Below are 56,181 nucleotides of genomic sequence, written 5' to 3'. Positions count from 1 at the left end.
CGCCGATCGGGCCGGGGGCGGGACCTTCGACGAGGGGCCCGCACCGTGAGGGCCGCGGGTCACTCGCGGGCCCGGCCCGGGCGGCACGCGGCCGGCCGTCGCAGGACCTCGTCCCCGTCCGTGCCGGCGCCGGCCGCGCCCTTGCCGCGCACGACCCGCACCCCCGCACGACGCGGCCGGCGGCTGGGCCCGGCACCTCCCGTGCACCCTGCCCGCGGCGGTCCCGGCGGGCCTTACCCTTGATCCTTGTGTCCTCCCTGCAATCCGCCCTCGCCGGTCTCCTCGACGGGCTCCCGCCCGGCCGTGCCACCCAGGCCGTCGACCGGCTGATCGCCACCTACCGGGGGCGCACCACCAGCAGCACCCCGATCCTCCGCGACCGCTCCGACGTCGCCGCCTACGCGGCGTACCGCATGCCCGCCACCCACGCCGCGGTCGGCGCGGCGCTGGCGGAGTTCCGGGCACGGGCGGGGGAGTGGGCGCCCGCGAGCCACCTGGACGTGGGCGGCGGGACCGGCGCCGCGACCTGGGCGGTGGCCGACGCCTGGGAGGACGGGACGCACACCAGCACCGTCCTCGACTGGTCGGACGCGGCGCTCTCGCTCGGACGTGAGCTGGCCGCGGAGTCGGAGCACCCGGCGGTGCGGGACGCGCGCTGGCAGAAGACGCCGCTGGGCGGCGGGGCCCGGCTGCCGGAGGCGGACCTGGTCACGCTGTCGTACGTCATCGGCGAACTGACGGGCCCCGACCGCGACGCGGTCGTCGCCGAGGCCGCCAGGGCGGCGCGCGGCGCCGTGCTCGTCGTCGAGCCGGGCACCCCCGACGGGTACGCGCGGGTCCTCGCGGCACGCGAGAGGCTCGTCGCGGACGGTTTCCACGTCCTCGCCCCCTGCCCGCACGACGGCACCTGCCCGGTGACGGCCCCGGACTGGTGCCACTTCGCCGCGCGGGTCGCCCGTACCTCGCTGCACCGGCAGGTCAAGGGCGGCTCCCTGCCGTACGAGGACGAGAAGTTCAGCTACGTCGCCGCGGCCCGCTTCCCCGCCGCCGGCACCGGCGCACCGGACCGCGTGGTGCGGCACCCGCAGATCCGCAAGGGGCAGGTCCTCATCGACCTCTGCACGGTCGAGGACGGCCTGCGCCGCGACACCGTCACCAAGCGGCACGGGCCGCTGTACCGCGCGGCCCGCGACGTCGCCTGGGGCGACGCGTGGCCGCCCGCGGCCGAGCACGAGCAGGAGTAGCGCCCGGCGTCAGGCGTCAGCCGCCCAGCACCGCCATGGCCGCGTTGTGCCCCGGGACTCCGCTGACCCCGCCGCCGCGCACCGCGCCCGCCCCGCACAGCAGCACGTTCGCGTGCGCGGTCCCCACGCCCCAGGCGCCGCCGCCCGACTCCGCGTACGGGAAGGCCAGGTCCCGGTGGAAGATGTGGCCGCCGGGCAGGCCGACCTCCCGCTCCAGGTCGAGCGGGGACTTCGCCTCGACGCACGGCCGCCCGTCCGCGTCCACCGCCAGGCAGTCCGCCAGCGGCTCCGCGAGCACCGCGTCCAGCTGCGCCAGGGTGGCCTTGAGGAGGGTCTCCTTCGCCTGCGCCGGGTCGTCGGCGAACAGCCGCGCCGGGGCGTGCAGCCCGAACAGGGTGAGGGTGTGCACGCCCTGGGCTGCCAGCTCGGGGGAGAGGATCGAGGGGTCCGTCAGCGAGTGGCAGTAGATCTCGGACGGCGGCGCCGTGGGCACCGTGCCCGCGGCCGCCTCGCGGTAGGCCCGCTCCAGCCCGGTGTACGACTCGGCGATGTGGAAGGTGCCGGCGAAGGCGTCGCGCGGGTCCACCGAGGTGTCGCGCAGCCGGGGCAGCCGCCGCAGCAGCATGTTGACCTTGAGCTGGGCGCCCTCCGGTCGCGGCGGTGCGGCCTCGCCCAGCAGCCCGGCCAGCGTGTACGGGGAGGCGTTGACCAGCACGTGGCCGGCGCCGACGACGCCGCCCTCGAAGGAGACCTCGGCCCGGGTGCCGTCGGTCTCGACCGCCGTCACCTCGGTGCCGGTGACGATCTCCGCCCCGGCCGCGCGCGCCGCGTCCGCCAGGGCGTCGGTGAGGGCGCCCATGCCGCCGACGGGGACGTCCCAGTCGCCCGTGCCGCCGCCGATGACGTGGTAGAGGAAGCAGCGGTTCTGCAGCAGGGAGGGGTCGTGGGCATGGGTGAAGGTGCCGATCAGGGCGTCGGTCAGCACCACGCCGCGCACCACGTCGTCCTCGAAGAGCGACTCGACGGTCTCGCCCAGCGGCCGTTCGAACAGCGCCGACCAGGCCTCCGGGTCGTCCACGGTCCGTTCCAGACCGGCTCGGGAGGGCAGCGGCCCGGTCAGCGTCGGGAAGACCCGCTCGGCGACCCGCTGCGTCATGCCGTAGAAGCGCCGCCAGGCCTCGAAGTCGCGGTCGGAGCCGGTCAGCCGGACGAAGCTCTCGCGGGTCGCGGACGGCGACTCGGCGTCGACGAGGAGCCCGCCGTCGCCGTGCGGGGTGTACGAGGAGATGCGCCGGCGCCGCACCGCGAAGCGCAGCCCCAGGTCGTCGACGATCTTCCGGGGCAGCAGGCTCACCAGGTACGAGTACCGGGACAGCCGTGCGTCCAGACCGGTGAACGCCCGGGTGGAGACCGCGGCGCCGCCGGTGCCCGGCAGCCGCTCCAGCAGCAGCACGGAACGGCCCGCGCGGGCGAGGTACGCGGCGGCGACCAGGCCGTTGTGGCCGCCGCCGACGATCACGGCGTCGTACGAGGTGCGGAGGGGCAGCTGCTGCGACATGCGCCCCTTCGTATCACGCTCAGTCGCGCAGCTCCATGGTGCAGCACTTCACGCTGCCGCCGGCCTTGTGCAGTTCGGACATGTCCACCGGCACCGGCTCGTAGCCGCGCTCCCGCAGCCGCCGCAGCAGCCCGGTGGCCCCGGCGGGGACCAGGACGTTCAGGCCGTCGCTGACGCAGTTGAGGCCGAAGGCCGCGGCGTCCTGGCGGGTGGCGGTCAGCGCGTCGGGGAAGAGCCGGCGCAGCACCGCCCGGCTGCCGGGGGAGAAGGCGTCCGGGTAGTACATGATCTCGTCGCCGGACAGCACGCACAGCGCGGTGTCCAGGTGGTAGAAGTGCGGGTCGGTGAGCTCCAGGCCGATGACGGGGCGGCCGAAGAACTCCTGGAGCTCGGCGTGCGACAGGGGGCTGCTGCGGAAGCCCTTCCCGGCCAGCAGCCAGCTCTCGGTGACGGCGAAGTCCCCCTCGCCCTCGTTGACGTGGTCCGGGTCGTGCACCTCGCCGTAGCCGCGGTTCAGGAACCACTCGCGGTGCGCGGGCGCCTCCGCGGCCCGCTCGGGGTTGGCGAAGCGGGCGCCGAAGACCCGGCCGTCGACCACGGTGGCGCCGTTGGCGGCGAAGACCATGTCGGGCAGGCCCGTCAGCGGCTGCAGGATCTCGACGGTGTGGCCCAGCGAGCGGTAGCGGTCGCGGAGGTCCTCCCACTGCAGCAGGGCGAGCGCGGGGTCGACCGGCTTCGTGGGGTCCATCCAGGGGTTGATGGAGTACGTGACGCGGAAGTACGTGGGAGGACACATCAGATACCGGCGGTACGAGGCGGTGCGCGCTGCGCTCAATGAAGGCTCCTCGCGGTGTGGTTGAGGCCCGTGTGACCCGTAGTGACATGGTGGACCCGCAGCGGACGCCGCGCACCGGATTGCGGACGCAAACACCCCCCGGCGCAGCGGTCCCAGAAGCACCGGGAGGCCCCGTGCCGGGTTGACCCAAGTTCCTCTTATGATTCATGGGTGTTCGATTCCAGGCACATCAAGACGTTCCATACCGTGGTCACGGCCGGCTCCTACTCCGCCGCGGCCGTGGCGCTGGGTTACACCCAGCCCGCGGTGACCCAGCAGATGAAGGCGCTGGAGCGTTCGGTGGGCACCGCGCTCTTCGTCCGCGTGGGGCGGCGCATGCGCCTGACGGAGGCCGGCGAGGCGCTGGCCCGGCACGCCGAGGCCATCCTCGACAGCATGTCCGTGGCCTGGGAGCAGATAGGGGCGGTGACCCGGCTGGAGACCGGCCGGGTGAGGCTGTGCGCCTTCCCCAGCGCCAACGCCACCCTGATCCCCGAGGCGCTGGCCCTGCTCGCGGCCGAGCACCCCGGGATACGGGTCGAGCTGCTGGGCGACGAACCGCCCGACTCGCTGGAGCGGGTCACCCGCGGCGAGTGCGACATCACGCTGGCCTTCACCTACCCGGGGCTGCACGAGGCGGTGCCGGACGACCTGGTCGAGATCCCGCTGCTGGAGGACCAGCTCATGGTCCTGATGCCGGCCGGGCACCGGCTGGCCGGCTCCCGCTCGGTCAGGCTCGGCGACCTGGCCGGCGAGCGCTGGATCGCCGGCTGCATGCGCTGCCGGGTCAACTTCCTCCACGAGTGCGCCGAGCTGGGCTTCGCCCCCGACATCGCCTTCGCCACCGACGACAACCTCGTGGTGCAGTCACTGGTCGCCGAGGGCCTGGGGGTCGCGATGATGCCGGGACTGGTGCTGTCGTTCATGCGGCTGGACCGGGTCACCGGCCGGCCGCTCGACCCCGTCTCCCGCCGCCGCGTGGCGGCGTACGTGCCGCGGGACCACCTGCGGATCCCGGCCGCCGCCCTGGTGCTCGACGCGCTCCGGACGGTCGCCGAGCGGCGCAGCGGCTGCTGACCGCCGGAGCGCCGTCCGCCCCGTCCGTCGCCCCATCCATAAGGAGGGGCACAGCGGAGTGAAGGAACTGTCAGTGGACGCGTGGGCCCGCGCGCACGGACGCTGCGGGCATGACCTCCGCGACCGTTCCGGCGCTCTCCGCGCCCACCGCCCGGCTGGCCCGCCTCGTCGACGAGGTGCGCGAGACCGTCGGCCGCGGCCTGCCGCCCGGCCCGACGGCGCACCTGGTGGGCGAACGGCTCGCCCCGCACCTCGGCGCCCCCGACCTGCTGGCCGGGCGGCACACCGAGGGCGACCCGGACCGCTACCGCCAGCACGTCCTGCACGCCGAGGAGGACGGCAGCTTCTCCATCGTCGCCCTGGTCTGGCTGCCGGGGCAGCGCACCTCCATCCACGACCACGTGTCGTGGTGCGTCACGGGCGTGCACCTGGGCCGGGAGCACGAGCGCCGCTACCGGCTGGTGCCCGACGGCGCCGGCTCCCGCCTGGTCCCCACCCAGGACGTGGTCAACGCCCAGGGCGAGGTCTGCGGCTTCGCGCCGCCGGGCGACATCCACGAGGTGTGGAACGGCGGCACGGGCAAGGCGATATCGCTGCACATCTACGGCGCCGACATCTCCCGCCTGGGCTCCAGCGTGCGGCGTGTCTACCGGCTGCCGGTCGGCGAACGGTGAACCTCCGCACCCCGACGCGCAGCCCCCTGACGCACACGCGCCCGGCCGCGCCCGCGACCGCCCCCGCCGGGGCGACCCCGGCCGCCGGTCCCGCCGAGGGCCCCGCCGGAAGCGGCGCGGGCCGCCGCCGGGCCGTCGTGGCCGTGCTGCCCGGCCTGCTGCTCGCCGTCCTCGGCGCCGCCCTGGCCACCGCGCTGCACCTGCTGCTGCCCGCCGTGCCGGTGCCCACCACCGCCGTCGTCCTCGGCATCGCCGCCGCCAACCTGCCCGGCCTGCGCACGACCCTGCGCGGCCGCGCCCGCCCCGGGCTGACCTTCGCCGGGAAACGGCTGATGCGGGTCGGCATCGTCGTGCTCGGGCTGCAGCTCGGCCTGGACGACGTGCTCGGCCTCGGCTGGGCCACGGCCGGCATGGTGGTCGGCGTCGTGGCCGCCACCTTCTGGGGCACGCTCTGGCTCGGCCGCCGCATGGGGCTGCGCGGCGACCAGCCGCTGCTCATCGCCACCGGCTACTCCATCTGCGGTGCCTCCGCCATCGGCGCGGTCAGCCAGGTCTCCGGCAGCGACGAGGAGGACGTCGCCGCCTCCGTCGCCCTGGTCACGCTCTGCGGCACCCTCGCCATCGGCGTGCTCCCACTGCTGCACCACCCGCTCGGCCTGGACGACGTCCAGTTCGGCCGCTGGACCGGGGCCGGCGTGCACGACGTGGGCCAGGTCGTCGCGACCGCGCAGACCGCGGGCCCCGCGGCGCTCGGCGAGGCGGTGCTGGTCAAGCTGATGCGGGTCGCGCTCCTGGCGCCGCTGGTCGCCGCCGTCGCCTACGGCCTGCGCCGGCGGCGCGCCGTCTCCGGTGCCGAGGGTCCGGACGCCGCGGCCTCCGCGCGACGCACCCCGCTGCTGCCCCTGTTCGTCGTCGGCTTCCTCGTCATGATCGGCGTACGCAGCACCGGGCTGATGCCGGCCGGCGTGCTCGACGGCGCGCAGCAGGTGCAGCAACTCCTGCTGGCCATGGCCATGGTGGGGCTCGGCAGCATGGTGAACCTGCCCGTCCTGGCGCGTACCGGGCCGCGGGTGGCGGCGGTCGGGCTGATCTCCTGGACGCTCATCGCCACCGTGTCCTACGCGGGTGTGCTCCTGACCGGCTGACGCCTCGGCCGGTGCGCGCACCGCACCCCGGGGTGGCCGGGGGAACCCGCTTGACGGCAGCGCCTAGGGTGAGTTCATGCCGACACCGCAGACCGAGCCCGACGACGCCCTGCTCCCCGACACCCGCCGGGCGCTGCTGCACCGCGTCGCGGTCGCCCAGTCCCACAGCCGCACCCCCTCCCTCGTGGCGGCCGTCGTACGGGACGGCGAGGCCGTGTGGACCGGGGCCCGCTCCTGCGTGGACGGGCACGCCCCGGACGGGGACACCCAGTACCGGATCGGCTCCCTCACGAAGACCTTCGTGGCCGTCCTGGTGATGCGGCTGCGCGACGCGGGGCGCCTCGGGCTGGACGACCCCGTCGAGAAGCACATCGGCGGCACCCCCGCCGACGGGGTCACGGTGCGCCAACTCCTCACGCACACCGCGGGGCTGGCCGCGGAGACCCCCGGCCCCTGGTGGGAGCGCACGCCCGGTGAACTGCGCCCGGAGACCGCCGACCTCCTCGGCGAGACGCCGCGGCTGCACCCCGCCGGCGAACGCCACCACTACTCCAACCCCGGGTTCGCCCTCCTCGGCGCCGTCGTCGAGGCGCTCCACGACGGCACGCCCTGGGACGAGGTGCTCACCTCCGACGTCCTGGAACCGCTGGGGATGACCCGCACGACGCGCCGCCCGCGGGCCCCGCACGCCGGCGGCTGGGCCGTCCACCCGTACGCCGACCTGATGATGGCCGAGGCCGTGCAGGACACCGGACGGATGTCCCCCGCGGGTGAACTGTGGTCGACCGCCGACGACCTGTGCCGCTGGGGCGCCTTCCTCGCCGCGGGCGACGAGCGGGTGCTGGCGCCCGCGACGCTGGAGGAGATGCGCCGGCCGGCCGCTCCGGGCGGCGACCAGGGCCTCGGCGTACAGCTGATGAAGGCCCCGGGCGACCGGGTGCTGGTCGGTCACGGCGGTTCGATGCCCGGTTTCGTGGCCGGGCTGTGGTGCGACCTCGCCGAGGGCCTCGGCGCGGTCGTCCTCGCCAACTCCACCACCGGCGCCCCGGCCACGTCGATCGCCGCCGACCTGCTGCGCCTCGTCGCCGAACGCGAGCCCCGCATCCCCGAGCCCTGGCGGCCCCTCTCCGACCCCGACCCGGACCTGCTCGCGCTCACCGGCCCCTGGTACTGGGGCACCGCCCCGCACGTCCTGCGCCTGCGCGCCGGCCGCGACCTGGAGCTGGCCGCCCTCTCCGGCACCGCACGCGGCGCCCGCTTCCGCGCGCGGCCGGACGGCACCTGGACCGGCCTGGACGGCTACTACGACGGCGAGACCCTCCGCGTCGTGCGCACCCCCGACGGCGCCGTCAGCCACCTCGACCTCGGCTCCTTCGTCTTCACCCGCACCCCCTACGACCCGGCGGCCCCCGTCCCGGGCGGCGTCGACCCCGCCGGCTGGACCGCCCCCGTCGACTAGCGTCAGGCCGTCAGGGGGAACTCGCGGCCGAGCGCCGCGAAGACGGCCGAGTTGTGGGCGAAGGCCCGCCGGCACTCGTCCACGACGCGCTGCTTCTCGAGCTCGGCGACCGGCAGGGCGTCCAGCAGGCTCCGGTACTCGCGCTTGAACGCCGCGGGGTTGCCGATCGCCTCGAAGACGTAGAAGCGCACGCCGTCGCCCTTGCGGGCGAAGCCCCAGGTCCGCTCCGCGATGCCGCGGATGACCTGGCCGCCCGAGAGGTCGCCGAGGTAGCGGGTGTAGTGGTGGGCGACGTAGCCCGCCGGCCACACGCGGGCGGTCTCGGCGATGCGGCCGGTGTAGGCGAGGGTCTCGGGCAGCGCGGCGGCGTACTCGCGCCAGCCGGGCGCGAGCAGGTGGTCCAGGTCGCGTTCCAGGGCGGCGACGCGGGACAGCTCGGGGCGCAGGAAGGGGCCGGCCACGGGGTCGCCGGCGAGTTCCGCCGCGGCGCCCTCCAGGGCCCGGTAGACGAACCAGAGCTGCTCGGTGTAGCGCGTGTACGCGGCGACGCCCAGGCGTCCGCCGAGCAGGTCGCCGAGGAAGGTCGAGTTCTCCGCCTCGCTGTGCCGGTCGTGGCTCGCGGAGCGGATGACGGCCGAGAACGGTGCGGACACGGAGCCGTGGGCTGGCGTCAAGGGAATCCTCCTGCGTCGGGCCTGCAGGAATCGTCGCAACTTAGGACACCCTAAGTCAATGGGTTGCCGACAAGCTGTCGGAAAACCAGGCTAGCGCGGATCCGCCCGCCAGGGCGGTCGGCGCGTGGGCCCGCGGGTGACGGTGCTCACGGACCCGCGGCCCTGGCGGGCCGTCGCGCCGTGCGTCGCGAGCAGCGGTGACGAGGAAATCATTCCCGTATGTCCGTGAAATCCCTCATGGGCGTCCCCGTCGTGCTTCGCCCCGGTACGGCGGGGCGTACGACATCACCCCTTCAGGGGGACCCCGCGTGACACCGGAATGCGGACGGGGAGCAGGATGGTTTCCACCATCCGTGGATTCCGCCTACGGCCTTTCCCTCGTTACGTAGGGTGGAGCAAGGGTTCACGGGGCGAGGAAAGAGGCTCGATGGTCACCAAGGGCAGGTTGTCCGACTGGCTGCGCCGCAAGGCGGGGGAGCGTGGTGCCGGGATGGACGGGGCCGCGGTCCGCGCGGCCGCCGGTGGCCGGAACGGGGACGACCTGCGCCGGGACGAACTCCTGCTGGAGGCCGCGGGTTCGGGCCTGCCGCTGGCGCCCGCCGCCCATCCCTCGCCGGTCTCCGGCTACCGCTGTTCCTGCGACCGGATCGGCTGTCCCACCCCGGGCACGCACCCCGTCTCCTTCGCCTGGCAGACGCAGGCCACCACCGACCCCGAGCAGGTCAGGCGCTGGCTGCGCGCGCACCCGCTGGCCAACTTCATCACGGCCACCGGCATCGCCCACGACGTCCTGGACGTACCCGCGGAGGCGGGCCGCATGGCCCTGGAGCGGCTGGCCGCCGAGGGCTCCGCGACCGGACCCGTCGCGGTCTCCGACGGGCGGATGCTGTTCTTCACCGCCACCCGCGCCACGGCCGACGAGGACGAGTGGTGGCCGTGCGAGCTGGACTGCCATCCCGAGACCCTCGACGAGCACCCGGGCCTGCGCTGGCACTGCCGCGCCAGCTATGTGCTGCTGCCGCCCTCCCGGCTGCCCTCCGGCGCCACCGTCGCCTGGGTCGCCGGCCACGGTCCGGACCGCCCGCTGCCCGACCCGCTGCCGCTGCTCGCGGTGCTGACCGACGCCTGCGCCCAGGTCGAGCCCGAGCCCGAGACGGTCGGCTGGCTGCACTGACCCCCGCGGCACGGCCCCCCGCGGGTCACTCCCCGCGCGCGGCGACCAGGCCCACGGTGCGGGTGAGGAAGACGACCTGACCGCCGCCGTCCTTCGCCGCCGGGACGAGCACGGCCTGGCGGGCGATCCGGCCCAGCGTGACCGACTTCTTCGGGGTGCCGGTCATCAGCGCCTCGGTGTACGCGTCCACCTGCGGCGTGACGCCCGCCCGCAGCATGGTGACCTTCGCCGTGTGGTGCGTGGCGAAGAAGACCAGCGCGCCGCCGTCCTCGGTGCGCAGCCCCAGCGGCGCGAAGTCCCCCTCCGTGGCGGGCTGGTCGGCGAACTGGGTGGCCGAGCGGGCGGTACGGGCGGTCTTGGCCCGGCTGGTGATCAGTTCCGAGGTGGACGAGCCCGGGGCGAACACGGACACGTCCTTCGCGTCGCCCTCGGCCAGGTAACCGGTGTAGGCACCGCCCAGCTCGCCCGGGTCCACGACCAGTCCGGAGCGCTCGGCCGCCACCGGCTCCACGTGACCCTGCCCGTCACGGGCGAACTCCGGTACGGCGGAGGCCCGGACGGAGGCGACGTACGAAACGCGCCACCCCTCGCGCGCGCCGCCCCGCTCGAAGACCATCAGCCACCGGTTCGTGCCGGGGCCGGAGCCGTCCGAGTCCGGCGCGACGTCGGCCACGAACCACTTGGGCCAGCCCACCTGGCGGGGTATCAGGAAGCGCGGGTCGCGAAGGCTCAGCGCCTTGAAGTCCGGGTCGCCGCCCGGGTCGACGCTGTGCCGGGCGCGCAGACCGGCCCCGTCGACGGCGCCGAGGGGGCCGGACTCGACGGTGGAGATCAGCTTCGCGTCGAGCTTCCGGTTGGCCTCGTTGTTGACCTCGGTGAAGCGGTCCAGTGCCTCGGTGGCCTCAGCCTTCGTCACCGACGGGATGAGCGCCCGCTCCCCGTGCACCGTCACGCACCCGGTCAGCGGTGCCGCCGTCAACGTCAACAGGGCGAGCGCTGGCAGGAATCGCGGCCTGCGGGTCATCGGACGTCGGCTCCTTCGGGGCTGCGGCGGACGGCTTCACGGCCGGCGCGGTAACCCTACCGGGGCGCAGGAAGAGGAACATCGTGGGCGCGAGATACAGCGCCCAGACCGTGACCTGCAGCCAGGTCGGGTCCGGCTGGAAGTTGAACACGCCCTTCAGCAGCGTCCCGTACCAGGAGTCGGGGGGCACCACGTCGCTGATGTCGAAGGCCCTCGCCGTCAGCCCCGGCAGCCAGCCCGCCTCCTGCAGGTCGTGGAAGCCGTAGGCGAGCACGCCCGCCGCGACGACGACCAGCATCGCGCCCGTCCAGGTGAAGAACCTGGCGAGGTTGATGCGCAGCGCGCCCCGGTAGAACAGCCACCCCAGCACCACCGAGGTCAGCAGGCCCAGGACCGCGCCGACCAGCGGTCGCACGCCGTCGTCGGTGGCCTGCACCGCGGTCCAGATGAACAGCGAGGTCTCCAGCCCCTCACGCCCGACGGCGAGGAAGGAGGTGACGACCAGCGCGCCGGTGCCCATGGCGATCGCGGCGTCCAGCTTCCCGTGGAGTTCGGCCTTCAGGTGCCGCGCGGTGCGCCGCATCCAGAAGACCATCCAGGTCACCAGGCCGACCGCGACGACCGACAGCGAACCGCCCAGCGCCTCCTGCGCCTCGAAGGTGAGCGTGGAGGAACCGAACTGCAGGGCGGCGCCGAAGGCCATGCTCACCAGGACCGCCGCGCCGACGCCCAGCCAGACCGGCGGCAGCTTCTGCTTGCGGCCGGTCTTCACCAGGTACGCGACCAGGATGCAGACGACCAGGCTGGCCTCCAGGCCCTCCCGGAGTCCGATCAGGTAGTTGGCGAACACCGCCGGTCACTTCCTCTCAGTCGTTCTGGAAGAGCTCGCGGCCCCACCAGTCGTCCTCGTCGCGGACGCCCGGCGGTACGGCGTAGACGGCCGAACCCACGTGCTGGATGTACTCGTTGAGCGAGTCGAGCTTCGCCAGCCGCATCTGCAGCGGCACGAAGCCGTCCCGGACGTCGCGCTGGTAGGCGATGAAGAACAGCCCGGCGTCCAGGCGGCCGAGGCCGTCGGTGCCGTCCGTGAAGGAGTAGCCGCGGCGCAGGATCGTCACACCGCTGTTGTCCGGGTGCGCCAGCCGGACGTGTGCGTCCGGGAGCATCGCCTTGAAGTCCGGGGTGTCGTGCTCGCGCTGCCTGCCGATCGGGGCGCCCTCGCCCTTCGTCCGGCCGAAGATCTGCTCCTGCTCGCGCAGCGGGGTGCGGTCCCAGGTCTCGATGTGCATGCGGATGCGGCGGGCGACCAGGTACGAGCCGCCGGCCATCCAGGAGGGGCCGTCCTTCGCGGCGACCCACACGTGCTCGTCCTGCGCGGCCCGGTCGGAGCCCGCGACGTTGTGCGTGCCGTCCTTGAAGCCCATCAGGTTGCGCGGGGTCTGCTCATCGGGCGTGGTCGAGGAGGTCTTGCCGAAGCCGAGCTGCGACCAGCGCATCGCGACCTTGCCGAAGCCGATCCGGGCCAGGTTGCGGATGGCGTGCACCGCCACCTGCGGGTCGTCCGCGCAGGCCTGGACGCACAGGTCGCCGCCGCTGCGGTTCGGGTCGAGGGCGTCGCCGGGGAACTTGGGCAGGTCCACCAGCGCCGCGGGGCGGTGCGCCTTGAGGCCGAAGCGGTCCCCGCCGTCCTTCGTGGTGAACAGCGAGGGCCCGAAGCCGACGGTGAGGGTGAGCCGCGAGGCTTGCAGGCCCAGCGCCTCGCCGGTGTCGTCCGGCGGGGCCTCGGCGAGGCCGCCGACCGCGCCCTCGCCGACCGGCCGGCCCTGCGTCAGCTTGCGGGCGGCGTCGGTCCATTCCTTCAGGAGCGCGACCAGTTCCTCGCGGTCCTCGGTCTTGACGTCGAAGGAAGCGAAGTGGAGCCGGTCCTGCACCGGGGTCGTGATGCCGGCCTGGTTCTCGCCGTGGAAGGCGATCGCGCTGCCCGCCGCGCCGGCGGGCCGTACGTCGTCCCCGGCGCGGACGGCGGCCACGCCGCCGCCCGCCGCGGCGGCCGCGACGACGACGCCCGCTCCGGTCCAGCCGAGCACCTTGCGGCGCGACGTGACGGTCTCCTCGGACATGGTCCGGTGCCCCCTCGGGTTACTTGGCGACGGCTGCGGCGAGCTTCGACAGGGGCTCGGCGAGCGCGTTGACGGCGTCCGAGAGCTCCTTGCGCTGGTCCTTGCCGACGGTCTCGTAGGAGACGAACTCCGTGGTGCTGCCGCCCTTGCGGTACTTGTCGAGCAGCGCCGTCAGGGCCGGGAACTGCTTGTCGAGGTCGGCGGCCAGGGCCGCGTCGTTCTCGGCGGCGACCGGCTTCAGCAGTTCGTAGGCCTTCATCGCGCCCTCGACGTTGGCCTGGAAGTCCGACAGGTCGGTGTGGGAGTAGCGGTCCTCCTCACCGGTGATCTTGCCGGTGGCGACCTCGTCCAGCAGCTCCTTGGCGCCGTTGGCCATGCTGGTGGCGGTGATGTCGGCCTTGCCGACGCGGGTCTGCCAGTCCTTCAGGTCGGTGACGAGCTGGTCGGCGAGGGCGCCCTCCTCGGCGCCGGCCTTCTTCTCCTGCCACAGGGACTTCTCCAGCCGGTGCCAGCCGGTCCACTTCTGGCCGTCCTCCAGGCCGTCCTCGCGGGTGTCGGTCAGCGGGTCGATGTCGCCGAAGGACTCCGCCACCGGCTCGGTGCGCTCCCAGCCGACGCGGGAGGGCGCGAAGAGGGACTTGGCCTTCTCCACGTCGCCCGCCTTGACGGCGTCGGCGAACTGCTGGACCACCGGGATGGTCTGGTCGGCCTGCTCCTGCGCGTACGTGCGGTACGCGGCCACCGCGGCGTCCAGCCGGGGGTCGCCCTTGGCGGCGCCCTTGCCGGTGACGGTGATCTTCTGCCGGATGCCGTCGCCCTGCATGCCGGGCTTGCAGGCGATCTGGTACGTGCCGGCCTTGATCTCGGCGGTGATGGTGGCCTTGGTGCCGGGGCCGATGTTCTCCCGCTCGGTCACGATCTGGTCGCTGGGCGTGTAGACGTAGACCTCGGTGACCTTGGAGCCCTTGTTCTCGACGGCCAGCTGCACGTGCCCGGCCGGGAAACTGGTCCTGGAGACCTCGCACTTGCTGTCCGTCGCGGTCACCGTGATCGCGTCGGAGGCCTTGCCGTCCGCTTTCTCCGCGCATCCGGTGACGGCGGTGACGGCGACCACTATGCCGGCGGCGGCGGCGACGGCGGACATGCGGACGGCGGACATGCGATCTCCAGGAGGCTCAGGGAAAACACGTTAGGCAAGCCTTTCCTGTGAAAGGCTTGCCTAACCTATCCGAGGCTCCCTGCGCCTTCTTCTGCTTTTCGCAAAGGAAAGGCAATGGAAAGGTCAAGGGAGTGTCAGTACCTCCGCGCCTGTGTCCGTCACCACAAGGGTGTGCTCGAACTGCGCGGTGCGCTTGCGGTCCTTCGTGACGACCGTCCAGCCGTCGTCCCAGATCTCGTACTCGTGGGTGCCCAGGGTCAGCATCGGCTCGATGGTGAAGGTCATCCCCGGCTTCATGACGGTGGTGGCGCGGGGGTCGTCGTAGTGCGGGACGATCAGGCCGGAGTGGAAGGCGGTATTGATGCCGTGGCCGGTGAAGTCGCGCACGACGCCGTAATTGAATCGTTTGGCATAGGACTCGATGACCCTGCCGATCACATTGATCTGCCGCCCCGGCTTCACCGCTTTGATGGCGCGATTCAGGGATTCCCGCGTACGTTCCACCAACAGCCTTGATTCCTCGGCGACTTCACCGACGAAGTAGGTGGCGTTGGTGTCCCCGTGCACCCCGTGGATGTAGGCCGTGACGTCCAGGTTGACGATGTCGCCGTCGCGCAGCTCGGTGGAGTCGGGGATGCCGTGGCAGATGACCTCGTTGATGGAGGAGCACAGCGACTTGGGGAAGCCCCGGTACCCGAGGTCCGAGGGGTAGGCCTGGTGGTCGCACATGTACGCGTGCGCGATCCGGTCCAGCTCGTCGGTGGCGACGCCGGGCGCGATCGCCTTCGCCGCCTCCTCCATGGCCCGCGCGGCGATCCGCGAGGCGATCCGCATCTTCTCGATCGTCTCCGCCGACTGCACCTCCGGGCCGTCGTACGGCCGCGGCGCCGGCCGGCCCACGTACTCCGGACGCGGGATCGAGGCGGGCACGGGACGGATGGGGGAGAGCTTGCCGGGAACCAGGACAGACATGTCAGCGAGTGTATCGGCGGCCGGTCGGGCAGCATGGCGGCAGGACGTCGTACGAGGAGGGACGATGGCGCTGTTCAGGCGAGTCCGCAAGCCCGCGGGGAAGCCCGGCGAGTGGTTCTACTGCATCGAGCACCACAAGGTCGAGGAGGGGCCGGATTGCCCCGCCAAGGACCGCATGGGGCCGTACCCGAGCCGCGCGGACGCGGAGCGGGCGATGGAGACGGCCGCCGAGCGGAACCTGCAGTGGGAGAACGACCCGCGCTGGAAGGACCGTGCGCGGGAGGACGAGGAGGGCTGACCGGGCCGCGGGGGCCGGGTGCACGATGGAAGGGTGAAGCTGGGTCTGGCCGGTGACACCATGCTCGGCCGCACGGTCGCCGCGCGGCTGGCCGAGGCCCCCGCGGAGGCGCTGTTCTCCGAGGAGGTCGTGGCCGCCGCGCGGGAGGCGGACCTCTTCGTCCTCAACCTGGAGTGCGCGATCTCCGACCGCGGTGAGCCCTGGCCCGACCCGTTCAAGCCTTTCTTCTTCCGCGCCCCGCCGCTCGCCGTGCGCGCCTTGACGCACCTGGGCGTCAGCTGCGTCAACCTGGCCAACAACCACGCCCTGGACTACGGCCGGACGGCGCTGCTGGACACCCTGGAGCACCTGGCCGGCGCCGGGATCGCCGCCGTCGGGGCCGGACCGGACGAGGCCGCGGCGCGCGCACCGGTGGTGCTGGGCGGCGTCGGGGGCTCCCCGGCCCTCGGCGTCCTCGGCGTCACCGACCATCCGCCGGAGTACGCCGCGGGACCGAACCGCCCCGGGGTGGCCTACGCCGACCTGGCCGGGGGCGTCCCGCGCTGGCTCACCGACGGCGTCGCGGGCCTGCGCGCGCGGGCCCCGGCGGTACTCGTCACCCCGCACTGGGGGCCCAACATGACCACCGGTCCGGCCCGCTGCATCCGCGACGCCGCATCGGCCCTGCGCACGGCGGGCGCCACGCTCGTGGCGGGCACCTCCGCGCACGTCTTCCACGGCGTGACGGACGGGGTGCTCTACGACCTCGGGGACTTCGTCGACGACTACGCGACCGACCCGCGGCTGCGCAACGACCGAGGTCTGCTCTTCCTCGTCACCTTCGACCCCGCCGGGCGGCGCCCCGTCCGGCTGGAGGCGGTGCCGATCGCCCTCGACCTCTGCTTCACCCGACTGGCCGACCGCGGTGAACGGGCCTGGATCGCACGGCGGTTCCGACGCGCCTGCGCCGCGTTCGGGCACGAGGTCACGGAGGAGGGCGGACGGCTGGTGGTCCGCTGGGACGCCGAGGCTACCCGCCCGTAGCACACGCACCCCCTTCCTGTCCGAGATTCCGAACGGATTGAGGTCCAGACCAGCCGCGCTCCGTTTCCCAGGGCACGTGGACCGGAACCGACCGAAGGCCGGTCGGAGGAAAGGGGCCCCATGTCCAGGAAGCGCACGATGAGCACCAAGCAGAAGATCGCGCTCGTGACCGGGGCGGCGACCCTGGCCGGCGGCTTCGCCGTGGTGACGATGAGCATGGGCCACGCCTCGGTGGTGTGCGACGGGCTCGACCAGGCACTGCGCAACAACGAGAGCTTCATCGCGGGGCAACGCGCCAACCCCGACTCCCAGTCGGCGGCGAGGATCGCCAACCGCGAGGCCGTGATCCAGCAGATCAACGTGCAGCGGGCGGCCTCCGGCTGCGGAGCCGCCCAGGCGGCGCCCGCGGCGCCGGCCGCCCCCGCCGGGCAGGGCCAGAACCAGCAGGGCCAGAATCAGAACCAGGGTCAGGGTCAGAACCAGGGCCAGGGCCAGGCCGCGCCGCCGGCCGGCGGCGGCCAGGTCGTCTGCGCGGGATCGACGGTCACCCTCTCCGGCGAGGCCGGTGCGCCCGCCGCCTCCAGCAACCAGTTCCCGCTGGGCACCAGGCTCAGGGTGACCAACCTGGACAACAACAAGTCGACCACGGTGTCGGTGACTTCGACCTCCGGGAGCTGCGCGCTGCTGAACAACGCGGCCTTCGAGCAGGTCCGGGAGCCCGGGAAGTTCCTCATCAGGAAGGCGCGCATCGAACGCGTCGGCTGACCGGGACACCGCGGCCGGTCCGGGCCACTGCCGAACCAGGAAGCGGTGGTGGTCCGGACCTCTTGACGGGAGCACGACAGTTCGCTTCAATCCGCGATGACAGGTCCAGACCAACGGTCCAGACCACTCGCACAGCGCAGCCCCCCGCCCCCCACAGGGAGGTCACGTGCTCTTCCGTCGTCATGTCCCCCGCCCGGGATCACGCAGATCCCGCATCCTCGCCGGCCTCACCGCCGCCCTCCTCGCCGCCGCGGGCAGCCTGATCGCCCTGCCCGGCACCGCCCACGCCGCCAACCTCGTCACCAACCCCGGTTTCGAGAGCGGCAGCCTCTCCGGCTGGTCCTGCTCCGGCGGATCGGTCGTCGGCAGCCCCGTGCACGGCGGCACCAAGGCACTCGCCGGCGCCGTCAGCAGCAGCGACACCGCCCAGTGCACCCAGACGGTCTCCGTGCAGCCGAACACCGCCTACACGCTCTCCGGTTGGGTGCGCGGCGCGTACGTCTACCTCGGCGTGACCGGCGGCGCGTCCACCTGGACCCCGTCCGCCGCCTCGTACTCCCAGCTGACCGTCCCCTTCACCACCGGCGCCGCGCAGACCAGCGTCCAGATCTACGTGCACGGCTGGTACGCCCAGGGCGCCTACAACGCCGACGACATCAGCCTCGACGGCCCCGGCGGCGGGGGCGGCGGTGACACGCAGGCGCCCACCGCGCCCAGCGGCCTCACCTCCACCGGCAAGACCGCCTCCAGCGTCTCGCTGTCCTGGAACGCCTCCTCCGACAACACCGGCGTCACCAGCTACGACGTCTACCGCGGCAGCATCCTCGCCACCACCGTGACCGGCACCTCCGCCACCGTCACCGGACTGGCCGCGAGCACCGCCTACACCTTCACCGTCAAGGCGCGCGACGCCGCGGGCAACACCTCGGCCGCCTCCAACGCGGTGAGCGTCACCACCAACGCCGGCGGCGGCGGTGGCACCGGCTTCAAGCAGGCCGCGCCCTACCTCTACCTCGGCTGGGGCGACCCGCCCAGCCCGGCCACGGTGATGAGCGCCACCGGCATCAAGTGGTTCACCATGGCCTTCATCCTCTCCTCCGGCGGCTGCAACCCCGCCTGGGACGGCTCCCGTCCGCTGACCGGCGGCACCGACCAGTCCACCATCAACGCGATCCGCGCCGCGGGCGGCGACATCGTCCCGTCCATCGGCGGCTGGAGCGGCAACAAGCTCGGGCCCAACTGCTCCACGCCCGCTGCGCTCGCCGGTGCCTACCAGAAGGTGATCGACGCCTACGGCCTCAAGGCGATCGACGTCGACATCGAGAACACCGACGAGTTCGAGAGCGAGGTCGTCCAGGACCGCGTGCTCAACGCCCTGAAGATCGTCAAGCAGAACAACCCCGGCATCCGCACGATCATCACCTTCGGCACGTCGACGACCGGCCCGAGCTACTGGGGCAACCGTCTCGTCGAGCGGGCCAACGCGCTCGGCGCCGACATCGACGTCTTCACGATCATGCCGTTCGACTTCGGCGGCGGCGCCGACATGTACGGCAACACCGTGAACGCCGCCGAGGGCCTGAAGGCCAAGCTGAAGTCCACCTTCGGCTGGGACGACGCCACCGCCTACGCCCACCTGGGCATCTCCGGCATGAACGGGCTGAGCGACCAGCAGGAGACCACCACCCCGGCCATCTGGACCCAGATCCGGGACTGGGCCAACTCCCACCACATCGCCCGGCTCGCCTACTGGGCCGTCAACCGGGACCGCCCGTGCCCCGGTGGCGGCGTGACCAGCAACTGCTCCGGCATCAACCAGAGCACCTGGCAGTTCACCTCGATCACCGCCGGCTTCACCGGCTGATCGCACCCCCGCCCCCCACGGGTCAGGCGGCGGAGGACACGGCGTCCTCCGCCGCCTTCCGCATGCTCACGGCGTGCTCGTTGGTCCGGGCGTCGTACGCCATCAGCGTCGGCAGGCAGGCGGCCAGCGCCCCGACCGCCGCCACGCAGGCCAGCCCGCCCGTCCACACCGAGGTGCGCAGGCCCAGCAGCGCCGCCGAGCCGCCGGCCCGCACCTGGCCGAACTGCGGGCCGACGGTGAAGGAGAGCAGTTCGATGCCGGCCAGCCGGCCGCGCAGCGAGTCGGGGATGGTCTGGTTCCAGATCGTGGCCCGGAACACCCCGCTGACCATGTCGAACGCCCCCGCCAGCGCCAGGAAGGCCAGCACCGCCCACACGTCGCGGGACCAGCCGGCCGCCGCCATGCACAGCCCGAAGGCCGCCGCGGCCAGCACGACGGCCCGCCCGTGCCGGTGCACCCGCGACGACCAGCCGCCGGTGAGGCTCATCAGCAGCGCACCGGCCGGCAGGGCCGCGTACATCAGGCCCAGCGACCAGGGCGCGCCCAGGTCGTCCGCCATGAAGGGGAACACGGCGATCGGGAAGGCCAGTCCGGTCGCGGCGATGTCCACCACATAGGTGCCCAGCAGCTCCTTGCGGCTCCACGCGTAGCGCGCGCCCTCCGCGATCGAGCTCAGCGACGGGCGCTTCGCGTCGTGGGAGGGCGGCGAGGGCCGCAACCCGAGGCCCAGGACGACGGAGACGGCGAACGTGAGGGCGTCGATGGCGTACGCCCACCGCAGACCGGCGTACGCGATCAGCACGCCCGCCAGGGAGGGCGCCGCGATCGCGCCGATCTGCCAGCGCAGCGCGTTCAGCGAGGCGGCCGCGGTCAGTTGCCCGTGCGGGACGATGCGCTGCACGATCGCGTCCAGGGCCGGCCGCTGCAGCCCGCCCAGCGCGCTGGTCAGCGCGGCCACCACGTATAGCGGCCAGAGCACCGGCCGCGGCAGCAGGGCGTTGACCAGCAGCACGGCCGACAGCACCCCGAGGGCCGCCTCCGTCCACAGGATGAGTTTGCGCCGGTCCAGGGCGTCCGCGAGCGCACCGCCGTAGAGGCCGCAGACGATCAGCGGCACCAGTTCGACGGCGCCGAGGGCGCCGACCGCGAGGGTGGAGCCGGTCAGCTCCTTGACCTGGACCGGGACGGCCACGAAGGTCAGGAAGCTGCCGAAGGTCGTGATCAGGCCCGCGCACCACATCAGGCGGAAGTCGCGCGAGGTCCGCCACGGTGCGAGGTCGGGAAGGAGTCTGGACACGAGGTCGCATGCTCCGCGCGCGGGCCCGCCGGCGCAACCGGGTTTTCCGGCCCGTGCGCCGGTGACGGCACGGCCCGTTCACATCCGGGCGCCGTCCGGGCCGCCTCGGGACCACGTGCGCACCGGTGGCCGGGGCGTCGCCGTCAGCGCATCAGGCCCGCGGCCGCCAGGCGTTGCCGGACCACGGCGACGGCGGTGTCGTCCAGCGGGACCTGCGGGGGAGCCGTCGCCGCGCAGCCGATGACGCCGCGCAGCCGCAGCGCCGCCTTGAAGCCGCCCAGAGCGGAGGAGACCGGGCCCATCGGCGTGGAGTCCGCGCCCGCGTCGACGATGGCGTAGAGCTGCGCGAGCCGGTCCTGCTCCGCCGCGGCCTCGCGCCAGCGTCCCTCGACGGCGTACGCGTGGAGCCGTACGTAGCCGTGCGGGTCCACGTTGCCGAGCCCCGGGACGACCCCGTGCGCGCCCGCCAGGAGGGCGCCGTCCACGGCCAGTTCGGAACCGGTCAGCAGGGCGAAGGAGGAGTCCAGGCCGCGTCGGCGCAGCTCCGTCAGCAACCGGCGCATGGGGCCGTCCGCGCCGCTGCTGTCCTTCAGCCCGGCCAGCGTGCCCTCCTCCGCCAGGGCCAGCACGGTCGCCGCGGGCAGCTTGGTGTGCACCGCGGACGGGATGTCGTACGCGAACAACGGCACCCCGCCGGCCCCGTCCCGCACCCGGCGGAAGTGGTCGGCGATCTCCACCGGATGCGTCGCCGCGTAGAAGGGCGCGGTCGCCACCAGCGCGTCGGCGCCCGCCGCGACGGCGGCGCGCGCGTGCTCCAGGACACGCGGGGTGGTCATGTCGACGACACCGGCCAGCACGGGCACCCGGCCGCCGACCGCCTCCACGACCGTCGTCAGCGCGGTGCGCCGCTGCGCGTCCGTGAGGAAGGCCGTCTCGCCGCTGGACCCCAGGACGAAGACCCCGTGCACCCCGGCCGAGAGCACGTGCCCGACCAGGGCGCGCAGCCCCGCGGTGTCGACGTCCCCCGTCTCCGTGAACGGGGTGCACAGAGGTGGTACGACCCCGCGCAGCGGGCGGAGCGGATCGGTCCCGGTTGCCGTCATGGACCGCTTCTACCAGCTCGCCGGCGGCGGCGACACCAACTGCTCGGCGAGCCGCGAGAGCCGCGGCAGCCGGTCCCGCAGCCGCACCCGGCGCCCGGCCGCCGCGCTGACCAGGTGCTGCAGTACGTCCATGCCGACCTCGGAGGGCTCCGGCGGCACGGTGAGCGCGTCATGCGCCAGCCCGCGCAGTTCCGGGTCGCCGGCGTCCATCGCCAGCACCGTCGCGCCGGAGCGCCGCGCGTCGTCCACCCGCTCCAGCAGCCCGGCCTCGGCCCGTTCGGGCGTGACCACCAGCACCGTCTCGCCCCTGCGCGCCGCCTCCAGACGGGCCGTGCCGACCGCCAGGTGCGGCGGCGCGCCCGGCGGAACCCGGTGCCGCACCAGCGTCGGGGACAGCTCCGGCAGCCCGTTCCAGGCCGCCTCGTCGTCCAGATGCGCCGCCATGTGCCAGGGCTCGTAATCCCCGCTGCCGACGAGCAGCAGCCCACCGGCGGGCCCCCGGCGGACGGCCCCGCGCAGCGAGCCGGCGAAGGACCGGGTCAGCTCCGGCCACTCGCTCCCGGCGAGCAGTTCACGGACGACCTCGACCCGTACGGCATCCATCCCCGCATCCTCGCGGACCGCGCCCCCGCCCGGCCCCGCTTCGCGCCCCGCTCACCCGAAGGGGTCAGCCGGTCGTGTCCGCGGGCAGCGCCCGGGACACCCGCTCCCGCACGTCCGTGAAGTGCCGCCGCATGGCGGCCCTGGCCGCGCCCGCGTCCCCGGTGCGCAGCGCGCCGACGACGGCGCGGTGGTTGGCGACGACCCGCTCGACCGGGTCGTCCGCGGGCACCAGGGCGGCGCCGACCTCGTGGTAGGCGCTCCAGAACAGGTCGAGGAGCTGCAGCACGAGTTCGTTGCCGCAGGAGGAGTAGAGCAGCGCGTGGAAGGCCCGGTCCGCATCCGGGTCGACGACCATCCGGGAGGCGAGCGCGTCGAGTTCGTCCAGCCGCCGGTCCGGTATCGTCCCGGCGACCTCGCCTATCAGGCCGACCTCCAGCAGCTCGCGCACCGCGACGAGGTCGGCCAGCGCCCGTACCCGGGACCGCAGCTGGAAGGTGAGCGAGGGCATCAGCACCCGCAGCGGCGCCTCGCCGACGAACGTGCCCGTGCCGTGCCGGATCTCCACGATGCCCAGTGCCTGCAGCGCCCGCACCGCCTCGCGCACGCTGTTGCGGCTCGCACCGAGCAGGTCCATCAACTGCGGTTCGGTCGGCAGGGTGGCGCCCGGGGCGAGCCGCTGCTCGTGGATCAGCTCGACGATGCGGTCCTGGAGTCCCGGGCCGCGGCCCTTGCCGGCGGTTCTGGTCACGGGTGGCCGCCTTTCCCTGTGCTGTCGCGCACCTTTGACGTTCCGTCAGTGCCCCCTCCGGGCCCCGCGGGACGAGGGACGTCCTGCGTCCGCCCCGCGGCCGCATCAGGAGGCAACACCGATGTCATACCTCACATCCGTCGTCCGCCGAGCCAATTCCGGTGCGGAAGGGGGCTTTCCCGTACCGCGGGGCACCGGGCGGCGAGGGGCGCGTCACAGCGTCCGCGCGGGCCGGGCACCGTCCCCAGCTGGCAGGATCGCGGTATGACTGTTGACAGTGGCAATGAGACCCCCGCCCCCAAGGCGCCGGCGAAGGACCCCTGGGAGCTGCCCGACGTGTCCGGCCTCGTCGTCGGCGTCCTCGGCGGCACCGGCCCGCAGGGCCGCGGCCTGGCGTACCGGCTCGCCAAAGCCGGGCAGCAGGTGATCATCGGCTCGCGCGCCGCGGAACGCGCCCAGGCCACGGCCGACCGGATCGGCCTCGGCGTACGGGGCGCCGACAACGCGGAGACCGCCCGCAGCAGCGACGTGGTCATCGTCGCCGTCCCGTGGGACGGCCACGGCGAGACCCTGGAGTCCCTGCGCGAGGAGCTCGCCGGCAAGCTCGTCGTCGACTGCGTCAACCCGCTGGGCTTCGACAAGCAGGGCGCCTACGCCCTCGAGCCGGAGGAGGGCAGCGCCGCCCAGCAGGCCGCCGCGCTGCTCCCGGAGTCCCGGGTCACCGCCGCCTTCCACCACCTGTCCGCGGTCACGCTCGAGGACCCGGAGGTCGACTCGATCGACACCGACGTCCTCGTCCTCGGCGACAGCCGGGCCGACACCGACCTGGTCCAGGCCCTGGCCGCGCGCATCCCCGGCATCCGCGGCGTCTTCGCCGGCCGGCTGCGCAACGCGCACCAGGTGGAGGCGCTGGTCGCCAACCTGATCTCGGTCAACCGCCGCTACAAGGCCCACGCCGGTCTGCGCCTGACCGACGTCTAGGGCCGCGGGGGCATGGGGGACAATGGGCGGGTTCGCGACCGACCCGACAGGAGCCGCCCCCCATGCCCCGCCTCGCCCTCTACGCGCTCGTCCTGTGCGCTCTCGCCGTGGCCGCCGCCGTCGTCTCCTTCGTGGAGGGCAGCTGGCTCGGCGTCCTCTGGATCCTGATCGCCGGCCTCACCAGCAACATGTGCTGGTACTACCTGCGCAAGGGGAAGGCGGAGCGGGAGGCCGGCGAGCCGGGGACCGCTAGCTGAGTGGGTCGCCCTTCCAGAACTGGAAGTACGCGTAACCCAGGCTCGACAGCCAGTCCGGGATCCCGAAGGCCGCCGTCACGGAGTGGACGAAGCCGAAGAACGCGGCGTTGACCTCGGGGATCCACAGCACACCGAAGACGGCCAGCAGCCCGAACTGGCCGAACGGCTCCAGCTGGCGCCGCGTCCGGTACGACAGCCAGGGCTCGATCACGCCGTAGCCGTCCAGGCCCGGCACCGGCAGCAGGTTCAGGATCGAGGCCGTGACCTGCAGCATCGCCAGGAACGCCAGCGCGGACGCGAAGGGCGTCTGCGCCGGGTCGCGGTAGTCGACCAGATCCAGCGTGAAGGGCAGCAGCAGGGCGATCGCGCACACCACGTTGGTCAGCGGGCCCGCCGCCGAGATCAGGCTGTGCTTCCAGCGGCCGCGGATCCTGCCCCGCTCGATGAAGACGGCGCCGCCGGGAAGGCCGATCCCGCCCAGGATCACGAAGATCACCGGCAGCACGATGCTCAGCAGCGCGTGCGTGTACTTCAGCGGGTTCAGGGTCAGGTAGCCCTTGGCGCCGATCGAGATGTCGCCGCCGTGCAGCGCGGTGCGGGCGTGCGCGTACTCGTGCAGGCACAGGGACACGACCCAGCCGGACACGACGAAGAGGAACACGGCGAAGCCGGTGCTGGTGGAGAAGTCCGTCCACACCGCCCAGCCCGAGACGGCCATGATCGCGACCAGGCCCAGGAAGATCGGGCTGATCCGCCGTTCACTGCGGGTTGCTGCGGTCGTCATCGTTCGGGGCTCCTGCGGAGGCGGTGCGTCATCGGTCGTGGTCCTGGCCGCCCGATCATGCCATCCGGCTGCCGCCGGGCAAACCCACGGCGGGACAACGCTCCGCCAACGCCGTACGTTCCTGCGCCCGCGTTGCGATCCGCCATCGATCGGGCCCGGACCGGTTCCCCGTGTACGGGGTACGGGGGCACGCTGGGGGTGTCCGGCGGGGGCCGGGGGAGCGGGGGGAGCCATGACGCGGACGGGGGTCGTCGTGCCGACACTGGTCGGCATCGCGGCCGTGCTCGGCACACTGACCGGGTGCGGCGTGCCACCGGCGGGGGTCACCGGCATCGCCGTGAGCGAGGACGGCAGGCCGCTGGGGGTGATGCTGGTGTGCCACGACCACATCGACGGGGCCACGCTCTACGACTCCGACTCCGACGCGGACGCGGACGAGTCGTCGGACCACCTCGGCAGGTGGAGCCGGGGGAGGCCGGTGACGGGGTTCACGGTGTGGTCGCTGGAGGGCGGCGGCAGGGGGTGGCGCACCGAGGTGCCGGCGTCCCTGCCCTTTGCGGCGCACCGCACGTACAGCCTGTACGGCTGGACCCGGGACAACTCGTGGTCGACGCAGCACGTGGACTTCACGGCGGAGCAGTTCGAGGGCCTGGAGCCGGGGGAGGTCCGCTGGTACGGGGGCGAGGGGGCGCCCGGGGCGGACCGGGACGGATTCGTCACGGCGCGGCTTGCGGGGTTCCGTGCGAGTGCCTGCGTCGCCTTCTGACCGGGGTCCATGGTTGCGGCCGGTTGCTTGTGTGCGGGTCCGTTGCGCCTGCGGCGGGCGTCCGCCCGCCCTCCCCCAACCTTCGGCCGGGAGGACCCCCCATCCGGCGCGGTTGGTGCGGGTCTGCGCAAGTACGTATGGGGTCGGCGCCGCGCCGGCGCACTCCCCCAGCCTTCGGCCGGGGGGACCCCCAGAACGCTCGTGGTTTGGCCCAACATCATTCGGCGCCGGGTCCGCCGCTCGTCTCCCCAGCCTTCGGCCAGGGGCCCCGCCACACCCCCTCCCGTCGTATGGGCGCACAACGCCCGGTGGGGGTAAGGAGGCGGTCCGGGGCGTCCCGAACGGTCTCTGGCCCCCACCGCCCCACGGTGCGAGCCCACATCACTCCGTGCCGGGTCCCCCGCTCGTCTTCCCCAGCGGCCTTCGGCCAGGGGGAGCACCCCGACACACCCCCTCCCGAGGTATGGGTGCACAACGGCCGGTGGGGGGTCAGTTAGGCAACCGAGGTGACCCCGGACCGCTCCTGGTGCCCCCTCCCGGCCCCGTCCCACCCCTGGGCGGCACCCTCCTCGTGTGGGCGCATGACGGTCGGTGAGGGGTGCGTTGGACAGGTGCGGTGCCCCCGGACCGCCTTGTGACCACCCACCGGCCGCTGGTCGCCGTCGATACGGAGGGGGTGGGGTCGTAGGGGTGGGCGTTCTGGACGCTGACGTGTATTTGATGTGCGGCACAGACGGCACCGACGAGTGCTCCCCGCCATGCACATAAATATGCGGTACAGAATGCACACCCCGGAGGCCCCGCCCCCGGCCAACCAACCCACAGAGCGCAGGCTCGCACCAACCATGCCGGGCAATCGGGAGGGAGGGCGGGGGAGAAACCCCAACAGAAACCACAGCGCACCCGCACACAACAACCGGGCCGTACACAACCACCGGGCCGCACACAACAACCGGGCCGCACGGCGCAGCCGCCCTCGGACAGAATGGGGGGCGTGCGTTACGGCATCCTCGGGACGACCCAGGCCCACCGCGAAGACGGCACCGCCGTGCCGCTGTCCGGCACGCGCCTGAGGGCGCTGCTCGCCGCGCTGGCGCTGCGCCCCGGCCGGGTGCGCACCAGCGAGGCGCTGATCGGCGAGGTGTGGGAGGACGAGCCGCCCGCCGACGCCACGGGCGCGCTGCAGGCGCTGGTGGCGCGGTTGCGGCGGGCGGTGGGGCACGAGGCGGTCGGCTCGGCGGACGGCGGCTACCGCCTGGTCGCCACGCCGGACGCCGTGGACCTGTACCGCTTCGAGCGGCTCGTGGAGGACGGCGGCCGGGCGCTCGCCGACGGCGACGCCGCCAAGGCGGCCGAGGCCCTGGACTCCGCGCTGGCGCTGTGGCGCGGTCCGGTGCTGGCCGACCTGCCGGACCGGGTGGCCGTCGCGCCCCGCTACGACGCGTTGCGGCTGGACGCCCGGCGGTTGCGGATCACCGCCGAGGTGGGGCTCGGCCGCGCCGAGCAGGTGCTGCCGGAGGCCGTGGAGCTGGCGGTGGCCCATCCGCTGAACGAGGCGGTGCAGGTGCTGCGGCTGCGCGTGCTGCGCGAGGCGGGCCGGGGTGCCGACGCGCTGGTGGCGTACGAGGAGGTGCGGCGCGAGCTCGCCGAGACGCTGGGCACCGATCCGGGCCCGGAGTTGCGCGCCCTCCACGCCGAGCTGCTGAATCCTTCCGCCCCCGCACACACCCCCGCAAACACCCCCGCCCCCGCCCCACCCCCCATGACCGCACCGCGCCTCGGCAACGCGCGCGCCCGACTGACCAGCTTCGTGGGCCGGGAGGCCGACCTGTCCGCGATCGCGGCGGACCTGTCGGCCGCCCGGCTGGTCACCGTCACCGGCCCCGGCGGCACCGGGAAGACCCGGCTGTCGCAGGAGGCCGGGGACCTGGTCGCGGGGGACTGGCCGGACGGCGTGTGGTTCGCCGAACTCGCCCCCGTCGAGGACCCCCGCACCGTGGCCGTCGCCGTGGTGAACGCGCTGGGTCTGCGCGAGACGCTGCTGCACCCCGCCTCGGCGACCGAGGCGGCGCTGTCGGCGGAGGCGAAGGGTGCCGCGGCCAAGGACCCGCTGCTGCAGCTCACCGAGTACTGCGCGGAGCGCCGCATGCTGCTGGTGCTGGACAACTGCGAGCACGTGATCGGCGCCGCCGCCGAGCTCGCGGAGCGGCTGCTCGCGCAGTGCCCGGGCGTGGCGGTGCTGGCCACGAGCCGTGAGCCGCTGGGTGTCCCGGGGGAGCTGATCCGGCCGCTGGACCCGCTGCCGCGGACCCCCGCCCTGCGGCTGCTGGCCGACCGGGGTGCGGCGGCCCGCCCTGGCTTCACGCCGGACGAGGACCCGGAGGCCTGCGCCGAGTTGTGCCGTCGGCTCGACGGGCTGCCGCTCGCCATCGAGCTGGCCGCGGCCCGGCTGCGGATGATGACGCCACGTCAGCTCGCGGACCGGCTCGACGACCGCTTCCGCATCCTCACCGCGGGCAGCCGCACCGTGCTGCCCCGCCAGCAGACGCTGCGCGCGGTGGTCGACTGGAGCTGGGGCCTGCTCAGCGAGGCCGAACGGGTCGTGCTGCGCCGCTTCGCGGTGTTCGCCGGCGGCTGGGACCTGGCCGCCGCCGAGGCGGTGTGCGGTGACGACGGTGAGGACGGCGGCGTCGTGGACGCCCGTGACGTCGCCTCCGTCCTGGCCTCGCTCGTCGACAAGTCGCTGGTCGTCGTCGACCTCGCCGAGGACGCCGCCCGCTACCGCATGCTGGAGACCATCGGCGAGTACGCGGCCGAGCGCCTCGCGGAGGCCGGTGAGCGCGACGCCGTGGGGCGCCGCCACACCGCGTACTTCCGCGAGTACGTCCGCACCGCCGATCCCGAGCTGCGCGGCCCGGGCCAACTGCGCTGCCTGGACCGGCTGGAGCGCGAGCACGAGAACCTGCGGGCCGCCATCCGCCGGGCGGTGGACACCGGGGACGAGCAGGAGGCGCTCTGCCTCGTGCTGGCCTGCGGCTGGTTCTGGGAGATGCGCAACTACCGCAGCGAGATGGGGTACTGGCCCACCGTGGTGGCCGCGATGAGCCCGGTGGACGCCTTCGCCGAGCCGCTGCGGCTGCCGCCGCTGGACCGCGCGCCGCTGGAGGACCCGCTGCCGATGACCCCGCTGCAGCTCACCGAGGCGCGGCGCTGGGTGCGTACCGCCGAGGTGTTCGCGTTCATGGGCGAGCACGACGTGTGGAACGACCCGCGGCTGGTCGGGCTGGGCGAGGCGATCATCGAGGCCTACCCGCCGGAACTGCCGCAGTCCAGCCTCCGCCCCGGGCTGTTCCGTGTGCTCGGCGCCATGCTGACCGGGCGCTTCGACCGCATGCCCGAGCTCATGGACGACGCGGTGGCGAGCTGCCGGCTGCACGGCCGGGTGTGGGAGCTGGCGTTCGCGCTGCAGTTCCGCGCCAAGGTGATGAACGACGTGGAGGACCGGCTGGAGGCCTCCATGGACGACATCCGCGAGGCCCGGGAGCTGTTCGGCAGGGTCGGCGACGACTGGGGCATGGCCGAGGCGCTGGCGGCGGAGGCCGAGGCGAGCTCCAACGCCGGCGACTGGGCCCGCGCGGCGGAGAGCTGCCGCGAGGCCATCGAACTCGCCCGCAAGCTCGGCGCGTACCAGCACGTCCCGATCATGAAGGTCCGGCTCGGGGACGCCCTCGCCAACGCCGGCGACATCGAGCAGGGGGAGCGGCTGATCCGCGAGGGGGTGGCGGAGGCCGAGGCCTTCCGGCCGGTGGGCGACGACGCGGGCTACTACGGCAAGGTGCTGCTGATCGCCCTGCTCTCGCGGCGCGGTGAACTGGACGAGGCCTTCGCGCTGCTCGACGCCCTGCAGGCCGCCCCGCCGCGCGGGATGCCCTCGTTCATCGTCGGGCTCCTCGCCGCCGTCCGCGGCTGGCTCACCGGCATGGCCGGCGACCCGTACGGCGGGCTGCCCCATCTCGCCGAGTCCGTCGCCTACATGGAGGGGCACCCGCTCAGTCCCGTCATCGGGCCGCGCCTGGGGGTGCTCCTGTTCCCGCCGGGCGTCGCGCTCTTCACCGGCATCGCCGGTCTTCGGGAGGGCGAGGACGTCCACGGTCCGGCGCGGCGCGCCGCGGTGGTGCTGGGCGCCCACGACGCCCTGCGGCAGACCGCCTGCACCCCGTGGGAGCGGGCGAGCCTGGACGAGGACGCGGTGCGGCTGCGCGGTTACCTGGGCGAGGAGGGCTTCGCGGCGGCCTACCGTGAGGGCGAGGGGCTCGTCTTCGCCGAGGCGGTCGAGCTGCTGCGCGCGCCCGTCTGACCCCTCCGGCCGCCTCAGCCGGCCTTCTTGCGGGGCGCCGCCTTCTTCGCCGTGGTCTTCTTGGCCGCCGTCTTCTTCGCGGGGGCCTTCTTGGCGGCGGCCTTCTTCGCCGGGGCCTTGCCGGCGGCGGTCTTCTTCGCGCCGGCCTTCTCCCCGCCGCGGGCGTCGATGCTGGCCTGGAGGGCCGCCATCAGGTCCACCACGTTGTCGGGGGCGCTGGTGACCTCGGCCATCTCGGGGACGGGCTCGCCCTCCAGCCGGGCGGCGACCAGTTCGTCCAGCGCGTGCTGGTACTCGTCGTGCATCGACTCCAGGTCGAAGTCCTCGGAAAGGGTCTCCATCAGGCTCTGCGCCATCTTCAGCTCCTGCGGCCGCACGGTGACCTTCTCCGGCGGCGCCAGGCCCTCCGCGGCGCGGACCTCGTCGGGCCAGTACATGGTGTGCAGGACCAGCACGTCCTGGTGGACGCGCAGCAGCGCCAGCGACTCGCGGGTGCGCAGCGCGATCTTGGTGACGGCGGCCTTGCCGCTGCTGCTCAGGGCCTCGCGGAGCAGGACGTACGGCTTGGCCGCGGCGGTCTCGGCGCCGACGTAGTAGGCCCGGGACAGGGACAGCGGGTCGATCTCGTCGGCGTCGACGAAGGCGAGCACGTCGATCAGCTTCTTGCTGGGCAGGGGGAGGGCGGCCAGGTCCTCGTCGGTGAGCACCACCGTGCGGCCGGTCTCGTCCTCGTACCCCTTGGCGATCTCCGCGTAGGGGACCTCCTTGCCCTCCTTCTCGCAGAACCGCTTCATGCGGATGCGGCCGCCGTCCTCGGCGTGCACCTGGTGCAGGGAGACGCCGTGCTCCTCGGTGGCCGCGTAGAGCTTGACGGGAATGGAGACCAGCCCGAAGCCGATCGCACCTTTCCACATGGATCGCATACTTTCGTCCCTTTCCGGGGACTTTCCAGACTATGCCCGCCCCGTCAGCCTCGCCCGACCGGCAGACGGTCGAGGTGGACGGCCGCCGCGTCGTCCTCACCCACCTGGACAAGGTCGTCTTCCCGGTCACCGGCCACACCAAGGCGCAGCTGCTGCAGTACTACGCGAGCATCGCCCCGGTGCTGGTGCCGCACGCCGCCGGGCGCCTCGCCTCCTTCGTGCGGGCCCCCGAGGGCCCGCACGCCCAGCGCTGGTTCGCCAAACGCCCGCCGGCCGGCACGCCCGACTGGGTGACCACCGCCGGGGAGGCCGACGAGCCGCACGTCGTCGTCGACTCCGTCCCGGCCCTGGTCGCCATGGCCAACCTCGGCGGCTGGGAGCTCCACGTCCCGCAGTGGACCACGGCGGGCGGCCGCGACGCCCACGACCGGCTCGTCCTCGACCTCGACCCCGGCGAGGGCGCCGACCTCGTCCTGTGCTGCCGGGTCGCCGAACGCCTGCGGCAGATGATGGAGGACGACGGGCTCACCGCCCTCCCCGTCACCTCCGGCAGCAAGGGGCTGCACCTCTACGCGCCGCTGCGGCCCGCCGCCGAGGCCGCCGCCACCGGCTACGCCAAGGCGCTCGCCGCCCGTATGCGCGACGAGCACCCCGGCCTCGTCGTGTTCTCCATGACCCGCAGCCTGCGCGCCGGGAAGATCTTCATCGACTGGTCCCAGAACGCCTCCGCGAAGACCACCGCCTGCCCCTACACCCTGCGGCTGCGCGACCGGCCCGGCGTCGCCGCCCCCGTCACCTGGGACGAGGTCGCCTCCTGCCGGACGGCGGAGGACCTCGCCTTCACCCCCGAGGAGGTCCTGCGGCGCGTCGCCGACCACGGCGACCTGCTCGCCGCCCTGGACGACGCCGCCGGACGCGGCACCCTGCCGTGACGGGCGGCCCCCGGTGAGCGACCCTCTTCCGCTCCCGGTCCGCGTCGCCCTGGCCCGCCGCGTCGACACCGTCCCCGCGGCCGACGCCCTTCCCGGCGGGTGCGCCTACGAGCCCAAGTTCGACGGCCACCGGATGGTCGTCCTCACCGGTCCCGTGCGCCTGCAGACCCGCTCCGGCCGGCTCGTGACCGCCACCTTCCCCGAGATCGCCGAGGCCGCCGCGGCGCTGCCGGACGGCACCGTCCTCGACGGCGAGGTCGTCATCTGGCGGGACGGCCGGGTCGACTTCGGCGCCCTGCAGCGCCGTGCCCTGCGCGGCTCCCCCCGCGGCCCCGTCCTCCCCGCCAACTACGCGGCCTTCGACCTGCTCGCCGCCGGCGGCACCGACCTGCGCGGCCGGCCGTACCACGAGCGCCGCGCCGCCCTCGTCGGCCTGCTGGCGCCCCTCGGGCCGCCGCTGCAGGCCGTACCCATGACGACCGACCGCGACGAGGCCGTCGACTGGTACGCCTCGCTCGCCCCGGCCGGCATCGAGGGCCTGGTCGTCAAGGGCCTCGGCCAGCGCTACCGCCCCGACCGCCGCGACTGGCTCAAGCTGCGGCACGCCGTCCCGCAGGACGCCGAGGCCATCGGCTTCACGGGCACCCCCCGCGCCCCCCGCGCCCTCGTCCTCGACCTCGGCGACGGCCCCTACGCCTCCGCGCCCCTCGACGCCTCCCTCCGCGGCCGGCTCACCGCACTCCTCGCCCCGCCGGTCCCGCCCGCCGCGACCCTCGACGACGGCACCCCCTACCACCCGCTGCCCGCCCCGCTCCCCGTCGAGATCCTCCAGGGCGAGGGCCGCCACGCCCTCACCACGGTGCTCCGCCTGCGCCCCGACGACTGACCCGGCGAGGCGTTCCCCGCCTCGCCCCCGAAAGTCCGTTGAGCAGCGGAGGGCGCCCGCCGACCGGGCAACGGCTCAGGCCTGAGCCGCCGCCGCGGGCACCTCGCGGGTACGGGTCCAGCGCAGCAGGGTGTCCGCGTCCCAGGTGTTGACCACCCGCTCCGGGGGGACGCCGCACTCCTCGGCGCGGGCGCAGCCGAAGATCTGCCAGTCCAGCTGGCCCGGGGCGTGGGCGTCGCTGTCGATGCTGAAGAGCACCCCGGCCTCCACGGCCTTGCGCAGCAGCCGGCGCGGCGGGTCGAGGCGGTCCGGGCGGCTGTTGATCTCCACGGCCACCCCGAAGCGCTCGCAGGCGGCGAAGACCAGGTCCGCGTCGAACTCCGACTCCGGGCGCAGCTTCCCGGACACCAGCCGCCCCGTGCAGTGGCCCAGCACGTCCACCAGCGGATTGCTGATCGCCGAGACCATGCGCCGGGTCATCTCGTCCCGGCCCATGCGCAGTTTGGAGTGGACGGAGGCGACGACCACGTCCAGCCGGTCCAGCAGCTCCGCGTTCTGGTCCAGGGCGCCGTCGGCGAGGATGTCGCACTCGATGCCGGTCAGCAGCCGGAAGGGGGCGGGGAGGCGGGTCCCGACCTCGGCCACCACCTCCAGCTGGGCCCGCAGCCGCTCGGCGGTCAGCCCGCGGGCGACGGTCAGCCGGGGGGAGTGGTCGGTGAGCGCCGCCCACTCGTGCCCCAGCTCCCACGCGGTGCGGGCCATCGTCTCGACGGGGCTGCCCCCGTCGGACCAGTCGGAGTGCAGATGGCAGTCGCCGCGCAGCGCGGCCCGCATCCGGCCGCCCGCGTCTCCGGCGGGCCGCCGGAGCGTGTCCGCGGTGCCCTCCTCCAGCCGGGTGAGGTAGGCGGGCCGCCGGCCCGCCAGCGCCTCCCGGACGACGGCGGCGGTCTTCGGACCGAGCCCCTTGAGCTCCTCCAGCCCGCCCGGCCGGTCCGCGCGCCGCCCGAGCTCCTCCGGCGGCAGCGCGGCGACCCCGGCCGAGGCACCCCGGAAGGCACGGACCCGGTACGTCGGGGCGCCGTCCCGCTCCAGCAGGAACGCGATCCGGTCCAGCGCCTCGACGGGGTCCATGCCTCCAGGATCAGGTCTTGTTGCGGAACCTCGCCACCGCCAGCGGCGCGCTGATCACCGTGATGCCCACGGCCCACATCACCGTCATCATCGCCGAGTGCGCGACGGCGCCGCCGTTGATCAGGTTGCGGGAGGCGTCGGCGAGGTTGGACAGCGGGTTGTAGCGGGTGAAGGCCTCCAGCCAGCCCGGCATGGTGGTCGGCTTGGCGAAGATCGAGCTCCCGAACTGCAGTGGCAGGACGACGATCATGGCGAGCCCCTGGACGGACTGGGGGGTCCGGGCGACCAGACCCAGGAGGATGAACACCCACATCAGCGAGGCACCGAAGGCCAGCGACAGCACCACCGCGCCCAGCAGCCCGAACACCCCGTTGTCCACGTGCAGCCCGAGGATGAAGCCCATGATCAGCAGGATCACCGTGGCGACCAGCGCACGGCCGATCTCGACGACGATCTTCGCGATCAGCACGGAGGAGCGGGCGATCGGCATCGTCCGGAAGCGGTCCATCACCCCGGTCTTGAAGTCCGAGTTGACGCCCGTGCCGACGGCCATGGCGATGTTCATGCCCATCATGGCCATCAGGCCGGGCACCATGTAGTTGACGTACTTCTCCTGGCTGCCCTCGAGCGCGCCGCCGAAGACGTACACGAACAGCAGCGTGAAGACGATCGGCATCAGCAGCGCGTCGAACATCGACTCCGGGTCCTGCCGGATCTGCAGGACGTTGCGCCGCACGAGGGCGCCGATGTGGCGCAGGTTGGCGCGCAGCCCGATCCGCGGATCGGCGGTCACGGCCTTGGCGTTCCCCGCGGGGACGGTGACGGCGGTCATGCCGCGAGCTCCTCTCGGTCCCGGGTGCCGCTGCCGTGCGTGACGGCCAGGAACACCTCGTCCAGGCTGGGCAGATGGGTGTCGATGCCGGCGATGGCGAAGCCGTGCGCGCCGAGCGCGGCCACGACGTCGGTCAGCTGCTCGTCGCTGAGGATCGGCACGTTGAGCACACCGCCCGCGTGGTCCGCCACGGCCCGCGCGCCCGCGCCGAGCGCCGCCGCCATCGCGTCCAGCACGCCCGGGTCCACCGGCCGCACCTGCAGCGTCCGGCCGCCGACCTTCGCCTTCAGCTCCTCGACCCGGCCCCCGGCGATCACCCGGCCGCGGTCGATGACCGTCAGCTCGTGCGCGAGCTTCTCGGCCTCCTCCATGTACTGCGTGGTCAGCAGCACGGTCGTGCCGTCCGCGACCATGTTCTGCACCTCGTCCCACACCTCGTTGCGGGTGCGGGGGTCCAGGCCGGTGGTCGGCTCGTCCAGGTACAGCACCGCCGGGCGTCCGATCATCGACGCCGCCAGGTCCAGGCGGCGGCGCATGCCACCGGAGTACTCCTTGGCGGGCTTGCGGGCGGCGTCCGTCAGCGAGAACCGCTCCAGCAGCTCGTCCGCCCTGCCGCGGGCGTCGCGCCGGGACAGGTCCAGCAGCCGGCCGATCATGTAGAGGTTCTCGCGGCCGGACAGCGACTCGTCGACCGAGGCGTACTGCCCGGTCAGCCCGATCACCCGGCGCAGCTGCCGGGGCTGCTCGACCACGTCGTAACCGGCCACCGTCGCCGTGCCGGCGTCCGGCCGGATCAGCGTGGACAGGATCCGCACCAGCGTCGTCTTGCCGGCGCCGTTCGGCCCCAGCACACCGAGCACGGTCCCCTGCCGCACGTCCAGGTCCACCCCGTCGAGGGCCTTCGTCTCCCCGTAGCGCTTCACGAGCCCCCGCACCCTGACGGCGGCGTCCGCGCTCTTGGCATCTCGTTGTGTCATGCCGCCACGGTCGCGCGCCCCACCGACACGGCGCCGACATATCGCTGACAGCCCCACCGACACGCCCCCGACACGGGCCGGCGCCGCGTGGAACGGGGCCGTTTCGGCCCCGCGGAGGCGGCCGCCCGGCCGGGTGCGGCGCCTGACGCCGGCCCGCCGCACCGCGTTCCACCGGGGAAAGCCGAGGGGGGACGCGCATCGCGCGTCCCCCCTTCGGCATCAGGCCCGCAGGGCCTACGTGGTGACCGACACCAGTCGCTGGCCCTGGGACGTGACGACGTCGAAGCGGGAGATGTCGTCCGGCTGCATGCCCGCCGACCCGTCCAGCGTCAGCGGGTTGGGCTGGTCGGAGGTGCCGTAGCCGGCCGTCGGGACGCTCCAGGTGCCGACCGTCTGCTGGGAGCCGTCCTTCCCGACGACGACCAGCCGGCAGGTCAGCGGGCCCTGGACCCCGGCGAGGGTGAGGCCGACCTCGCTGCCCCACTTCTTCTCGTTGACCCCGACCGTCGCCTTGACGCCGGTGGAGTTGTCGGTGCCCTTGAACTGCTCGGCGTACACCCGGGCCTGCACGTCGTCCGAGCCGCCGGAGGCCAGCACCGCGGCGGTCGGGGCCGCCACGATCAGCGCCACCGAGGCCGCGAGCGCGAACATCCTGCGCCGGGCGCGGGTCTTGCGCTCGTCGGACACCTTGCCGAGGAGGCGCCCGAGCACCTTGTCGCCGCTGGGCGGCAGGGGCGCGCCCGCACCGGCCGGGGCGAGTTCGGCGAGCACCGGCACGAGGCCGCTCAACTCGTCGAGCTGCTGCCCGCACTGGTGGCAGACGGCGAGGTGCTCCTCGAAGCGCGCCATGTCGGCGTCGTCGAGCACGCCGAGGACGTAGGCCCCGACGTCGACGTGCGGGTCGTGGGGGGTACCTGCCCCGGAGCCGTAACCGTAGACCGTCACGAGGTGGTCACACCCCTTTCCTCAAGAGCGATTTTCAGGGAGCGGAGGGCGTAGAAGACGCGGGAGCGCACGGTGCCGGGCGGTACCCCCAGCGCCGCCGCGGCCTCGTTGACCGTCCGGCCCTTGAAGTACGTTTCGATCAGCACCTGGCGGTGGGCCTCGGTGAGATCTTCCAGTGCGTCGGAGATCGTCATCAGCCTCAGGGAGCGTTCGAGTTCGTCCTCGGCCGGGAGCTGGTCGAGGGCGGCCGGGGAGGCCTCCGGGGGCCGTGCCTGACGGCTGCGGTGGCCGTCTATCACGATCCGCCGTGCGACCGTCACCAACCACGGCCGCAGGGAACGGGCCCCGGGGTCGAGGCGGGACGCGCTCTTCCACGCGCGCAGGAGGGTCTCCTGCACGACGTCCTCGGCCAGGTAGCGGTCACCACCGACCAGCCGAAGGACGTATGCGAAGAGCGCGCCCGCGTGTTCGCGGTAGAGCGCTCGCATGAGGTCCTCTTCGGGGACCCCACCAGAGCGATGGTCGGCCACGAGCGCATCCTGCCCTACTGATCGACGGGGGTCGAGTCCTCTCAATGCCTGCTGTCCCATCAGTACTGGTCTGACCCGTTCTCGGAGGAGGCGCTCTTCGGCTGCGCGGTCGTTCCCGCCTTCGCGCCGTCCGGGGTCGCCGCGTACCAGGAGCTGTCGGCGCCCTGGCCCTTGGTGTCGCCGGGGTTCTCGTCGCCGGTGAAGTGGTAGAGCGGCATTCCGTTGAGCGTGAGCTGCAGGGTGCCGTCCGGGCGCTTGACGCTGCCGACCAGGTTCTGGTCGACGCCCTGCACCTGGGTGTCCGAGACCGCGGCGGCCGGCTGCCACCGGGCCGCGCACTCGTCGGCGCAGTTGGACGTCGGCGGGTTGGGCTTGTCCTTCTCGAAGCGGTAGAGGACCCAGCCCTTCTCGTCGGTGACCAGCCTGCCGAGCTGGGCGTTGTCGACGGTCCGGAGGCCGGGGGCCGGTGCCGGCTGCGAGGCCTGGATCGCGCCCACCGGGGGACTGGCGGCGTCGACGCCCGCGTTGCAGGCGGTGGCGACGATCAGCGCGGCCGAGGCGAATGCCCCCGCCCCCACTGATCGGCGCAACTTCGGAACGTTCATGCCACGGCCCCCGGCACTGTGTCGTCGGTGCTCCGCCCCTGGTGGGCGGTTGCCAACTCATACGGGGGCGGCGGCCGGTGTGCTCAACGTCCCCAGAAAAAACTTCCGCCCCGGGGAGGGGGGTTCCCGGGGCGGAAGCCGGCGGTGGGTCGCACCGCCTGGGGGGAGGTCGCGCGTGGCGCCGCGACAGGTCGTGGGGAGGTCAGTGGAAGCTGTGCTCCGGGGCCGGGTAGGCGCCGCCCACGACGTCCTCGGCGAAGGCCTTCGCCGCGCCGCCGAGGGTCTCGCGCAGCGCCGCGTACTGCTTGACGAAGCGCGGCACCCGGCCGCCGGTCATCCCGGCGAAGTCCGTCCAGACCAGCACCTGGGCGTCGCACTCCACGCCCGCGCCGATGCCGACCGTCGGGATGTGCAGGATGCGGGTGACCTCCGCGGCCAGCTCGGCGGGGACCAGCTCCAGCACGACGGCGAAGGCGCCGGCGTTCTGCACCGCCTTGGCGTCGCGCAGCAGCTGCTGCGCGGCCTCCTCGCCGCGGCCCTGGACGGGGTAGCCGCCGAAGGCGTTGACCGACTGCGGGGTGAGGCCGATGTGGGCCATCACGGGGATGCCGGCCTGGACGAGCAGCTCGATCTGCTGGGCGGAGCGCTCCCCGCCCTCCAGCTTCACGGCGCCCACCCCGGCCTCCTTGACCAGCCGGGTCGCGCTGCGCAGCGCCTGCGTCGGGCCCTCCTGGTAGGAGCCGAACGGCAGGTCGCCGATGACCATCGCGCGCTTGGTGCCGCGCACGACGGCGGCGGACAGCATCGTCATCTCGTCCAGGGTGACCGGGACGGTGCTGTCGTAGCCGAGGTGACAGTTCCCCATCGAGTCGCCGACCAGCAGCACGGGGATGCCGGACTCGTCGAAGACGGAGGCGGTCATGGCGTCGTAGGCGGTGAGCATGGGCCACTTCTCGCCGCGCTCCTTGGCGGCGGCGATGTCACGCACGGTGATCCGCCGTGTCCCCTTGCCGCCGTACAGCGCCTTGCTGCTGTCGGGAGCGGAGGGAGCGGACGGGGCGGGCGTCTGGGCAGCCGGAACGGCGTGCGTCATTGCAACTGCTCCTTGTGTCATCTCGAGGCGCCCTGACGGCGTCCCCGGACCGCTTCCATGCTGACACGCTCCGTCGCCCGCGCAAAAGGGGACGTCCGCCACTCCCCTTTTGCCGAGGTTTTACAATACGAAACGGTCCCGTATCGGAATTCGGGGCTACGTTGGCGACATGCCCGCCGACACCGCGCAGCCGCCGAGCCCCACCGTTCCCGAGGCCGTACACCGCCGCCGCTGGGGAATCCTGACCGTCCTGTTGTTCAGCCTCCTCGTGGTGGTCCTGGACAACTCGATCCTCAACGTCGCGATGAAGACCATCGCCGAGCCCGCACCGACCGGCCTGGGCGCCACCCAGAGCGAGCTGGAATGGGCGATCAACTCCTACACGCTGGTCTTCGCCGGCCTGCTGTTCACCGCGGGCCTGCTCGGCGACCGCCTCGGCCGCAAGAAGGTGCTGCTCTTCGGCATGGCCGTCTTCGGCGTCGGGTCGGTGCTCTCCGCCTTCGCCGGCTCCTCGGGCGAACTCATCGCCTTCCGCGCGGTCATGGGCTTCGGCGGCGCCTTCGTGATGCCCGCCACGCTCGCCATCATCATCAACGTCTTCGAGCGCGAGGAGCAGCCCAAGGCGATCGGCATCTGGACCGGCGCGGTGGGCCTCGCGATAGCCATCGGCCCGGTCACCGGCGGACTGCTCCTCGACCACTTCTGGTGGGGCTCGGTCTTCCTGGTGAACGTGCCGATCATCGCCGTCGCCCTGGTCGCGATGGTGCTCCTCGTCCCGGACTCCCGCGACCCGCGGCCGGGCCGGCTCGACCCCGTCGGCGTGCTGCTCTCCATCGTCGGCCTGGTGCTGCTCGTGTACGGCATCATCAAGGGCGGCCAGCTCGCCGACTTCACCGCCCCCACCGCCCTGACGACCATCATCGGCGGCATCGTCGTGCTCGGCGCCTTCGTCTGGCACGAGGCCCGCAGCAGCCACCCCGCGTTCGACGTCTCCTACTTCCGCAACCCGACCTTCTCCGCCTCGGTCTCCGCGATCGGCCTGGTCTTCTTCGCGCTCATGGGCGTGACCTTCTTCATGGTCTTCTACACCCAGAGCGTGCGCGGCTACACCGCCCTGGAGTCCGGCCTGCTGCTGCTCCCGCTCGCCATCGCCCAGTTGGTCTTCGCCCCCCGCGCCCGGCTGGTCGTCGACCGCGTCGGCGCCCGCACCACCTGCGCCGCCGGGCTCGGGCTGATAGCGCTCAGCTTCCTCGGCTTCCAGCTGCTCGACGCCGACTCCCCGATCTGGCAGCTGGAGGTGCTGTTCTTCCTCATGGGCACGGCCATGGCCCACGTGATGCCGCCCGCGACCGTCGCCATCATGTCCTCCCTGCCGCGCGAGAAGGCCGGCTCCGGCTCCGCCGTCAACAACACCTTCCGGCAGGTCGGCGGCGCGCTCGGCGTTGCGGTCCTGGGCTCGCTGATGTCGACGGTCTACCGTGACGGCATCTCCGACCACCTCGCGGGCCTCCCCGCCGGGGTCCAGCACCAGGCCGGCGAGTCCATCGAGGCCACGCGCGCCGTGGCCGAGGGCATGGGCCCCGCGGGCAAGGCGCTGATCGCCCCCGCCACGGACGCCTTCCTCGACGCCATGCACGTCACCGCCTACGTCGCCAGCGGTGTCGCGCTGCTCGGCATGCTCGTCGTCCTGGTCTTCCTGCCCGGCCGGACCCCCGGGGCCCGCCCCGCGGGCGGCGAGGAACGCGAGGCCAGCCCGGTGGGGGCGGAGCGGTGACCGGCACCCGCGCGGCGACGGGACCGGACACCGGGGCGGCGCCCGGCCCCGCCCTGCGTGTCCCGCGCGGCCGTCCGCGCAACGCCGCCGCCGACACCGCGATCATCGAGGCCGTCCTCAGCCTGCTGGAGGAGGGCGCCACCATCGGTGAACTGTCGATGGAGCGCATCGCACGCGCCGCCGGCGTCGGCAAGGCCACGGTCTACCGGCGCTGGGCGGGCAAGAACGCGCTGATGCTCGACGTCATGAAGTCCGTCGACGAGCAGACCCCGCGGCTCGCCGGCCGCTCGGTCCGCGACGACCTGGTGACCTGCGTGGAGTTCATACGGCGCAGGGCCCTGGTCAAGCGCTCCTCCGCCCTGCTGCGCAACGTCATCGCCCAGGCCCAGACCGAGCCGGAGCTGTGGGCCGCCTACCACGACACCGTCATCGTGGCCCGCCGCGCACAGGTCCGCGACGTCCTGCAGCGCGGTGTCCGCACCGGCGAACTCCGCGACGACGTCGACCCGGAGCTCCTCGGCGACCTCTTCATCGGCCCCATGCTGTCCCGTTCGATGCTGCGTCCCGACGCCACGCTGCCGGAGGGGCTGTCCGAGCTGATCGTCGACTCGGTGTTGCAGGGCGTCCGCGCAACGCGCTGAACAGGCACGGGAACAAGGGGGAATGTCCTGGTTCTGTCACAGCACGCCCTTTTCGCCGGGCGGCGGGGAACCTGTCGCCCGGTGAGCCCTGTCCTCCGGGCGTCGATCCCCTATGGTCGACAGAGCACCTGGCAAGACAGTGAGGACTCCCCCCATGGCACAGGCGTACGACGCGGACGTGACCACCGACAGCGGCGGCGAGCCGCAGGGTTCGGGTGCGAACGGACGTTTCGGACGCTTCCGGCGGTACTGGGCGTTCGGCGACGGCATGTGGCGGCGGGGGATCGTCACGGCCGTACTGGCCGTCGCCGTCACGGTGGTGATGGCCTTTCACGGCGCGGTGCCCAACCGGGTCGGCAACCTGGGCAGCCTGCTGGAGACCTTCCTGCCGTGGCTCGGGCTCGTGCTGCCGGTGCTGCTGGTGGTGGGCCTGCTGCGGCGCTCGGCGACCGCGCTGATCGCCGTCCTGCTGCCGGTCGTGGTGTGGCTGCACTTCTTCGGCGGGCTCCTCACGGACAAGCACACCGGCGGCGGTGACCTCACCGTGGTGACGCACAACGTCAACGCCGACAACGCCGACCCCGCCCGCACCGCCCAGGCCCTGGTCGGCTCCGGGGCCGACCTCGTGGCGCTGGAGGAGATCCCCGCCGGGAAGGCCTCCGTCTACGAGTCGGGACTGAAGGCCCGCTACCCGTACCACGCCAGGCTGGGCACCGTCGGCCTGTGGAGCAGGTTCCCGCTCAGCCAGGTGCGGCCGGTGGACATCCGGCTCGGCTGGACCCGCGCCCTGCGCGCCACCGCCGCCACACCGCACGGGAAGGTCGCGGTCTACGTCGCCCATCTGCCCTCGGTACGGGTCAAGTTCAACGCGGGCTTCACCGCCGGCGAGCGCGACCGCAGCGCCGACGCGCTCGGTGAGGCCGTCGCGGACGAGAAGATGCCCGACGTGATCCTCATGGGCGACCTCAACGGGACGATGAACGACCGCGCGCTCGCCAACATCACGTCCCAGATGCGCTCCACTCAGGGCGCCGCGGGCGACGGTTTCGGCTTCAGCTGGCCGGCCGGCTTCCCCACCGCCCGCATCGACCAGATCCTCGTCAGGGGAGCGGAGCCGACCGACTCCTGGGTGCTGCCCGCCACGGGCAGCGACCACCGGCCGGTGGCGGCGAAGGTAGCACTCCCGTAACGAGTTCTTCGCCCACGGGAAGAACGGGCCGGGCAGACTTTGTTCCGCAGTTAAACTTATAACTGCTCCCGACCCTGCCCCGGAAAGGCCTGTCATGCCTCTCGCCCTGCTCGCACTGGCGATCAGCGCATTCGGCATCGGTACGACGGAGTTCGTGATGATGGGCCTGCTGCCCGACGTCGCGGACGACCTGCACACCTCCATCCCGACCGCCGGTTACCTCGTCTCCGGCTACGCCCTCGGCGTCGTCATAGGTGCCCCCCTCCTCGCCGCGGTCACCACACGCATGCCGCGCAAGGCCCTGCTCCTCTCCCTCATGGCCCTCTTCACCGTCGGCAACACGCTCTCCGCCCTCGCCCCCGGGTTCGGCTGGCTGCTCGCCGGACGGGTGCTCTCCGGGCTCCCGCACGGCGCCTTCTTCGGCGTCGGTGCCGTCGTCGCCGCGAGCATGGTCGACCCCGCGCGCAAGGCCCGCGCCGTCTCCCTGATGATCGCCGGGCTCACCGTCGCGAACATCGTGGGCGTCCCCGCCGCCACCCTCCTCGGCCAGCACCTCGGGTGGCGCGCCACCTTCCTCACCGTCGGCGTCATCGGCCTCGCCGCCATCGCGGGCATCGCCCTGCTCGTCCCCCGCATCCCCCTCGCCCCGGGCGGCGGCCTGCGCAGGGAACTCTCGGCCTTCCGCAGCGGCCAGGTCTGGCTGGCGCTCGGCACCACGATCTTCGGCTTCGCCGCGGTCTTCGCGGTCTACAGCTACGTCACGCCCATGCTCACGGAGGTCGCCGGGTTCGGGGAGAGCAGCGTCACGCTCGTCCTCGCCCTCTTCGGTGTCGGCGCGACCATCGGCAACCTGCTCGGCGGCCGCCTCGCCGACCGCGCCCTGCGGCCCTCCCTCCTCGGCGGGCTCGGCGCCCTCACGGTCGTCCTGCTGCTGTTCACGGTCACCGCGCACGCCCGGTGGAGCGCGGCGCTCTCGGTCGTCCTGCTCGGCATCGCGGCCTTCGCGACGGGGTCGCCCATGATGATGCTCGTCATGGACAAGGCCCGGCACGCTCCCGCGCTGGCCTCCGCCGCGAACCAGGCCGCGTTCAACCTGGCCAACGCGGGAGGCGCCTGGCTCGGCGGGGTCGTGCTCGCGCGCGGCCTCGGCTACGCGGCCCCCGCGGTGGCGGGTGCGGGGCTGGCGGTCGTGGGACTGGGCATCGCGGCCGTCGCGGGGCTGTGGGAGCGGCGCGCGGCCAGGGTGCCGGCTGCCGGGTCGTCCTCGTCCCGGGTCGTCGTGGCGTCCGACGCGGTGGTGCGATCCGCGGAGCGGGTGGGCTGACGGCGCCGCCGGTGCGCCGTCGCCGGCTGCCGCGCCGTCTCGCGCCCTCCGGGCGCACGGCGCCGGCTGCGGAGGGGAGGGTGGGGGCCTGCCCTGTTCGCAGTGTGCGGGTCGTGGGTGCCGGGGGTTCAGGCGCCGGAGCGGGTTGCCGTTGCGGTGACTTCGGGTCTCGTTGCCGTCCGCGGGTATGGATGGCCGCTTCCACGCCTACTGCCGGTGGTGGGCGCGCCCGCCCGTACCTGCGTCTGCGGAGATTTCGGGGTGCTGTCGGGGGTCTGCGGGAGATCGGGCCCGCTTTCGACGGTATATCCGGCGGAACAGAGCCCGATGTCGGATCGGGGAAGCACCCGCAGACGCCGGTTACGGCGGGCGCGCCACCCACGGACCGTGGGCGTGGCAACCGGCCATCTGCACCCGCGGACGGCAACGTGACCCGAGCCAGACGAACAACCCACCCCGCTCCGGCGCCTGAACCCCGGCCGACCACCCACCCGCACACCGCAGACAAGGCAGGCCCCCGGCCCTCCCCTCCGCAGCCGGCCGCTGTGCGCCCGCAGGGCGCGAGACGAACCGGCACTCGCCCACGGGCACCATCGCCCCGGCCCGGGCGCCTCAGACCATCGAGGCGCCCGGCCGTGGGCGTGGACAACCCGGCCGCAACCACCGGCCCCGGACCGTCAGCGCAGCGTCACACGTGTTCGCGCCAGCGGTTCGTGATGGGCAGCCTGCGGTCCTTGCCGAACCCCTTCGCCGAGATCTTCGTCCCCGGCGGGTACTGCCTCCGCTTGTACTCCGCGGTGTCCACCATCCGCAGCACCTTCGCCACCAGCTCCCCCTCGAACCCGGCGGCGACGATCGCGTCGCGTCCCTTGTCCTGGTCGACGTACATCGCCAGCACCTGGTCCAGGACGTCGTAGTCCGGCAGGGAGTCCGTGTCGACCTGGCCGGGCCGCAGCTCCGCGCTCGGGGGCTTGGCGATGGAGTTCTCGGGGATCGGCGGGGTCTGCCCGCGCTCCGCCGCGGCCTGGTTGCGCCAGCGCGCGAGGCGGAAGACGGTCGTCTTGTAGACGTCCTTGATCGGCCCGTACGCGCCGACCGAGTCGCCGTACAGCGTGGAGTAGCCGACCGCCAGCTCGCTCTTGTTGCCCGGGGCCAGGACGATGTGCCCCTCCTGGTTGGAGATGGCCATGAGCGTCGTGCCCCGCAGGCGGGACTGGAGGTTCTCCTCCGCCAGCCCGGTCAGCCCCAGGGACGCCATGTAGGCGTCGAACATCGGCCCGATCGGGACGGTGCGGTAGTTCAGCCCGGTGCGCCGGGCCAGCTCGGCGGCGTCGTCCTTGGAGTGGTCGGAGGAGTACCGCGACGGCATGGAGACGCCGTACACGTTGGCCGCGCCGACCGCGTCGCAGGCGATGGCCGCGACGAGCGCGGAGTCGATGCCGCCGGAGAGGCCGATCAGCACGGAGCGGAAGCCGTTCTTGGCGACGTACGCCCGCAGGCCCACGACCAGCGCGGTGTAGACCTCCTCGTCGTCGCCGAGCCGCGGGGCCTCGCCGCCGCGGACCTCGGGCTCGTACGCCGGGAGCGGCTCGGCGGAGAGGGTGACGTGCTCGATCTCCAGGCCGTCGTCGGCGATGCCGCCCGGCACCTTGGTGGTGTCCGCGGCGGGCAGGTCCAGGTCGACCAGGACGCAGCCCTCCTCGAACTGCGGGGCCCGGGCGATCACCTCGCCGTCCTCGGAGACGACGATCGAGTCGCCGTCGAAGACGAGCTCGTCCTGACCGCCGATCATGGCCAGGTAGGCGAGGGTGCAGCCGGCCTCCTGGGCCCGCTTGCGCACCAGGTCGAGGCGGGTGTCGTCCTTGGCGACCTCGTACGGGGAGGCGTTGACGGACAGCAGCAGCCCGGCGCCGGCGGTGCGGGCGGCGGGCACGCGGCCGCCGTCCTGCCACAGGTCCTCGCAGATGGCGAGGGCGACGTCGACCCCGTGCACGCGGATCACCGGGAGGGTGTCGCCGGGCACGAAGTAGCGGAACTCGTCGAAGACGCCGTAGTTCGGCAGGTGGTGCTTGGCGAACTTGAGCACGACCTTCCCGCCGTGCAGCACGGCGGCGGCGTTGCGCGGCGAGCCGGCGGGCTGGCCGTAGCGGGGCTGGGCCTTCTCGCTGCGGTCGAGGTAGCCGACGACCACCGGCAGCTCCCCGAAGCCCTCGGCCGCCAGGCGCTCGGCGAGGGCCTCCAGGGCGGCACGGCTGGCTTCGACGAAGGAGGAGCGCAGCGCGAGGTCCTCCACGGGGTACCCGGTCAGCGCCATCTCCGGGAAGGCCACGAGGTGGGCTCCCTGTTCGGCCGCGTGCCGGGTCCAGCGCACTACCGACTCCGCGTTCCCGGCGAGGTCGCCGACGGTGGAGTCGATCTGATTCAGGGCGAGGCGAAGTTGAGGCACGCGACCCAGTGTAATCGTCAAATCGACGCGATGTCGTGGGCGGCGCCTGTGGAGTCGCGCACTCGGCCCCGTGCGCCGTGGCGGACGGGCCTTTCCGGGGTCGTCCCCCTGTGTCAAGATCGCAAGGGTGCATCACAATGGTGACGAGGGGTGTCCGGCGGTCCCGGCGGCCGCCGAAACAGGCCGGTAACCCCGTCGCGCGATACTGGTCCGGCCCTCGTTCGAGTCGGCACGGACAACAGGCCCCATGACCTGTGAGGTTGGATAGCTATGGATAAGCAGCAGGAGTTCGTGCTCCGCACCCTCGAGGAGCGCGACATCCGATTCGTGCGGCTGTGGTTCACCGACGTGCTGGGTTACCTCAAGTCGGTCGCCGTGGCGCCGGCCGAACTGGAGCAGGCCTTCGACGAGGGCATCGGCTTCGACGGGTCCGCGATCGAGGGCTTCGCCCGGGTGTACGAGTCGGACATGATCGCCAAGCCCGACCCCGGCACCTTCCAGATCCTGCCGTGGCGCGCCGAGGCCCCCGGGACCGCCCGGATGTTCTGCGACATCCTCATGCCGGACGGTTCGCCGTCATACGCCGACCCCCGCTTCGTCCTCAAGCGGTCCCTGGCCAAGGCCTCCGACCTCGGGTTCACCTTCTACACGCACCCGGAGATCGAGTTCTTCCTGCTGAAGAACCTGCCGCTGGACGGCACCGTGCCGGTGCCCGCCGACAATTCCGGGTACTTCGACCACACCCCGCAGAACGTGGGCCAGGACTTCCGCCGCCAGGCCATCACGATGCTGGAGTCGATGGGCATCTCGGTGGAGTTCTCCCACCACGAGGGCGCCCCCGGCCAGCAGGAGATCGACCTGCGGTACGCGGACGCGCTGTCCACCGCCGACAACGTCATGACCTTCCGGCTGGTCATGAAGCAGGTCGCGCTGGAGCAGGGCGTGAACGCCACGTTCATGCCCAAGCCCTTCAGTCAGCACCCCGGCTCCGGCATGCACACGCACCTCTCCCTCTTCGAGGGCGACCGCAACGCCTTCCACGAGTCCGGCGCCGAGTACCAGCTGTCCAAGGTCGGCCGCTCCTTCATCGCGGGCCTGCTCCGGCACGCCGACGAGATCTCCGCGGTCACCAACCAGTGGGTCAACTCGTACAAGCGCATCTGGGGCGGCGCCAACCGCACCGCGGGCGCCGGCGGCGAGGCCCCCTCGTACATCTGCTGGGGCCACAACAACCGGTCCGCGCTCATCCGCGTCCCGATGTACAAGCCCGGCAAGACCGGCTCCACCCGGGTCGAGGTCCGCTCCCTCGACTCCGGCGCCAACCCCTACCTCGCCTACGCCGTCCTCCTGGCCGCGGGCCTGAAGGGCATCGAGGAGGGCTACGAGCTCCCGCCCGGCGCCGACGACGACGTCTGGGCCCTCTCCGACGGCGAGCGCCGCGCCCTCGGCATCCAGCCCCTGCCGCAGAACCTGGGCGAGGCCATCACCCTCATGGAGCGCAGCGAGCTGGTCGCCGAGACCCTGGGGGAGCACGTCTTCGACTTCTTCCTGCGCAACAAGAAGCAGGAGTGGGAGGAGTACCGGAGCGAGGTCACGGCGTTCGAGCTCCGCAAGAACCTCCCGAACCTGTAGCCCCCGCACGACGCGATCCGGGCCGGCAGCGCGATGCTGTCGGCCCGGAGTCGTCTCATTCGCTCTGGGCCGTCTGTGGGCCGTCTGGCGCCGGGTCCGCTGCTTCGTAGAGTCTGTCGACGGCCCGGCGTGTCCGTCCCTCGCTGCTCGGCATGAGGTGCGTGTAGACGCGAAGCGTGAACCCCGCGTCGGTGTGACCGAGGTAGCTGCTCAGGGCTTTGACGTTCTCGCCTGCGTCCAGGAGCACGGAGGCGTAGAAGTGCCGCAGCGCGTGCATGCCGTGCTCGCGAGCGGACTCGTACCGGGCGCCGTCCACAGGGATGGGGATTAGCCCGGCAGCGGCGAGTGCAGGCTTCCATGCTCGGGTGTTGAAGTCGGTTCGGCGGACCGCCCCGCCACCTCGCAGCGAGAAGAACAGCAGTCTCGTCACGGGCTCCCCGTCCGGCCGCAGCCACGGCAGGGATACGGGGACGGGCGGGTACGTCTCCTGGTGCCATCTGAGCGCATGTCCCACGTGTCGAGGCAGAGGTACGTCGCGTTCCTTGCCTCGCTTCGGCGGAGCGAAGACGAGATGCCCGTTGACGACCTTGACTTGGCAGGCGATGTGCAGCCAGGCGCTCTCGAACACGACCGCCTCCGTCGCGAGACCGAAGATCTCGCCCTGTCGCAAGCCACACCCGCATCCGATATCGACAATGGCCTGGTACCGCTCGGGAAGCGCGGCACCGTGGGTCAGCGCGTCGCCGAGCTGCGCCGCAAGAGAGGCTTGTCCCAGCGCGACCTGGCCGCCGAGATGGGCCGCTCCGGAAGCTGGGTCTCCCAAGTCGAGCGCGGGGTCCAGCCGATCGAGCTACTGTCGGTGCTCCAGGCCCTCGCTGACGCCCTCGGGGTGCCGGCGCGTGAGCTGCGCCCGGAAGCCGAGATCGCGCCCGAACCCGCGCCCGAGCAGCAGCCGCAGAGCAACGACCTCGACGGGCTGCGCGTCGCTCTCACCGGGCACCCGACGCTGGGAAGCCTGTTCGGGCAGATCATCGCCCGCCGGTGGGGCTGCCTAGCAAGCGTCCTCGCGAACTCTGCAGTGCGGCGCGAACGGTCCAGGCAGCTTAGGCTGACCTGCAGATCAGGCAGGCAGCCACTGGGGCTCCGCCGAGCTCAGGCTTGCAGGTGTGGCCAGCCGTCCCGATTCGAGAAGGTCTCGAAGCAGTAGCGAGTGGGCCGATCCCACTCCTTGCCGGTTGCCAGCTCGTAGGCCTGATCAGGCACATAGAGGAGCAACTCGCCGCCGCGCGCAGGGGCGGTGTAGGGGGCGAACTGGTCGACGTCGAAGAACACGGACTCCCAGACGGATTGACCGGCAGCCACTACGGCACAGCGTGAGTACAGGAAGCTGTCTGCGGATTGTGAGAGGGTTTCACCGTCTCGCAGCGTCAGGTCGGCGACCGGCAGGGTGCCAAACTTCTCTTGATCCAGACGGTACAAAGCCTCGGCCAGGCGTTCGGCGAAGCCTTGGATGTCGGAAACGGGGCGTTTACTCAGGTCTGCAGCAAGACGGCGGCAACCAGCTTCATCAGGCTTGCCACCCAGGGTTCCTATCAATGCCCAGAAGTCAGCCCAGGTCATCATCATGGCCAGAGCGTACGACCTGGCGTTCCTGGGCCGTCTGTGGGCCGTGCGAGGGCACCCAGGGACGGCCAACGCTGACAACCGTTGACGGGTTTCCGCAGATCACAGGGATGCTCGCCCCGGCAATCGCAGGTCGGCGGAAGCCCGATTCACTTCCTGCGCAACAAGAAGCAGGAGTGAGAGGAGTACCGCTCCGAGGTCACGGCCTTCGAGCTCCGCAAGAACCTCCCGAACCAGTAGCCGCAGGCCAGCGGGGTTCTCCGAGGACGATGCGATCCGGGCCGGCAGCGCGACGCTGCGGGCCCGGACGTGGTCAGCACCTGTGGTGCCACCACGCCACATCCGGGTCTGCCAGGGGCTCGTGGTGCGTTCGTCGGAGCAGGACCGCGTCCAGGCGCTCGACCCGCAAACGGAGTTCGGCGGCGGCGGTCGACGGTAGGAGAAGCAGAGCCTGTTGCAGCTTGTCCCGAGCCCAGCCCTCGCCACAGCATGGGCAGGTGAACTCGGCCTCCCAGGGCCTCCACCAGCGCCTGGTGCCGTGGACGCGTACCGACCACACACTCAGCGCCACCGACACGATGCCCGGACGCAACCGCTCCCGTTCGAGCACGCGGATGGCAGCGTTCGTCGCTCCGGACAGACCGGGGACATCGCGATAGCGAATCCAGGGGCTTCCCCGCCCGCGATCCCGAGGCCGAAGCGAAGCCGGTCTTCTACGCGGCACGGCCCCTTCGGATGTATGTCATGGACGGCATCCTCCCACGCCTGGGCAGGGACCGGGCGGCTGGCGTGAGCGCGGGGCGGATAGGCTCCGAAGGTGCGTAAGTGGTGGCCCACCTGGCCTGTGATCGGGTCGTTCGCAGTGGGGTGGTTCGTATCCACCGTCTTGTTCTCGCTCCTGAGCAGGGCCATCGACGACGACCCCATGGGGTGGACGGGCTCCGTCTGCTTCACGCTGGTGGCGATGGCCGGCGGCAGCCTCGGGGAGAAATCCCGGAAGCGCCGGCAGGCTCGCCGAGCCAAGCGGTCGGGCTGAGCGGCCCCGAGAGCACGAGGCGCTGACTGCGTGGCGTGGCCCCGTTCGTCCCCGAGGTGTGGGGAGTCCGGGCCTCGGTGCGCAGCCCATGCCATGCAGGCGTCATGCCCAGGGGTCGCCCTCGACGCCTTCGCTGGGAATGTCAAAGGGCTTCCACGCGAGGCACGTCGGAACATTTCCCCCGGAAAGCAAGAACTCGTTGACGGCCTCTCGGACGAGTGCCAAGGGAACCTCGGAATGATCGGGAAATTCGGTCCAATGCCCGGCGACACAGTATGCGACCCCACTGCGGGATCCAGGGGAACCCACGGAAGCGATGTGTCCGACTTCCGGCAGCGAGAGACTCAACGCGCCCACTTGGTGATCCCAGCTGACACCGACGTAGAGCTCATGGTCCGGAAATCCCAACCACATCAGAGGTCGAGCCCTCGACACGATGTGCACTGCGTCATGGGTTCTCGGCCCCGCCAGCAGAGCGTCGATGAGGCGATCCACGTCATCCGATGTGGAAATCAGAACGGGGTCCTGCATGTCACCAAGGCGGTACCGCGCCTCCAACCGGTGATCACTCACTGGATCCACCTCGCCGCACGTCCTCCCCACCCTCTTCCGTCGTGGCGCAGTCCGGGGAGATCATCGCAGCTCCGGGAGGAGGCTGGACGGCTGAAGTCCCCCGGCGCCAACCGTGCTGCGCGGGGGGCGTTGCCCGCTCGGGGCCCCGGCATGCCCGGTGCCGGGGGCGGCGGAATTGCGGGCGGGTCAAGCATTGCGGTCCAGCGGGATGCCGCGCCGCGTTGGTCAGGGGCGGTCGAGGCCCAGTGCGTCCGGGAGCCCCAGGATCCACGTGGCCTGGTCCGGCTCGTCCGCCGCGACGCGCTCCAGTGCGTTGAGGAACCAGCGGCGTTCCTCTGGGCCCATCCGGCCGAGCTCCGAGGCGATGCCTTCCAGGGTGCTCAACGCCGTGTGTGCGTCGTGCCCCACCTGGACGAGGTCCTCCAAGGTCGCCACCGCGGTCAGCAGGGCCCTGACCACTTCATCTCCTGGCACCGTGGCTTCCCCCTGATCAGCTCTCGCCGGCCCTGGTCCGGACCGGGTCGCCGTCCCCGAGGCACCGTAGCGAGGGCATCGGGGGGAGGTTGGCGGCTGCGTACTCGTCCGCGATGCGGAAGACGCCGGCGCAACGGGGGCATTCCGCGCGGCCCATGAGGTACGTGATGCCTTCGGCCACCTGGTCCTGGCCGTCACGGACCGCGAGGTCGTGCATCCACCGGCCCGTGCCGTCGAGTTCCGCGACGGTCGCCGGCCGCAGGTCGCGCCGGTCGATGTCGCCCGCGTCCCAGTCCCGGTAGGCGGAGTAGCGACCGTGACCGCCGATGGCGACGGTCACGGTCAGGGAGCAGTGCGGGCAGGCCATTTCGTAGAAGTCGTCGCTGAAGTCGCCCAGGGCGGCGCTCCAGTGGAACTGCCCCGCGATCGCCAGGAGGGTGCGGAAGCCCTGGACGAAGCCGGCCGGGCGCTTCCGCAGACGCCGGTCGACCAGTTCGCGGAGTTCCTCGATGGCGTCGGCGCTCTCGACGAACATGCGCTCGCCCTCGTCGTCCGTCATCGCGTTGCACACGATCGCCTCGGCGATGGCCAGCGCCGCCGGTTCGCTCCGGGCCAGGGCGACCAGCCGCGGCAGCGCAGCGGGGCTCCCGGGTACGAAGGTCTCCCCGTCGACGCACAGCAGGTTCCACAGCTCGCGCCAGGTTTCCGCGGTCCCCGTCCCGGCCTCGACCCGGTCCAGGAGCGCTGGGACGCGCTCGGGGGGATGGGCGGCGTACTGGTGCTCCCACTTCGTCACCCGCACATTCAACCGGGCTTGCGGGACTTCGTACGTGCCGGGTTTCCACAGCCTGTGCGCCTGACGCACGGACGGCCCGCAGCGGCTCCCGCGCACCCGGCGGGCCGCCCTACCGCGCGAAGTGCGCGGTCAGCGCGTCGAGGACGGCCCGGATGGCGGGGGAGGTCCAGCGGCCGCGCCGGCGGACGAGCTGGACGGGCACGTCGGGGAGGTGGGGGCCCGTGACGGCGGTGAGGGTGCCCTCGCGCAGGGCGGTGCGCACGGTGGCGCGGGGGAGGACGCCGAGGCCGAGGCCCGCGGCGACGCAGTTGCGGGCGGCCTCGCTGCTGCCGAACCGGGTCAGCCGCGGCCGGGCGTCGTGGACGGCGTCGTGGACGGCGAGGAGCTCGCGGGCGACGCGGTCGCTGTAGGAGCAGCCCTCCTCGTGGAGGAAGAAGGTCTCCCCGGCGAGGTCCTGCCAGGTGAGCGGCCGGCCGGACACCGCGAGCGGGTGGTCCGGGGCGGCGATGAGGACCAGCGGTTCGGCGGCGAGCGGCCGGGCGGTCATGTCGGGCAGGGCGACCTGGTCCTCCAGGAGCAGGGCGGCGTCGAGCCGTCCGGCCCGCAGCCCCTCCACGGCCGCCTCGGTGCCCGCCGGGTGGAGGTGGACGTCGATGCCGGGGTGGGTGCGGCGCAGGGCGGCGACGACCCGGGGCACGTGCGTCAAGCAGAGCGTGTCCCCCGCGCCGAGGACGACGGTCCCTCCGGAGCGGGCGTCCCCGGCCGCCGTGCCGCGCAGGCGCGTCTCCGCCTCGAGGACGTCCTCGGCCTCCGCCACCAGGCGCCGTCCGGCGCCGGTGAGCCGGGCGCCGCGCGGCATGCGGTCGAAGAGCCGTACGCCCAGTTCCTTCTCCAGGGACTTGATCTGCGCCGTGACGGTGGACTGCGACAGGTGCAGCTCGGCCGCCGCGCCGGTGAAGTTCCCCGTCCTGGCCAGGGTGAGGAAGGTGGTGAGCAGTCGGGTGTCCACGGCCCGACCGTAGCGGCTGCGATCGGTGCCATCAATCGAAGCGATGAAGAACCATCGTTTCCTTCGATGACACCCGGTGTGGCAGCGTGGACGGCATGACCACCGGAACCCGTACCGACGTGCTGCGCTACACCGCCTTCAGCTCCGACCCCGCGGGCGGCAACCCGGCCGGCGTCGTCCTCGACGCCTCGGGCCTCGACGAGCGGCGCATGCTCGCGCTCGCCGCCGAGGTCGGCTACTCCGAGACGGCCTTCGTCACGGCCGCGGACCCCGCCCGCCGCCGGTTCGCCGTGCGCTACTTCAGCCCCCTCGCCGAGGTCGACTTCTGCGGCCACGCGACCGTCGCGACCGCCGTCGCGCTCGCGGAGCGCGTCGGCCCCGGCGAGCTGGTCCTCGACACCCGGGCGGGCGAGATCCCGGTGCTCACGGCCGTCGACGGGGACGGCAGGACGCGCGCCACGCTGACCAGCGTGCCCACCCGCTCCCGCCCGGCCACGGACGCCGAGGTGGACCCGGCGCTCGCCGCGCTGGGCTGGGCGCGGGACGAGCTGGACCCGGCGCTGCCGCCGCACGTGGCCTTCGGCGGGGTCCACCACCTCGTGCTGGCCGCCGCCCGCCGGGCCCGGCTGGCCGACCTCGCGTACGACTTCGACGGCCTGGCCGCGGTGATGCGCCGCCACGGGTGGACCACGGTCCACCTGGTCTGGCGGGAGGCCGAGGACCGATTCCACGCCCGCGACCCCTTCCCGGTGGGCGGGGTCGTCGAGGACCCGGCGACCGGCGCGGCCGCCGCGGCGTTCGGCGGTTGCCTGCGGGAGCTCGGGCTGGTGCCGGAGGCGGCCCGGGTGGTGGTGCGGCAGGGCGAGGACATGGGCCGCCCGAGCGAACTGGTCGTGGACGTCGACCCCCGGGACCCGCGGGTACGGGTCACCGGCCGGGCGGTCCCCCTGGCCGCGCCCGGGGCGGCGGAGGCCGCGCCCGCAGTCACGGCGCCCCGGGCTGTCTGATCCAGCCGATGGAGCGCTCGACGGCACGCTGCCAGTTCTCGTACTCGGCCTCGCGGCGCCCGGGGTCCATGTCGGGCAGCCACTGCCCGGCGCGGTGCCAGTTGTTCCGCAGCACCTTCAGGTCCGGCCAGTAGCCGGAGGCCAGGCCGGCGGCGTAGGCGGCGCCCAGGGACACGGTCTCGGCGACCATGGGCCGGACCACGGGGACGTCGAGGACGTCGGCGATGAACTGCATGAGCAGGTTGTCCGCGGTCATGCCGCCGTCGACCTTGAGCTCCTTCAGCCCGATCGAGGAGTCGGCGTTCATGGCGTCGACGACCTCGCGGGTCTGCCAGCCCGTGGCCTCCAGGACGGCCCGGGCGAGGTGCCCCTTGGTGATGTACGAGGTGAGGCCGACGATGACCCCGCGGGCGTCGCTGCGCCAGTGCGGGGCGAACAGACCGGAGAAGGCGGGCACGATGTAGCAGCCGCCGTTGTCCTCGACGGTGCGGGCGAGGGTCTCGATCTCCGGGGCGCTGCTGATCAGCCCGAGGCGGTCGCGGAACCACTGCACCAGCGAGCCGGTGACGGCGATCGAGCCCTCCAGGGCGTAGACCGTCGGCTGGTCGTCGATCTTGTAGGCGACGGTGGAGAGCAGTCCGTGCCGCGACCTGATCATCTTGGAACCGGTGTTGAGCAGCAGGAAGCTGCCGGTCCCGTAGGTGCACTTCGCCTCGCCGGGCGAGAAGCAGGTCTGGCCGAAGAGTGCCGCCTGCTGGTCGCCCAGGGCGGCGGTGATGCGGACCCCGGGCAGGACGGTGCGGGCCGCGCCGTAGTTCTCGGCGGAGGCGTGGATCTCCGGGAGCATCGCGCGGGGGACGCCGAAGAAGTCCAGCAGGTCCTGGTCCCAGGTCAGTGAGCGGATGTTCATCAGCATGGTGCGGCTGGCATTGGTGGCGTCGGTGATGTGCAGGCCGCCGTCGACGCCGCCGGTCAGGTTCCAGATCAGCCAGGTCTCCATCGTCCCGAAGAGCAGCTCGCCGTCGCGGGCCCGCTGCTCGAGCCCCGGCACCTCGTCGAAGAGCCAGCGGATCCGCGGCGCGGAGAAGTAGGTGGAGGGCGGCAGGCAGCAGCGGTCCAGGAAGAAGCCGTCGCCGGGGTCCTTGCGCAGCCGCTCGACGAGCGGCGCGGTACGGGTGTCCTGCCAGACGATGGCCCGGCCCAAGGGCACGCCCGTCCTCGGGTCCCACAGCACGGTCGTCTCCCGCTGGTTGGCGATGCCGATCGCGGCGACCTCGTCCGCCGCGATCTCGGCCGAGGACAGCGCCTGGGGCACGATGCGCTCGAGGTTGCGCCAGATCTCCAGGGCGTCGTGCTCGACCCAGCCGGGCCGCGGGAAGTGCTGCTGGTGTTCGCGCTGGGCGACCGACACCAGGCGGCCCCGGTGGTCGAAGAGGATGCATCGGGTGGAGGTGGTGCCCTGGTCGATGGACAACACATACCGTTCAACCATGTTCGGGGCCTGCTTTCCGATGCTTTCCGTTGCTTTCGTCGCGTTCGCCGTGTCCTTGGTGTCCGGGGCGGTGTCCGGGGCGGTGTCCGGGGCGCGGGCGGGCCTCACCAGCGGGCGGCGCCCAGGTCTCTGGAGATCGCCCGAGCGGCCTCGCGGAGCAGCGTGACCAGGGACGCCAGGGGGCGGCCCTTGGTGTCGCAGATCCGCTCGACCGGGCCGGACAGGCCGATCGCGCCCACGACGAGGCCGCCCGAGCCGCGGATCGGCGCCGAGACCCCGGCCTCGCCCATCGACATCTCCTGCACCTCCGCCGCCCAGCCCTGCTCGCGGACCTCGGCCAGGGCCCGCGA

At 72.9% G+C, this 56,181-nt stretch carries 52 protein-coding genes and 3 pseudogenes (1 of these 55 running past the window's edge); 24 read left to right on the top strand and 31 right to left on the bottom strand.

Annotated elements, in window-relative coordinates:
* Positions 1-248 precede the first annotated feature (248 nt).
* Positions 249-1,244: a small ribosomal subunit Rsm22 family protein gene (locus tag ACZ7MY_RS00770; RefSeq protein WP_499598341.1), complete on the top strand. Its 996-nt coding sequence runs from the start codon at positions 249-251 to the stop codon at positions 1,242-1,244.
* A gap of 16 nt (positions 1,245-1,260) precedes the next feature.
* Here the strand turns inward: ACZ7MY_RS00770 and ACZ7MY_RS00765 are convergent, their stop codons facing one another.
* Positions 1,261-2,802, bottom strand: a complete 1,542-nt coding sequence (locus ACZ7MY_RS00765) for a phytoene desaturase family protein (protein WP_499598339.1) — start codon at positions 2,800-2,802, stop codon at positions 1,261-1,263.
* Positions 2,803-2,821: 19 nt separating this feature from the next.
* On the bottom strand, positions 2,822-3,637 hold the full coding sequence (gene ddaH / locus ACZ7MY_RS00760) for a dimethylargininase (protein WP_499598336.1): 816 nt from the start codon (positions 3,635-3,637) through the stop codon (positions 2,822-2,824).
* Positions 3,638-3,808: 171 nt separating this feature from the next.
* Here ddaH and ACZ7MY_RS00755 point away from each other — a divergent pair, with 171 nt between their 5' ends.
* From ACZ7MY_RS00755 to ACZ7MY_RS00740, 4 genes are all read left to right on the top strand, one after another.
* The gene (locus ACZ7MY_RS00755; RefSeq protein ID WP_499598334.1) at positions 3,809-4,714 is read left to right on the top strand and encodes a LysR family transcriptional regulator; all 906 of its coding nucleotides are present in this window, start codon (positions 3,809-3,811) and stop codon (positions 4,712-4,714) included.
* A gap of 110 nt (positions 4,715-4,824) precedes the next feature.
* Entirely contained in the window at positions 4,825-5,388 is a 564-nt protein-coding gene (locus ACZ7MY_RS00750; RefSeq protein ID WP_499598332.1) for a cysteine dioxygenase family protein, read from the top strand.
* Positions 5,385-6,533: a YeiH family protein gene (locus tag ACZ7MY_RS00745; protein WP_499598330.1), complete on the top strand. Its 1,149-nt coding sequence runs from the start codon at positions 5,385-5,387 to the stop codon at positions 6,531-6,533. The genes ACZ7MY_RS00750 and ACZ7MY_RS00745 overlap by 4 nt, the downstream gene beginning before the upstream one ends.
* Positions 6,534-6,609: 76 nt before the next feature.
* Positions 6,610-7,992, top strand: a complete 1,383-nt coding sequence (locus tag ACZ7MY_RS00740; RefSeq protein ID WP_499598327.1) for a serine hydrolase domain-containing protein — start codon at positions 6,610-6,612, stop codon at positions 7,990-7,992.
* Positions 7,993-7,994: 2 nt separating this feature from the next.
* Here the strand turns inward: ACZ7MY_RS00740 and ACZ7MY_RS00735 are convergent, their stop codons facing one another.
* On the bottom strand, positions 7,995-8,666 hold the full coding sequence (locus ACZ7MY_RS00735) for a biliverdin-producing heme oxygenase (protein ID WP_499598324.1): 672 nt from the start codon (positions 8,664-8,666) through the stop codon (positions 7,995-7,997).
* Between the two features lie 427 nt (positions 8,667-9,093).
* Here ACZ7MY_RS00735 and ACZ7MY_RS00730 point away from each other — a divergent pair, with 427 nt between their 5' ends.
* Positions 9,094-9,840 (top strand): bifunctional DNA primase/polymerase, encoded by a 747-nt coding sequence (locus ACZ7MY_RS00730; RefSeq protein ID WP_499598322.1) that lies wholly within the window; start codon positions 9,094-9,096, stop codon positions 9,838-9,840.
* Between the two features lie 25 nt (positions 9,841-9,865).
* On the opposite strand, the gene ACZ7MY_RS00725 is transcribed toward ACZ7MY_RS00730, so the two are convergent.
* From ACZ7MY_RS00725 to map, 5 genes are all read right to left on the bottom strand, one after another.
* Positions 9,866-10,819 carry an SCO2278 family lipoprotein gene (locus tag ACZ7MY_RS00725; protein WP_499599311.1) on the bottom strand — a complete coding sequence of 318 codons (954 nt, stop codon included), beginning with the start codon at positions 10,817-10,819 and terminating at the stop codon, positions 9,866-9,868.
* Positions 10,743-11,714, bottom strand: coding sequence for an iron uptake transporter permease EfeU (gene efeU / locus ACZ7MY_RS00720; RefSeq protein ID WP_499598320.1), 972 nt, complete (start codon positions 11,712-11,714; stop codon positions 10,743-10,745). The genes ACZ7MY_RS00725 and efeU overlap by 77 nt, the downstream gene beginning before the upstream one ends.
* Positions 11,715-11,730: 16 nt before the next feature.
* Positions 11,731-12,984: an iron uptake transporter deferrochelatase/peroxidase subunit gene (efeB, locus tag ACZ7MY_RS00715; protein ID WP_499598319.1), complete on the bottom strand. Its 1,254-nt coding sequence runs from the start codon at positions 12,982-12,984 to the stop codon at positions 11,731-11,733.
* A 19-nt stretch (positions 12,985-13,003) separates the two neighbouring features.
* Positions 13,004-14,143: an iron uptake system protein EfeO gene (efeO, locus tag ACZ7MY_RS00710; RefSeq protein ID WP_499598318.1), complete on the bottom strand. Its 1,140-nt coding sequence runs from the start codon at positions 14,141-14,143 to the stop codon at positions 13,004-13,006.
* Positions 14,144-14,266: 123 nt separating this feature from the next.
* Positions 14,267-15,115 (bottom strand): type I methionyl aminopeptidase, encoded by an 849-nt coding sequence (gene map, locus ACZ7MY_RS00705; RefSeq protein WP_499598316.1) that lies wholly within the window; start codon positions 15,113-15,115, stop codon positions 14,267-14,269.
* 64 nt (positions 15,116-15,179) lie between these two features.
* On the opposite strand from map, the gene ACZ7MY_RS00700 reads away from it, so the two are divergent.
* The 4 genes from ACZ7MY_RS00700 (at position 15,180) to ACZ7MY_RS00685 (ending at position 19,065) form a co-directional block, all read left to right on the top strand.
* Entirely contained in the window at positions 15,180-15,413 is a 234-nt protein-coding gene (locus ACZ7MY_RS00700; protein WP_499598314.1) for a hypothetical protein, read from the top strand.
* 33 nt (positions 15,414-15,446) lie between these two features.
* Positions 15,447-16,436: a CapA family protein gene (locus ACZ7MY_RS00695; protein ID WP_499598311.1), complete on the top strand. Its 990-nt coding sequence runs from the start codon at positions 15,447-15,449 to the stop codon at positions 16,434-16,436.
* Positions 16,437-16,556: 120 nt separating this feature from the next.
* A complete protein-coding gene (locus ACZ7MY_RS00690) occupies positions 16,557-17,201 on the top strand; it encodes an SCO2207 family protein (RefSeq protein WP_499598308.1) in 645 nt (214 codons plus the stop codon).
* A gap of 166 nt (positions 17,202-17,367) precedes the next feature.
* The gene (locus tag ACZ7MY_RS00685) at positions 17,368-19,065 is read left to right on the top strand and encodes a carbohydrate binding domain-containing protein (RefSeq protein ID WP_499598306.1); all 1,698 of its coding nucleotides are present in this window, start codon (positions 17,368-17,370) and stop codon (positions 19,063-19,065) included.
* Positions 19,066-19,087: 22 nt separating this feature from the next.
* On the opposite strand, the gene ACZ7MY_RS00680 is transcribed toward ACZ7MY_RS00685, so the two are convergent.
* From ACZ7MY_RS00680 to ACZ7MY_RS00665, 4 genes are all read right to left on the bottom strand, one after another.
* Positions 19,088-20,362, bottom strand: a complete 1,275-nt coding sequence (locus ACZ7MY_RS00680) for an MFS transporter (RefSeq protein WP_499598304.1) — start codon at positions 20,360-20,362, stop codon at positions 19,088-19,090.
* A gap of 143 nt (positions 20,363-20,505) precedes the next feature.
* On the bottom strand, positions 20,506-21,465 hold the full coding sequence (locus ACZ7MY_RS00675) for a dihydrodipicolinate synthase family protein (protein WP_499598303.1): 960 nt from the start codon (positions 21,463-21,465) through the stop codon (positions 20,506-20,508).
* Between the two features lie 9 nt (positions 21,466-21,474).
* On the bottom strand, positions 21,475-22,068 hold the full coding sequence (locus ACZ7MY_RS00670) for a hypothetical protein (protein WP_499598301.1): 594 nt from the start codon (positions 22,066-22,068) through the stop codon (positions 21,475-21,477).
* 64 nt (positions 22,069-22,132) lie between these two features.
* Positions 22,133-22,816, bottom strand: a complete 684-nt coding sequence (locus ACZ7MY_RS00665) for a FadR/GntR family transcriptional regulator (RefSeq protein WP_499598298.1) — start codon at positions 22,814-22,816, stop codon at positions 22,133-22,135.
* A gap of 264 nt (positions 22,817-23,080) precedes the next feature.
* On the opposite strand from ACZ7MY_RS00665, the gene npdG reads away from it, so the two are divergent.
* Together npdG and ACZ7MY_RS00655 are read left to right on the top strand one after the other, a co-directional pair.
* On the top strand, positions 23,081-23,797 hold the full coding sequence (gene npdG / locus ACZ7MY_RS00660) for an NADPH-dependent F420 reductase (RefSeq protein ID WP_499598296.1): 717 nt from the start codon (positions 23,081-23,083) through the stop codon (positions 23,795-23,797).
* A 62-nt stretch (positions 23,798-23,859) separates the two neighbouring features.
* On the top strand, positions 23,860-24,054 hold the full coding sequence (locus ACZ7MY_RS00655) for a hypothetical protein (protein ID WP_499598293.1): 195 nt from the start codon (positions 23,860-23,862) through the stop codon (positions 24,052-24,054).
* On the opposite strand, the gene ACZ7MY_RS00650 is transcribed toward ACZ7MY_RS00655, so the two are convergent.
* A complete protein-coding gene (locus ACZ7MY_RS00650) occupies positions 24,047-24,838 on the bottom strand; it encodes a site-2 protease family protein (protein WP_499598292.1) in 792 nt (263 codons plus the stop codon). The two genes, ACZ7MY_RS00655 and ACZ7MY_RS00650, sit on opposite strands and share 8 nt — an antisense overlap.
* Before the next feature lie 232 nt (positions 24,839-25,070).
* On the opposite strand from ACZ7MY_RS00650, the gene ACZ7MY_RS00645 reads away from it, so the two are divergent.
* Complete coding sequence (locus ACZ7MY_RS00645) at positions 25,071-25,604, top strand: hypothetical protein (protein WP_499598291.1); 534 nt, start codon at positions 25,071-25,073, stop codon at positions 25,602-25,604.
* A gap of 985 nt (positions 25,605-26,589) precedes the next feature.
* On the top strand, positions 26,590-29,961 hold the full coding sequence (locus ACZ7MY_RS00640; protein WP_499598289.1) for an ATP-binding protein: 3,372 nt from the start codon (positions 26,590-26,592) through the stop codon (positions 29,959-29,961).
* 14 nt (positions 29,962-29,975) lie between these two features.
* On the opposite strand, the gene ku is transcribed toward ACZ7MY_RS00640, so the two are convergent.
* Positions 29,976-30,875, bottom strand: coding sequence for a non-homologous end joining protein Ku (ku, locus tag ACZ7MY_RS00635; protein WP_499598287.1), 900 nt, complete (start codon positions 30,873-30,875; stop codon positions 29,976-29,978).
* A gap of 41 nt (positions 30,876-30,916) precedes the next feature.
* On the opposite strand from ku, the gene ligD reads away from it, so the two are divergent.
* Both ligD and ACZ7MY_RS00625 read left to right on the top strand, forming a co-directional pair.
* On the top strand, positions 30,917-31,816 hold the full coding sequence (ligD, locus tag ACZ7MY_RS00630) for a non-homologous end-joining DNA ligase (protein ID WP_499598284.1): 900 nt from the start codon (positions 30,917-30,919) through the stop codon (positions 31,814-31,816).
* Between the two features lie 13 nt (positions 31,817-31,829).
* Entirely contained in the window at positions 31,830-32,702 is an 873-nt protein-coding gene (locus tag ACZ7MY_RS00625) for an ATP-dependent DNA ligase (protein WP_499598282.1), read from the top strand.
* Positions 32,703-32,777: 75 nt separating this feature from the next.
* Here ACZ7MY_RS00625 and ACZ7MY_RS00620 read toward each other — a convergent pair whose 3' ends face one another.
* The 7 genes from ACZ7MY_RS00620 to panB all read right to left on the bottom strand — a co-directional run bounded on the left by ACZ7MY_RS00620 (position 32,778) and on the right by panB (position 38,815).
* Complete coding sequence (locus ACZ7MY_RS00620) at positions 32,778-33,833, bottom strand: PHP domain-containing protein (RefSeq protein WP_499598280.1); 1,056 nt, start codon at positions 33,831-33,833, stop codon at positions 32,778-32,780.
* A 10-nt stretch (positions 33,834-33,843) separates the two neighbouring features.
* Positions 33,844-34,665 (bottom strand): ABC transporter permease, encoded by an 822-nt coding sequence (locus ACZ7MY_RS00615; RefSeq protein WP_499598277.1) that lies wholly within the window; start codon positions 34,663-34,665, stop codon positions 33,844-33,846.
* Entirely contained in the window at positions 34,662-35,642 is a 981-nt protein-coding gene (locus tag ACZ7MY_RS00610) for an ATP-binding cassette domain-containing protein (protein ID WP_499598274.1), read from the bottom strand. Before ACZ7MY_RS00610 ends, ACZ7MY_RS00615 begins: the two co-directional genes overlap by 4 nt.
* A 234-nt stretch (positions 35,643-35,876) precedes the next feature.
* Positions 35,877-36,587, bottom strand: a complete 711-nt coding sequence (locus ACZ7MY_RS00605; RefSeq protein ID WP_499598271.1) for an anti-sigma factor family protein — start codon at positions 36,585-36,587, stop codon at positions 35,877-35,879.
* Positions 36,584-37,177, bottom strand: a complete 594-nt coding sequence (locus ACZ7MY_RS00600; protein WP_384290942.1) for a sigma-70 family RNA polymerase sigma factor — start codon at positions 37,175-37,177, stop codon at positions 36,584-36,586. The genes ACZ7MY_RS00605 and ACZ7MY_RS00600 overlap by 4 nt, the downstream gene beginning before the upstream one ends.
* Positions 37,177-37,722 (bottom strand): hypothetical protein, encoded by a 546-nt coding sequence (locus ACZ7MY_RS00595; protein ID WP_499598269.1) that lies wholly within the window; start codon positions 37,720-37,722, stop codon positions 37,177-37,179. Before ACZ7MY_RS00595 ends, ACZ7MY_RS00600 begins: the two co-directional genes overlap by 1 nt.
* Before the next feature lie 202 nt (positions 37,723-37,924).
* Positions 37,925-38,815, bottom strand: coding sequence for a 3-methyl-2-oxobutanoate hydroxymethyltransferase (panB, locus tag ACZ7MY_RS00590; protein WP_499598268.1), 891 nt, complete (start codon positions 38,813-38,815; stop codon positions 37,925-37,927).
* A gap of 169 nt (positions 38,816-38,984) precedes the next feature.
* Between panB and ACZ7MY_RS00585 the strand changes: the two genes are divergently transcribed.
* From ACZ7MY_RS00585 to ACZ7MY_RS00570, 4 genes are all read left to right on the top strand, one after another.
* Positions 38,985-40,589, top strand: a complete 1,605-nt coding sequence (locus tag ACZ7MY_RS00585; RefSeq protein ID WP_499598265.1) for a DHA2 family efflux MFS transporter permease subunit — start codon at positions 38,985-38,987, stop codon at positions 40,587-40,589.
* On the top strand, positions 40,586-41,230 hold the full coding sequence (locus ACZ7MY_RS00580; protein ID WP_499598262.1) for a TetR/AcrR family transcriptional regulator: 645 nt from the start codon (positions 40,586-40,588) through the stop codon (positions 41,228-41,230). The genes ACZ7MY_RS00585 and ACZ7MY_RS00580 overlap by 4 nt, the downstream gene beginning before the upstream one ends.
* Before the next feature lie 268 nt (positions 41,231-41,498).
* Complete coding sequence (locus ACZ7MY_RS00575) at positions 41,499-42,419, top strand: endonuclease/exonuclease/phosphatase family protein (protein ID WP_499599310.1); 921 nt, start codon at positions 41,499-41,501, stop codon at positions 42,417-42,419.
* 94 nt (positions 42,420-42,513) lie between these two features.
* Entirely contained in the window at positions 42,514-43,743 is a 1,230-nt protein-coding gene (locus tag ACZ7MY_RS00570; RefSeq protein ID WP_499598260.1) for an MFS transporter, read from the top strand.
* 688 nt (positions 43,744-44,431) lie between these two features.
* On the opposite strand, the gene ACZ7MY_RS00565 is transcribed toward ACZ7MY_RS00570, so the two are convergent.
* Positions 44,432-46,189: an NAD+ synthase gene (locus tag ACZ7MY_RS00565; protein ID WP_499598259.1), complete on the bottom strand. Its 1,758-nt coding sequence runs from the start codon at positions 46,187-46,189 to the stop codon at positions 44,432-44,434.
* 270 nt (positions 46,190-46,459) lie between these two features.
* Here ACZ7MY_RS00565 and ACZ7MY_RS00560 point away from each other — a divergent pair, with 270 nt between their 5' ends.
* Entirely contained in the window at positions 46,460-47,821 is a 1,362-nt protein-coding gene (locus ACZ7MY_RS00560; RefSeq protein WP_499598257.1) for a glutamine synthetase family protein, read from the top strand.
* A 55-nt stretch (positions 47,822-47,876) separates the two neighbouring features.
* Here the strand turns inward: ACZ7MY_RS00560 and ACZ7MY_RS00555 are convergent.
* Positions 47,877-48,545, bottom strand: a pseudogene (locus ACZ7MY_RS00555) (tyrosine-type recombinase/integrase); the annotation flags it as partial.
* Here ACZ7MY_RS00555 and ACZ7MY_RS00550 point away from each other — a divergent pair.
* A pseudogene (locus ACZ7MY_RS00550) lies at positions 48,426-48,671 on the top strand (helix-turn-helix domain-containing protein); the annotation flags it as partial. The pseudogenes ACZ7MY_RS00555 and ACZ7MY_RS00550 overlap by 120 nt on opposite strands.
* Here ACZ7MY_RS00550 and ACZ7MY_RS00545 read toward each other — a convergent pair.
* Together ACZ7MY_RS00545 and ACZ7MY_RS00540 are read right to left on the bottom strand one after the other, a co-directional pair.
* On the bottom strand, positions 48,672-48,821 hold the full coding sequence (locus ACZ7MY_RS00545) for a hypothetical protein (protein ID WP_499598255.1): 150 nt from the start codon (positions 48,819-48,821) through the stop codon (positions 48,672-48,674).
* 152 nt (positions 48,822-48,973) lie between these two features.
* Entirely contained in the window at positions 48,974-49,447 is a 474-nt protein-coding gene (locus ACZ7MY_RS00540; protein ID WP_499598253.1) for a DUF4240 domain-containing protein, read from the bottom strand.
* A gap of 150 nt (positions 49,448-49,597) precedes the next feature.
* Here ACZ7MY_RS00540 and ACZ7MY_RS00535 point away from each other — a divergent pair.
* Positions 49,598-49,684 (top strand): annotated as a pseudogene (locus ACZ7MY_RS00535) (glutamine synthetase); the annotation flags it as partial.
* Positions 49,685-50,582: 898 nt separating this feature from the next.
* Here the strand turns inward: ACZ7MY_RS00535 and ACZ7MY_RS00530 are convergent.
* From ACZ7MY_RS00530 to ACZ7MY_RS00515, 4 genes are all read right to left on the bottom strand, one after another.
* Positions 50,583-51,011: an Imm1 family immunity protein gene (locus ACZ7MY_RS00530; RefSeq protein ID WP_499599309.1), complete on the bottom strand. Its 429-nt coding sequence runs from the start codon at positions 51,009-51,011 to the stop codon at positions 50,583-50,585.
* A gap of 267 nt (positions 51,012-51,278) precedes the next feature.
* Entirely contained in the window at positions 51,279-51,527 is a 249-nt protein-coding gene (locus tag ACZ7MY_RS00525; protein WP_499598251.1) for a hypothetical protein, read from the bottom strand.
* Between the two features lie 16 nt (positions 51,528-51,543).
* Positions 51,544-52,323, bottom strand: coding sequence for a hypothetical protein (locus tag ACZ7MY_RS00520; RefSeq protein ID WP_499598249.1), 780 nt, complete (start codon positions 52,321-52,323; stop codon positions 51,544-51,546).
* Positions 52,324-52,432: 109 nt separating this feature from the next.
* Complete coding sequence (locus tag ACZ7MY_RS00515; RefSeq protein WP_499598248.1) at positions 52,433-53,332, bottom strand: LysR family transcriptional regulator; 900 nt, start codon at positions 53,330-53,332, stop codon at positions 52,433-52,435.
* A 95-nt stretch (positions 53,333-53,427) separates the two neighbouring features.
* On the opposite strand from ACZ7MY_RS00515, the gene ACZ7MY_RS00510 reads away from it, so the two are divergent.
* Positions 53,428-54,339 (top strand): PhzF family phenazine biosynthesis isomerase, encoded by a 912-nt coding sequence (locus ACZ7MY_RS00510; protein WP_499598246.1) that lies wholly within the window; start codon positions 53,428-53,430, stop codon positions 54,337-54,339.
* Here the strand turns inward: ACZ7MY_RS00510 and glpK are convergent.
* Both glpK and ACZ7MY_RS00500 read right to left on the bottom strand, forming a co-directional pair.
* Positions 54,317-55,831, bottom strand: a complete 1,515-nt coding sequence (gene glpK / locus ACZ7MY_RS00505) for a glycerol kinase GlpK (RefSeq protein WP_499598244.1) — start codon at positions 55,829-55,831, stop codon at positions 54,317-54,319. The genes ACZ7MY_RS00510 and glpK overlap by 23 nt on opposite strands.
* Before the next feature lie 104 nt (positions 55,832-55,935).
* Positions 55,936-56,181 carry the final stretch of an IclR family transcriptional regulator gene (locus ACZ7MY_RS00500; RefSeq protein WP_499598241.1) on the bottom strand. Its footprint extends 522 nt past the window's final position, so 246 of the gene's 768 nt are visible here — the last part of the coding sequence; its start codon lies off the right edge, out of view — the gene reads right to left on this strand; its stop codon occupies positions 55,936-55,938.

The sequence above is a fragment of the Streptomyces sp. NPDC111520 genome, assembly GCF_055635295.1.
This window is presented reverse-complemented; position numbering and strand designations above follow the sequence as displayed.

Coding starts and splice junctions, on each gene's coding strand:
- ACZ7MY_RS00765 (WP_499598339.1), bottom strand. CDS start 2,802: ATGTCGCAGCAGCTGCCCCTCCGCACCTCGTACGACGCCGTGATCGTC.
- ACZ7MY_RS00750 (WP_499598332.1), top strand. CDS start 4,825: ATGACCTCCGCGACCGTTCCGGCGCTCTCCGCGCCCACCGCCCGGCTG.
- ACZ7MY_RS00740 (WP_499598327.1), top strand. CDS start 6,610: ATGCCGACACCGCAGACCGAGCCCGACGACGCCCTGCTCCCCGACACC.
- ACZ7MY_RS00730 (WP_499598322.1), top strand. CDS start 9,094: ATGGTCACCAAGGGCAGGTTGTCCGACTGGCTGCGCCGCAAGGCGGGG.
- efeB (WP_499598319.1), bottom strand. CDS start 12,984: ATGTCCGAGGAGACCGTCACGTCGCGCCGCAAGGTGCTCGGCTGGACC.
- efeO (WP_499598318.1), bottom strand. CDS start 14,143: ATGTCCGCCGTCCGCATGTCCGCCGTCGCCGCCGCCGCCGGCATAGTG.
- map (WP_499598316.1), bottom strand. CDS start 15,115: ATGTCTGTCCTGGTTCCCGGCAAGCTCTCCCCCATCCGTCCCGTGCCC.
- ACZ7MY_RS00700 (WP_499598314.1), top strand. CDS start 15,180: ATGGCGCTGTTCAGGCGAGTCCGCAAGCCCGCGGGGAAGCCCGGCGAG.
- ACZ7MY_RS00690 (WP_499598308.1), top strand. CDS start 16,557: ATGTCCAGGAAGCGCACGATGAGCACCAAGCAGAAGATCGCGCTCGTG.
- ACZ7MY_RS00675 (WP_499598303.1), bottom strand. CDS start 21,465: ATGACGGCAACCGGGACCGATCCGCTCCGCCCGCTGCGCGGGGTCGTA.
- ACZ7MY_RS00670 (WP_499598301.1), bottom strand. CDS start 22,068: ATGGATGCCGTACGGGTCGAGGTCGTCCGTGAACTGCTCGCCGGGAGC.
- npdG (WP_499598296.1), top strand. CDS start 23,081: ATGACTGTTGACAGTGGCAATGAGACCCCCGCCCCCAAGGCGCCGGCG.
- ACZ7MY_RS00655 (WP_499598293.1), top strand. CDS start 23,860: ATGCCCCGCCTCGCCCTCTACGCGCTCGTCCTGTGCGCTCTCGCCGTG.
- ACZ7MY_RS00650 (WP_499598292.1), bottom strand. CDS start 24,838: ATGACGACCGCAGCAACCCGCAGTGAACGGCGGATCAGCCCGATCTTC.
- ACZ7MY_RS00645 (WP_499598291.1), top strand. CDS start 25,071: ATGACGCGGACGGGGGTCGTCGTGCCGACACTGGTCGGCATCGCGGCC.
- ACZ7MY_RS00640 (WP_499598289.1), top strand. CDS start 26,590: ATGGGGGGCGTGCGTTACGGCATCCTCGGGACGACCCAGGCCCACCGC.
- ku (WP_499598287.1), bottom strand. CDS start 30,875: ATGTGGAAAGGTGCGATCGGCTTCGGGCTGGTCTCCATTCCCGTCAAG.
- ligD (WP_499598284.1), top strand. CDS start 30,917: ATGCCCGCCCCGTCAGCCTCGCCCGACCGGCAGACGGTCGAGGTGGAC.
- ACZ7MY_RS00620 (WP_499598280.1), bottom strand. CDS start 33,833: ATGGACCCCGTCGAGGCGCTGGACCGGATCGCGTTCCTGCTGGAGCGG.
- ACZ7MY_RS00615 (WP_499598277.1), bottom strand. CDS start 34,665: ATGACCGCCGTCACCGTCCCCGCGGGGAACGCCAAGGCCGTGACCGCC.
- ACZ7MY_RS00610 (WP_499598274.1), bottom strand. CDS start 35,642: ATGACACAACGAGATGCCAAGAGCGCGGACGCCGCCGTCAGGGTGCGG.
- ACZ7MY_RS00600 (WP_384290942.1), bottom strand. CDS start 37,177: ATGGGACAGCAGGCATTGAGAGGACTCGACCCCCGTCGATCAGTAGGG.
- ACZ7MY_RS00595 (WP_499598269.1), bottom strand. CDS start 37,722: ATGAACGTTCCGAAGTTGCGCCGATCAGTGGGGGCGGGGGCATTCGCC.
- panB (WP_499598268.1), bottom strand. CDS start 38,815: ATGACGCACGCCGTTCCGGCTGCCCAGACGCCCGCCCCGTCCGCTCCC.
- ACZ7MY_RS00585 (WP_499598265.1), top strand. CDS start 38,985: ATGCCCGCCGACACCGCGCAGCCGCCGAGCCCCACCGTTCCCGAGGCC.
- ACZ7MY_RS00575 (WP_499599310.1), top strand. CDS start 41,499: ATGTGGCGGCGGGGGATCGTCACGGCCGTACTGGCCGTCGCCGTCACG.
- ACZ7MY_RS00570 (WP_499598260.1), top strand. CDS start 42,514: ATGCCTCTCGCCCTGCTCGCACTGGCGATCAGCGCATTCGGCATCGGT.
- ACZ7MY_RS00560 (WP_499598257.1), top strand. CDS start 46,460: ATGGATAAGCAGCAGGAGTTCGTGCTCCGCACCCTCGAGGAGCGCGAC.
- ACZ7MY_RS00540 (WP_499598253.1), bottom strand. CDS start 49,447: ATGATGATGACCTGGGCTGACTTCTGGGCATTGATAGGAACCCTGGGT.
- ACZ7MY_RS00530 (WP_499599309.1), bottom strand. CDS start 51,011: ATGCAGGACCCCGTTCTGATTTCCACATCGGATGACGTGGATCGCCTC.
- ACZ7MY_RS00510 (WP_499598246.1), top strand. CDS start 53,428: ATGACCACCGGAACCCGTACCGACGTGCTGCGCTACACCGCCTTCAGC.
- glpK (WP_499598244.1), bottom strand. CDS start 55,831: ATGGTTGAACGGTATGTGTTGTCCATCGACCAGGGCACCACCTCCACC.